The sequence below is a fragment of the Deinococcus aestuarii genome (assembly GCF_018863415.1).
Classification (GTDB): Bacteria; Deinococcota; Deinococci; order Deinococcales; family Deinococcaceae; genus Deinococcus; species Deinococcus aestuarii.
This window is the reverse complement of record NZ_JAHKSN010000031.1, coordinates 1-47989: the sequence shown is the minus strand read 5'-3', so window position 1 is coordinate 47989 and position 47989 is coordinate 1. Positions and strand designations below refer to the sequence as shown.

The window sequence follows — 47989 nt, the reverse complement described above, 5'->3', positions numbered from 1 at the left end:
CATCGAGGTCTTCTACAACCGCCAGCGCCGCCATTCCACCCTGGGGTACTTGACGCCCCTGGAGTTCGAACGCCAAGCTACAGCCGCTTAACTTCAACTACGCAATATCGGGGCAGGCCCAGTTCGCGCCCTGCGGCGAAGGGAGCGGCAAAGTTTGCGGAACTGGCGCCTCAGGCTCGCCTGAGGCGCCAGTTCCGTCATGACCTCTCCCTGGACGAGGGAGGGTGAGGAGCAGCCTGTGTTTGACGAGAGGCGCGGATCTCGTCCACGTGCTGGTTGATGGCCTCGATGAGGCTGGCAAAACGCTGTTTGGTATTGTCGCTGAGGCCAAGCTTCCCCACCAGGCTGGGGTCGTTGACAAGCTGTTGGGACACTTCGGCGTGAAAGTTCTCGTTGGCCAGAGGGTCCCCGACCTGCTCCAGCATTGCGGTGATGGCTTTCGGCAAGCTGTTCTGTCCGCACCGGATGTGCCTGCCCAGGGGAGGTGGCCCTCCCTGATAGATCTCGACCGGGTGCAGGTGCGGATATCGTCGCAAGAAGAGCTCCAGGTACTCCTGGGGTTCGAATAGGTCCTCTATCTCGCCCAGCCGTTTCCCCGAGGGCCCAAAAGGCCGGGCATGGTCCCCGCACCTCACGACGCGCGCGACCATGCGTTCCACCTGGTCGGCGTCGGTGTTTTTCATGTCTGAATCGAGCAAGACGATCAGCTCGCTGGGGCGTGCTCGCGCCTGATCGAAGGAGGCCAGGGCCGCGACCGTGGGAACCATCCGGCGTGTCCCGCTGCCCTGCACCACGCCAGTGCCCGGGCGCAGCGCCGCCCCGCAGAAGCCAGACATCACGCTGAGATAGTGCTGGTCGCTGTTGCCTTCAACCAGCAGCGTCGGGTGTTCAAGCAAAACTTGACGGGTCAGGTCCAGGCCAAGCGCCTCCCGCCAGGGAAGTAGAGCGCGGTGATCCCTGGCCTGGTTGAGCGGCCGGGCCTGCACTTGCCCGCCCTCCAGTTCGATGGCGAGGATGCCCGAGTGCCGGTCGGATTCCAGATCGATGAGCAACGGAGAGTGCGTGGCCATGACGACCTGCTGCAACTGGGCGTGCCCCCGGAGGTAGGCGAGCAGCTTTTCCTGAGCACCGGGATGCAGGCTCACCGCAGGTTCGTCAAGCAGCAGGAGGCCCGGTTGGGTCGTGATTCGGTGAACGCCCCCGCTGTGGCCGATGGTGTTCTGCTTGGTTCTCCCGTAGGGGTTCCACTTGCTCCGCGTTGCCCCGCCGATGCCGCCGATGGCGAGTCGTCTGGACTCCCTGGTGGCGAGCTTCAACCGCCGGTCCTCCTGCCGGGTTCGCTCCTCGGCAAGGGCGCGGCGTGACCCAATGAGGATGGCCAGGATGGCGATCTCAATGGTCCCCTTGCTGTTACGGTAGAGCGGTTGCCGCAAGCCGTTCCTGAGAACGTGAACGGTGAGCGGCCCCCCGGGTTCGACAGCCGGTTGAACCTCGAGTACCTGCCCGGTGTCGTCGCCGAGGATGGCGGCGAAGATACCCGCGATACTTTGTGCCAGTGCCCGATCCTGTTGCAGGAGGGCCTGAACTTCCCTGCTCTCCTTCTCATCGAATACAACCAGTTGCGCTTCGACGAGGTGGGACTCCCCGGGGGGCGGTGCGGGGGGACCGAGGATCGCATCGGAAATCAGCCGATCCACAGTCTTCGGGGGGTCAGTAACCATGGAAAGCCCGACCACGTGATGCTCGAAGCTGCATTGTCTGGCCGCGATCGCTTCCAGGATGCTGCTCTTGCCGCTGCCGTTCAGCCCAATCAGGGTCGTCATCCTGGGGTAAAGGCTGAGTTCCAGACCCTGGATCTGACGGAAGGCCTGGAACTTGATGCTCTTGACCCGATTGGTCCACAGACTCAAGCTTTGCCCCCCCGCTGCTTGCTGGCGCTGCAGCAAGACACGAGCGGCACCCGGTTCCCAGCAGTAGGCCGTTGCCGAGACAGCGTGAAGAAGCCGCCCCCAATTTGGGAAGGGCGGCTCAGCCAAAGGCGCAGCCCGGCGACAACGGGTGGCATGGCTGTTAAAAGGGAAAACACGGAGCGCACCCAGTCAGCGTAGCGGAGCAGGCCTTGTGGCGTTGGCGCACATGGGGATGGGGGCGCAGGAACGGGTAGTGACCCTCGGTCGCCCTGGTCTCCCCCACCGGCGAGGTCCCGTTCGAGAGCCTGGTGCGCCCGCTTGGGCCGGTGAGCGAGGAGGCGCGGGCGGTGCACGGCGTCACCGACGAGGAGTTGGCGGCGGCGCCGACCTGGCCTGAGGTGGATGCTCGGCTCGTGCCGCTCCTGCGAGGCCGCGAACTGGTGGCGTGGAGTGCTTCGTTCGACCGGCGCGTGCTCCGGCGGTCGAGCAGCCTGCACGACTTGTCCTGGCCGGAAGTGGAGTGGCGCTGCGCGATGCATGTGGGCGCGCAAATCTGGGGCGAGTATTCGGAATACCACAGCGATTTCCATTGGGTCAGCCTGGACGCGGCGTTCCGGATGGAAGGCGTGCGTCTGGACGCTCGGCACCACCGGGCCGCCGGCGACGGCCGCCGCCTGAGCGTCCTGATGAACGCCGTGGCACAGAGCGCAGAGAGGACGGGCTCTCACGAAGACTGAAAAGGGAAGGCACGAAAGTGGCCTTCCCTCGCTGCGCGTTCTTGTCTGAATTTGCGGTTCTCGAGAACGCTTATGGATTGTCCTTGCCAGTCAAACTTTTGCTGTCATGACTTCATTTTGAATGTCGTAATCTTCATCTGCCCAGAATTCAACGGTGAGTACCTGAACCTAAATTCGCCCGTGATCTTGTGATCTGCTGCCTTGAGATTGCTCGCGGCGTCAGGTGTTAGCGACCTTGAAAAAAGCGTCAGGCGAGATTGAGCAGGAATTTTCCTGACGCGAATGACTCCTGGGCAGGGACTGGCAAACTCGAATGGTTGTTTGGTCGGCCAGGTGTAAACCTTGCCTCCAATATTTATAACGTAACTGAAATCGCACTCGCTGTAAGACAGCTCTACAGGAGTTGGACGATTATTACGAAGAATTACATCGATAACTTGGTCCTCGCCTTTACTATGCACGCTGATTCTTAGCTCCGGGAGTTGATTAGTGGCACCTAAAGCAGTTGTAGTGCAAAAACCAACTAAGGCTCCCAGACAGACAAGTACAAACATTAAACGGCTTGATGTCACGAATGCTTGTCTCATATCAGAAGTCTATCGGGTGAAGATGAACGTCGTATTTGGGTATGCAACTCTAATTTGAGCCACGGGTGAGAAGTAGGCCCGGTAGCCACAGGATACGGTAATACCATCAGGACGTGTTTTGTTGGGTGCGTCCGTACTTGCCCCCGAGGTGATACCAAGGAACTTGGCAGTATTGGTGCCAGTAATTTGGAACCACGGTCCACCACTGTCTCCACCACATGCAGCCGACGAGATGGCCTTGTAGACCTCGACAACATTCTTAATAATCCTGGGCGGAGTAAAACCTTCGTAAGCGAGGTCGGTATCATATGAAACAACATTTGCCTCACGATACCCAGACGAAGCACCGATGCTTGATACAGTTTGGTTGTTGCCCGGGCGTTCAGAGATCGTGGTAACGTCGTAGTAGGTGTCGCTGGTTCCTGTGTCGATGCTGTGTGTGCCACCAACAGTCTTGATGATTCTTCCCCGGTAGAAGTCGCCGATGGCTGTGTACATCGTCGTGTCGGCGTTCTGACACCGGGCCTGAGGATACTGCGTGGAGGAGCAACTGTACAGGGGATTATCCAGCGCCTTCGTTCCCACCCGTACCGCGTTTTGAGTCATGACACTGCCGTCGTTGCTGGTGCCCCAGTTGAGCGAGCAGTGCGACGCCGTGAGGAAGGTCGCGACATTGTTGGCAAGGACGGGGAGGCCTATACTGCAACGGTCTGTGGGACTACCGAATTGAAAGTTGACTCCTCCAACTGGTGGTGTAAAGGTGTCATACAGCGTCTTTGCCGGTGTGTTTGTTCCGATTGTTATGTTCACGGCGTCGGAGGGGATACCTGATTTGGCTGCCATCGACAGAAACTTTCCCTTTTTATCCTGGTCAGACATCTGCACATTTAAAACATTGGCCATGAAGTCAATTGACAACTTGTTGACCACGCCGTCGTACATAAAGTCCCTCGATGAGCCTCGCCACTTGTTGAGCTTCGAGAGAGGATACTTTACGCGTTGGTAGGTAAAAGGCAAAGTACGCGCAGTGACAGCACTGCCGTTCTGATCCGTCACTTCCGGGAAACCGGAGCTGCTGTCAATCAGATTCATCAGCTCATCACGCATCTTCCGTGACAGGTCGCTCCGGTTGTCGGAAGTGTAGATGATAAACTGTTTCCGGTCTAGGCTGAAGTCGTATCCGGCAAAAGTCGGAAAACGTTCGGAAAAAGCTGCCAGGGACACGAGCCAATCAGGTTTGGTGCTGGCCTGTGGTAAGACAGCACTTTGGTCTACCTGTGATGAATTCAATGAAGGAGAGGTACTTTCGTCTGGTGGTGATGTGCCTTCGACTTGGGAGGTCGTTGCCTGACGTCCACAGCCAGCGAGGAGAAGCGTAAGTGTTGCTAGACCAAGCCACGCGACTCTGCTCATGAAGTTTTCCTTTCCGAAAGGTTTAAAGGCTGCCGTTGATTGTTTTTAGACACGCCTCGGTAATTGGCGTGATCTTGGCCGGATCGGTTGGCGTGGTGAAGCGCACTTGGCCCCCCTGCTTATCGAAGACGACCGTGTATTGCAGGTAGCTTGCCAGGGCCTTCGCCGGGAGGTAGTAACTGCCCTGGCGAAGTTGAACGGCGACCGGCAGAGGTTGGAGCGCACTGACCGTCTTGACGCCGATCACGCCGGGGCCACCGATGAGGTAGGCTTCCCGGCCCGTGGTCTTCACCCGCACGCAGCCCGCCAGGTCCACCACCCTGTTGTAGGGGTCAAGGACAGGCCTCCACCCCAGGGAGGCAAAGGCGGTGAGCGGCAACGTCAGTTGACCACCTAAGATGGAGTACGAGAACCTGCCCAGGTCGCGCCCGTCCAGTAGCAACTTCACCTGAGTTGAGGAACTGGTCTGAGCGTGGCTCAAACCCAGGAACAAGGCGGCGCACATGAGGCTGAGGCGTGCAGAGTGGGTCATGGTTCCCTTAGGGGTACGCGAGGTCGATGCTCTCGGTACTCTGATCGGTGTATCTGACCGTGACGTTCCCGGACTTGCACGACCAGTTCGCGTCGTTCTGGACGTCGCTGCTCGTCCAGGTGTGCGCGGTCGAGGACGAGGTGCCCAGGGTGGAGCCGGACCAGCCGATGTTCTTGATATTGTCGCCGCTCACCCCATTGGTCAGGCTGGTCGTGCGTTTGACGCGCTGCGCCGTGCCGCCCGGGGTCCAGTTGCTGTTCGCGGCGGACACGACGATGGTGTAGTTCGGGCTGCCCGCGCTACTGTTCGTGGTGCGCAGCGCGACTTGGTTGGGCGCAGGCACGTAGAACTCCATCGTCACGCTGCCCGGCTTGACCCGGTTGACCGTGCTTGGAGGGTTGGCACAGGTGTTCTCAAAGCAGAAGGTCGTGGCGCCCGCCAGGCGGATGAAGTTGGTCCACCAGTTGTTGGTCGGGCTGTAGACCAGCCCGGCATCGATCTCATAGTTGGAGGACGAGCGTCCCCCGAGCATGGCGTACACGCTCGTGTTGGCGTTGAGGGTCGCCAGGCCGGGTCCGGGCAGGCTGAGGGTGGACTTGGCGTAGGAGTAGCCGTCCTTGGAGGCCACCCGGCGATAAGCCGCCCGGGTTTCGGCGGCGCAGGAATAATTCAGGGAGAGCGGACCCAGTTCCCCTTCCGGAATGACGTCGCAGGCGGCGAACTGTAATTTCTGGCCGTTGGGGGCCATAAAGGTCGAGTCGCTCACCCGCTTCATAGGCACCAGGACATTCAGGAGTTCCGGCTTATTGGCATGAATCTTCAGGTTGTCGTCAATGAAAATCACGTTATCCTGGTCGGTGGCGGGAAGGTTTGCCATGATGTTTCGCATAAGCTGACGTTCCTGTCCTTGAATGGCAGGATCGATATGGGTTGCACTTACTCCTCCAGGTGTGCCGACGGAGCCGCAGGCAGCGAGGGTGGCAGAAAGCACAACGGCAGCGGGCAGGACGAAAGTACATCGCATGAACAACACTCCTGGCAGCGAGAGACTGGTGCTGTGGGTGGACGAGTGAAGTTTACAAAATAGCTGAGACGGATGAGCCAGCGTTTTTCACTCCGCAGTGACAAATGTCATTTCCAAGAGCAGTTTGAAACTTCATTTGAAACGCCGTTTAGGGCTGGGCGAGGTTGTGGGCGAGCACGGCCAGAACGGTGCGTAACCGCAGTGAGGCAAGCGTTTTGGTTTGAACCGACCGAATTTGAGCTTCGACGAGTTGGGAGAAGACCGTTTCAATACGTTTGCGGAGTTGTGGGTGGCGGGAGTCCCGCCACCCACTGTCGTAACGGGTGTTTTTCTTGGGCGGAAACACAAATCCCAGGCAGGCATACCCTTTGTCGCCGATGACCTTCGGACCACCGAACTCAGCCCACTTGCGGTTGAGCTCGTACCCCACGGTGAGGTCGTGCAGGTTGGCGGGGCGAAGCAGGTATTGCACGATTTCGCCCTGGGGTGAGACCCAAGCATGGAGCTTGTAGCCGTACACCTCACCTTGCGTCCCGAAGCCCCACCGGGCGCCCGGAAACTTGCAGCGTTTGCCGCGCTTCGGGCGGCAAACCGGTAGGGGCATGGAGTCGATGATCACCTCGGCGTAACGCTTGGACGGCCCGACCAGGGCTTCGAGCTGGCTCAGCAGACGTAACCCACGGGTATACGCCTGCGTGTACGAGGGAAGACCGAAGCGGTCTTCCCTCAGCAGATTCCACCAAATCGACGGGTATGGATACTTGAACACCAGGCGGGCGAGCAGCAGGGCGACCAAAAGCGCATCCGTAAGCTTCTGGTGCTTGCACCGCTTCTGATCGCTGAAATGCCGCTTTGCCCAGCGGTGGAGCAAACGGATGACGGCTCGACGACCTAGACTGTGATGGGGACGGTATCTGCACATACCGTCCCCATTGTTCCTCGTCTCCGTGCTGGTCGGCCCTTTCTCACTCCAGCCCTAAACGGGGTTTGAAGTCGGCTCCCGCATTGGACCGAGTTCAAGCAAGTGCCAGAGGCCCCAGTAGTAGAGGGTGGCCTGGGTCCGGTTCTCGAAGCCCAGCTTCTCGAAGACGCGGCACAGGCCGTTGCGCACGGTGCCTTCACTCAGTTGGAGTTCCTGGGCGATCCGTCTGTTCTCCCAGCCCTGGGCACTGAGGCGCAGCAGTCGGCGCTCCGGACAGGTCAGGGGGCTGTCATGCTGTGGCGTGCGGCGGAAGGACTCCCCTGAGGCGGCGCGGTCAAGTGCCTCGGCCAAATGCTCGACGCTATGCCCTCCGGCCAGCAGACCGCGCGGCCAGCCGGTCCACAGGTCCTCCCAGTATTCGGGGCAGGGGTTATCGGTGACCACGATCCACTCTCCGTGGCTCATCTGCGCCAGCCCTTGCAAGGCGACACCCCAGGGACCGTCAATCAACAGGCCAAGGGTAGCCTCTTCGCAGGCCTCCCAGCCGAATTGCTGTAAGCGCCGCGCGATTTCAGCGGCGAGAGCGGGGATGCCACAGTGCAGGCGGTAGCGGCGTGGGACCACCGGGGATGTTGATGGGGCAGATGTGGTCATACCTCCTTGTGCTTAGCATGGGGAGCGTGAACCTGTGGTTGCACATGCGGATTGCGCTTTGGGATGAGGCCAGGTGACAGCCACCCGCCTGCCCCAGGCCTGGGTCGAGGTCCTCGACGGTCTGCGGACCGACGAGCTGCCCGAGGGTGAGGTCTTCCCTCTCGACCTCTCCTCTATCGAGGCTGCTGCGGTGGCTCAGGTGAGCGACCCGCGAGGGTGGGAAGCCTTGACGGCGTTCCATGCCCGTCGTGAGCCGCTGGAGGTCACGGCGGGGCGGTGGAACATCCCCCGCGAGCGGGTGCGGCACCTCGGGCGGCGCGCCCTCCAACAGTTGACAAGCCACTTTCACTCCCGGGGCTGGGCGGCTCGGCTGTACGAGCTGGCGCAGGTGCCGCGCACCGTGGTGATCCCCAGCGAGGTCGAGGAGGCCTGGCCGATCCTCGCGCTCGCCGCCCTCAGCCGCCACACGCCGAATCTCCGCACCGTGCGGCTGCGAGGCGACCTGTGGGCGCTCTTCGTGTGTTCGGACTGGCACCTGGCGCCCAGGGGGAGGCTGGGCGCCCCACGCTTCTTCACGGAGGTTGAGGCCGCGCAGGTCCTGGGCCTGCCCGCCGAGGTGTTGCGGGTGACCTGGCCGTCTCCGCGCCTGGGGGTGCGCCGGACCCGTGATGGCCGCTCCGCCCCGCCGGAGGATCGCTGGAAGGCTGCGGCCTGGCTGGGTGCTGTGGCGGGGCGCTCGCCGAGGCCGAGCAGACCACCTGGGATGAGCGATTGCTGTGCGCGGCCGTGCGGTCGCGGCCAGGGGTGTCCGATATGCAGGACAACAGGAAGACCCCTGCCCGCGACCTGCTGTGATCACCACGGCAACAGGGGGTTGCTGACCTCGGGCACAGGCACTGGTGGCAGTGAGACGGGTGCTGGGCGGCCCACCAGGGTGAAGTACCCCGGTCCACCGGAAGCGAGCGTGTCCTCCAGCACGTCGAGCAGGGTCTGGAAAGGCACGTCCGCCCTCGGCTCCAGCGCGGTGCCCTGCTCGTCGGTGACGCGCAGGCTGACGGCCTGCCCCCGGGGTGTACGCCGGACTGTGACGCTGACGTGTGCGGCCTGGGGGCCGTACCACGCGCCGACGCGAGCGGCGTAAGCACGCTGCCACTCCCGCTCTTCCTTCGATCTGGGCATACAGGATGTCCACGCCCGGCTCGGGCGTGAGGGTCCGGGCAGCGACCGCACCGGACGAGTCGGAGGCGGGGCCTCGTCAACACACCCGGCTGCTGAGGGCTGCGCCGCGCAACTCGAAGTACCGGGCGTGGTGCGTAAGTTCCCGGTGCCGGAAGAGTTGCCACAACAGGTCCAGCGCGTGCGTCGCCACCATCCGCCCCACGAACAGGTCCTGACGGCTCAAGGCCTCAATGGCGCTGCAACTCGGCGTGTCCTCCTCGGGTGTAGTCGTATCCATCAATTCGGGGTGGAGTTCGGTCGCACAGGGGAGGTGGTGCTTGAGGCGCTTGCCGGCTTCCCGGGGCGTCCCCAGGACGACTTGCCCGGTCGTGAGGTCGTTCCCGCAGTCCAGCCAGTATCGACAGGTGTACCTGCCCTTTCCGTGCGCGGCGAGATGCAAACTCCTGCGGGCCGCCCGGGAGTCGACGCAACTGATCACCAGGTCCCAGGGCGCCCGGGCACGATGACCGCTGAACTTGAGGGGGACGGCGACCCAATCGAGGGTGCACGCCAGATTCACGCGGGTGACGAGCACCTCGGCCTTGTTGCGCCCGAGGTCGCTGTGGTGGTACCGCTGGCGGACCAGGTTGGCGTGGCTCACCTCGTCCGGGTCGAAGGCGGTGACATGCAGGCCGGCGTGGTCGAGTGCCCGGAGTGCCAGGTGCAGGTGGGTGAGCCCGGTCAACACCTCGCTGCCGGTCCCACCCACACCGACGACGGCGACCTTCAGGCGTTCCCGGCCCAGGAAGCCGGAGGGGAGCTTGTGGGGCATCATTGCCCTCCCAGGGCCTGTGCGAGGGCGAGACCCGCCGGGACGAGCCACTCATCCTTGAACTCGCCGGCTTCCCGCACGGCGTCCCACAACTCGCGGTAGGTGCCGCCCGTCGCCCAGCGCTTCTGGCTGTCGGCGGGCTTGACGAAGTTCGAGTAGAAGAAAGCCTGCGTCCAGGCGTCGGCGTTCTCGGGGGTGATGGCCCCGGGGCGTTGCATGCTGCCGTTGCAGACCGCGTGGTTGCTGAAGATGTTGAAGTACGGCGCGCGGTACAGGGGCGTGTCCCCGGTTGGACGCTCCGTGCCCCGCAGGGCGTAGGCGAACATCTGCGCGCCCCGGGTGACGAACAGGAGACGCGGTTGAGGGAACACCTGCCCGTCCAGGGCGGCCACGGCCTTGTCCGTCGCCCCCTGAAACAACAATCGCCGTTCCTGACGCTCGACGACCCAGGCGAGGGAGCCGACACCCAGGGCGACGACGTGCTCAGGCACCAGGGTCAGGGTCTGCAGGGCGTTGAGTTTGAGCAAGGTCTCAATGGTGTCGCGGGTGACGTTGACACCCTCGGCGATGTACAGCGCCCCATCCCGTTCGCCCAGGGCGTGCTGCATGACGATGCCCTGTTCCTGCCGATGGTCGGTGTAGACGATCAGGGCGACCCGGGCGTGTACCTCGGGCAGCGCGTTCAATTCCAGTTGCATACGGCCTAACGCCCCCGCCCCTGCGGGGAGGGTCCCAGGCGAGAACGGGACGGAGGGCCTCCCCCCGTCCCGTCAGTCGTCGGTGTCGATGAGCAAGTCCGTGACCGTCTCCAGGTGCCGTTCCGCGTTCCGGTACAGCCGCACGAGCTGCACCGCGCGCTCGGCGTCCTCGGGCGTGTGGATGCGGATCAGGAGGTTGTCCATGAAGCCCTCGGTCTGGGAGGCGACCTGCCAGGTTTCCTCCAGGCGTTCCTGCACGGCGTTCAGGTACCCGCTGGCCGTCCGCCCGCCCTGCCCGGAGAGGATCACGGTGGGGTTGCGCCGGAATTCCCCGCGCGCACAGGTCGCCGCGAGGTCCTCATCACAGAGGAGTTCGTACACTGTCCGGTCGATGTCCCGCAGGCCGATCAGGGCCATAGCGATGGTTACGACCCGCTCCGCCCAGGCTCCCATATGTTTCCGTTTCCCTGCGACCTCCAGCATCTCTTCGGGCGAGAGACGGTACTTCGTGCTCACGGCGGGCAGGGCTTCGGTCATCCCGATCAGCCGCAGCAGGTCGCCCGGGGGCGTGCAGCGGCCTCTGGCCTCCCGCACGACCTCCGCCCGAGTGGGAGGTCGGCCTAATTCCTTGAGCAGTTCAGTGTGGACGTCCTGCCAGAAGCCCTTGACGCTGCCCTCGTGCTCGAACGTCTCCGCGTCCTCCAGGGCGTCGATGGCGGTGTACACGCTCCAGGTGCTACGGGTGAACAGGCTCAGGTTGGCAAGGATGCTGCCGAGCAAATATGGGTGCAGGCGGTGCAGGGTTCGTCGCGCCACGGTACACGAGAACGCGGCGCACTCCGGGGCGTGCACGAGCGTGAGGACCAGTTCGTGCACGCCGCGCGCTTCCTCCGCCTGCCCGCCTTCCCCGGTCTCCTCGTACCAGGTGAGGTGCAGGTTCCGCCAGCCGCACTCCAGGGCACCGGGCGTGCTGTTCACCCGCCGGAGGTAGGCGTGGATGGTCTCCCGCCTCTTAGGCGGCACGGCGGGAAGCAGTCCGACCTCGATCAGGGTCGCCAGCAGGGGCAGAGCGCCTTCCAGCCGGGACAGGGCCGCCGCGTTCACCCGGGTGGCGGGGACATCTGATAAGGGCAAGCCGCTCAACGTCAACTGCGACAGGCTGAGGGGGCTCAGGGCAGCAGCGGAACCTCCTGGGGCGAGAGGGGGAGCGGGGTCAGGTCGTGCCGGAGCCTCAGGAAGGTCTGGCACAACCGCTGGTGACTGAAGGCGTCCTGCCCGGGGTCGAAGCGGCCGACGTGGGCGGGCAGGAGGGGTTGCCCCCTCACCCAGCCCGCCACCTGCTCGGGGGACCATGTCGGCTTAGCCTTTCGTGCCGAGGCGCTTCTTGACGGTGTAGACACGCCGCCCCTCCTGAAGTTCGGGGCCTTCGACGACCGCCGTGGCGAGTTCGGGGGTGGTGAGGGCGTGGATCTTCACGACGTCCTCAACGCTGGCGATGGGGTTCACATCCGCGAGGTCGCGGCCCTCGTAGACGATTTTGCGCTGGAGTGCGGTCACGGTCACTTCTTGGCTTTGGGTCATGGGGAACCTTCCTTTCGAGGAGCACACCCCGGCGGGAGCCGGGGAGGGTCAGGGGCGTGGTTGGAAGAACGCGAGGAGGTCGAGGGCCAGCGCGGCACGGTCCCGGATACCGGCGTGGTCGCAGGCGTGGGCCAGGCGAGTGACGCTGCCCAGGACCTCGTGGGCGAGGGGAATTGCGCTTTGCCGAGGGGCACCGTGCTGAATCAGCAGCACCGCGAGGGCCTCGTGGGTGTCGGCGGCCGTCGCTGCGGGATCGCTCGTCGGTGCGTCGTTGGTGTGAAGCGTTTGCCTGGTGAACAGGAAGCGGCCGTGGAGGGTGGTGACGAGCAGGCCCCGGTGGGTCTCGTCCATCCTGACGACATTAGAGGGTGGAAGGTCTGGTCGGCGGGCAGGGTACTGACGATTCGCCCGTCCTCGTTCAGGCGATGGCGGAAGGCGGGACGGAGTTGCAGGAGGGAGGTGGTGAGGCGGTCAGCGGCAGGTGCATTCATCCAGGGCTCCTGGCAGGGCAAGCCCCCAGTCCGTGGACTGGGGGTGGAGGAGCGGTTCAGAACAGGCTGGGGGCGCTCGCCTTTTTCAGGACGAAGGCTGTCTTGGTTTCCTTACCGGGCTTGACGCTCAGCTTCTGGGTCTGGGCCTCGTAGCCCGGGGCGTCGAGGCTGAGGGTGTACTCGCCAGCGGGCAGGGCCGTCTTCTTCCCAGCCTGGAAGGGGTGAGTCTTCCCGCCCCCGTCGGTGAGGACGAGCGTGGCGTCCCTGGGTGAGACCTCGACGGTGAGGTGCCCTTCCTGGCGGGCTGGCGTGGCGGGCTGACTTGGGGCGGCCTTGGGCTTGGCCGCGTTCTGGGTGGCCTGGCGATGCGCGTCGGCAGCGGCTCGGACGGTTGCAACGTAGTGCGCGGTGTCCCGGGCGACGCTGCGACCCTCCCGGTACTCCTCGAGCTTCACGCCGAGCTGGGTGTCGAGCGCGCTCGGGAGCCCCTTCACCTGCAGGGGCACCGCCGTACTGTTCGGTTCGTCCTTGATTGGGGCGGGCTGCACGGTCACGAGGAGCGTGTTCCCGACGCGGGCGAGGATCAGGCTGAGGGTCTCCCCTGCCCCGAGGGTGCTCGCGAGCTGGCTGATCATCCCGGCGCCCAGCGTCCCTGCCGGCCAGGTGACCGGCGGCGCAGGCGTCTCTGACAGGGCGGGCACGTCGTCCAGGGTCGCCTCGGGCGCATCGCTGCTCGTCTGGCCGTCGGTTTCAGCCTCATCGAGTTCCTCGTCGCCGTCCTGTTCGTTCACCTCGTGGTCCAGGGCTTCGCCCGGAGCTTCACCCTCGACGTCGTCCTGCTGAGCGCCGTCCCTCTCGTCCTGAGCCAGGCGTGAGCTGGTCTCCTCGCCCTGGGAGGTGTCAGGAGCAAGGGTGTCGCCCGCAGTAGGGTTGGGGGGCAGGACGTCGGTGGGGCGAGCGAACGGAAGGGTGACGGGCGGAGTGAGGGCGCGGACCTTGTTCAGGAGGGTTTCGGCCGCAGTGACGTCGGTCCTGGCCTCCTGATTCTCCTTGAAGAGCTTGGCCGCCTCGTCGTAACGAGTGGGGTAGTCCCGGCGGAGTCGGGCCATCTCCTGACTGAGATCGTCGTGGACGGCTGGCAGGGTGCGCTGGGGTTCGTCGAAGGGAAGCAGCGGTGCGGTGTTGCCCTGGGTCATGGCCTTGAACCTCCACCGCGCCCAGCACCGCGTCAGCGGTGAGGGTCGAACGCCCGTTCGCGAACACCCCTACGAGGAAGAGGAAGGTGCCTTCCGGCGCCTGCCCCATTCTCCTGACGGCTGTTTGCTCAAGTGGTCCCGCACCACATCCGCCCGGAGAATGGCTCTCGTCTCCCTGGTCGAGCTGGCTGGCGGCGCCTCAGCTCAGGGCATGACTGACCCCCCTCGTGTTCCACGAACGTCTCCCGGAAGACGCACCTCCGCTGTGCCGGGTGTTGTTCCTGGTGTTGCCGAAGGTGAACCTGCTCGACCTCGGCGTCCCCGCCCAGGTCCTCGAGACCACGGCGCGCTTCGGCGCCCCCTCCGTCCTGAACTTCCACGCGTTCACGACCAGCGTCATGAGCGCACAGGGTCTGCCGCTCGGTCCCTTCGCGCTTCCCCCACCGCCCCAGGCAGGCGACCTTATCCTCGTGCCGGGCCCCAGGCTGCACCCGCTGGGGTGACGTGGTGCGGCGGGCCGCCTGAACGTCAGGCTGCCCACTCTGACCATCGGCCTGCTCGTCGTTTAGTTGCCAGAACCCCTCTTCCTGGGCGCGAACGTGTGGCTTGGCCCGCCAACGGTCGGTGCGTTCCAGACGGCCCCCGAGTCGGTTCGCAGTCAGGATCACAGGGGCACCAGCAGGCCACTTGGCCGATGCCTCACGGTTTTGACCCGGGTCATATTCGGACATGACCACGCTCCCCACCTACACCGTCTTCCAGGGTCAGCGTCGGCTCTTGACCGCTCCCCTCCACGACGTGCTGACGTTCCTCAAAGGCGACTTCCAGCGCGACCCCACCCTGCCCCTGCTGATCTTCGACGATCAGACGGGTCGCACCACGGACTTCGACCTGCGCGGCACGCTGGAGGAAGTGCTGGACCGCCACGCGCCAGCACCTCCCCGAACCGGCCCAGGCCGCCCGAAGCTGGGCGTCGTCTCGCGCGAGGTCTCGCTGCTGCCGTGCCACTGGGACTGGCTGGAAAGTCACCCGAACGGCGCCTCTGCGACCCTACGCCGATTGGTCGACGAGGCGCGCCGGGCCGATCCGGCCGCCGAGCGGCGACGGCTGGCGGCCCAGAGCGCCGACCGCTTCCTAACCGTGCTGGGCGGCGACCTGCCCGGTGCCGAGGAGGCCAGCCGCGCCCTGTACGCGGGTGATGGTGCGGGGTTCCGGGCTGTGGTGGAGGCATGGCCCGAGGATCTGCGCCTGCACGCCCTGCACCTCGCAGCGCCGGCCCTTCAGGAAGTAGCGGATGACACCTGAGTCCCTGTCCCCGCTACCCGGCCCGCGGGTCGGCGCCTCCCAACTGGAGGACCTGGCCCGGCACCCGGACGCGGCGGTGCGCGCGGCAGTGGCGGCCCACCCCAACACGCCGCCGGAGGTGGTGGGGCAGCTCGCCGCCGAATTCCCCGGTGAGGTGCTGGGCAATCCGGCCCTGCCGCTACTGCGCTTGGCCCAGCCGGGCCTCGTGCAGGGCTGGCCGCGCGAGACGGTGCTGACGCTGGTGCGCCACCCGGCGGCGCCGGCGTGGTTGCGAGCTTACGCTCAGCGGCATCCCCGGGCCGAGTTTCAGGAAGCGCTGGCGGTGCGCCCGGACCTTTCGCACGCCGACCTTCATGCCCTGCTTGGACACGCGGCGTGGCAGGTGCGGGCCCGGCTCGCGGGGCGCCCGGATCTCCCACCAGACGTGCTGGAGGCGCTGACCGTCGACCCCGACTATGGCGTGCGGGTGACCGTCGCGGCCCGCCCGGACCTGCCTGCTGCGGCCACGGGGGCATTACGGCAAGACCCCTCGCTGGATGTGCGGCAGGTGCTGGCGCGCGTGGGGCGTGTGGCGCCGAGCCAGGGACAGGAGTGAACCCCTTCTGCACGTCGGTGGGGGCCGGATGACTGCATCGGTGAGCGCTGTGCAGAAGTGAGAAGTGCTGTCCACATGTCATGAGCCGCCGGGGGTCATGACGCAGCGGTCGTTTCTTTCCCGCGAGCGAGGGCGGCCACGAAAGCTCTGTGTGACCGTTGGTGACCCGGTTGTACGGGTGACCGCAGACGCCGCGCGTCGTCGGGTTCCTGAAGCTGGAGGGGATGAAATGAGGCCTTGCCGGGGGGAGCCGTACTGTCACTGGACCAGCGACCAGTCGTGGCTCGAAGCCGGTTCCACATCGCAAACTGGGGTTCGCAGAAGGTCCCGTCTCCAGGTCGTGTGGACTTGCCCTTGCCGCTCTCGGGTCGGTGACGCTGGCCCGGTTCGTTTGCCGTTGTGGAGGAAGCCGCCACGTCTGTCCCTCAGATCAGCGTTTCTCTCACGGCGTCGCTCGGTCAGTGGCATGCCACCGTGTAGGAAAAGCGTGACGAGCTGCCCGTCCCGCTCCTACTCCTCCGGCTGTTCCTCGCGGTGCCGCTCGCCTGGCTGATCGTTAGGGTGCTGGGCTGGGCCTCCCCTGTGGTTGCGCGGGGCCAGCGCCCCCGGCGGTGGGGTGGACCTCGCCGTGATCCTGACGGTCACGAGCGGCGTCGAGGTGAGCTCCGACTTCCGTACACGTTGGACGCTTTCTAGACGCCCTGCCAGGCACCATGCGCCCAGCACGAGGGAAAGCGGCAGGGTCGCTCGTGACTCCATCCCCCCGCCACTTCCGCACCGCACAGGAGGTCCCTCCCGGAATTCTGCCGCACGACCAGGCCCGTTCACCGACCTCTCTCTCGCCCTCCGAACCGGGGCGACCTCCAGGAGAAGCAGACATGAAGACAAAAGCAGCGTCCGCCGCCGTGACGGCCCTCTTCATCGCGTCGTTGTCGCAGGGCGGCGCGACTCAGACTCCTCAAGACCTGAACGGCAGGGGAGGCAGGCCCGGGAGCGTCATCTCCAACGGAGTCGGGCTGAATGGCGTCGCCCTGAACGGCACCAGTTTCAACGGTGTTGCCCTGAACGGCGCCAGTCTGAACGGCCTGGCCTTCAACAGCCTGCCGGCTCGGGGTGTGGTGGGACCCGCCCCCCAGGGGCTGAACTTCTTCCAACTGGGACGGCACGCGCTGGCTAAAAAAAATCTTCCTCCCGGCCACACCTCGTTCTCGCCTCGCTGCCCCCGGCTTCCGCTGGACCCGCCGTTCGCCGCCCACTGGCCGATCCCCACCTCGCCGATCACCCCGACCGGCGGGCTCAACTGTCCTACCTGATCGGCTGTGCGCTGCCGGAGGGGGTCGAGCTGTTCACCACCGTCCTGGGGGTCGAGTACACCTTCGCGGGTCAGGCGGGCTTGGCCCCGGAGTGGCTGGACCGCGGGATGACGCCTTCCGAGGAACGCTGGGTCTCTGCCTGCCTGTTGGCGCGGACCAACTTCTTCGGGAGGTCGGTGCCCATCTCCATGCGGGCGAGCCAACCGGCTCCGGCTTTTTTCCGGACAACGCCCGAGGAGCGCGCGGCGTTCTCCCTGTTCGAGGGCGGGTTCTTCGGCAACCTGTTCCTGCCGGTCCCGGTGGCCTGCGTGTGCTCGGGCCGCAAGACCGCGCGGGAGGCGGCAGACCGGGTCTTGCGTGACCGGGTGTGCGCGCTACCGTCGGGCGCCCAGCTGCCCACGGGCGAACAGCTCTCGTTCTGCCGCTTCGTCCTCATGGGCGAGTGCGGGGAGGAAGCGAGCTCCCGTTGGGGCGGCAGCGCGTATCGGGAGGTCGTTTTCGTGTACCTCCGGCCAGCAGGTCGGTGAACCGCCGGGAACGGGGCCACGGCCAGAAGAACAGGCGCGATTCGCGCGGCCAGCGGGTTCTCTGCCCCGACATTCACACCCCCTGGGTCCGGAGGGGGCCCCGCGTGTGTGACGCTGGTCCCCTGCCGAAGCCCCCGTTCCTGGCCAGTGAGCCGCCCGCTCACCCACGGACGTACCGTGGGACACCCGCCGGTCTGCCACCTGGCTCTGCCAGCGTGAGCGCAGCGAAGAGTCGATTGCCCTCTGCCCCACAAGCCACGGAGGTACTGCTGCCTGGTGCCTCGCCGATGCGCCCGTCCCCCCAGTCTCTCACAAGTTATCCCGCACTCTCTTTGCAGAACGGATGCCGAGTTTGATGACGCCGTCGTTGCCAGTCGGGAGCGGCTCCTCGTCTTCGGCGGGGGCCGCTGGCCCGTCGAGGGGTTCTCCCTGGCGGCGAATCTCGCTGACCTGGAGTGGTACGAGCGGGTGCACCAAGCGTGGGTTGCCTGTGCCTGCACTGTGATGAACTCGGAGGAGACCCGCTGCCTCGGCTGTGTCGACCTCAACCTGGGAGGAGCGGCCTGCGGACCTGCTCATGGATGCATCAGTGAGCGGGAGGGGAAGCTGACCTTTTTGAGAGCGGGAGCTACACTGCCCCATGAGCACCGTCGAACTCGGGGCGAGCGAGTTGCCGCGCTGGCGCACCGACGACCTGTACGCGGGGTTAGACGACCCTCACCTCACTGCCGACCTCGCTGAGCTGCGCGAACGGATGAGGGAGCTGGAAACGGCCTTTGACGTGCTCGGCGTGCGTCAGGGCGGGCAGATGGCGACGCAGGAGAGCTTGGCGCAGGCCCTTGGCGGGCTGAACGAGGTGCTGATCCTTCTTATCCGGCTGCGCGGGTTCACCTCGGCCTTCGTGAGGACGGACAGCCGAAACGCCCTGGCCCAGCAGCGGATGGGGGAGGTCATCACGCTGAGCCTGCCGCTGGGTCCCCTGCGCTCGCGCCTGACCGCCTGGCTGGGCGAGCAGGACGTGGAGGCGCTCCTCGCCGCCTCCGACGCGGCCCGCGCGCACGAGCACCTGATCCGCCGGAGTGTGGAGTACGCCCGGCACCAGATGACCCCCCAGGAGGAAGACCTCGCCGCCCGGCTGCAGCCCAGCGGGGCGGGGGGATGGGCCAAGCTCCACGGCAACGTGACGAGCCAGCTCACGGGCGAGTACCGGGGCGAGCTGTTGCCCATCACCGCCCTGCGCGCCCTCGCCACCGACCCCGAGGAGGAGGTGCGCAAAGGCGCCTTCGACGCGGAACTCAAAGTCTGGAAGGACGCCGAGGTCGTCCTGGCCGCCGCGCTGAACGGGGTGAAGGGGGAGGAGGGGACCCTGAGCACCCGCCGGGGGTTCCCGGACAGCGTGGCCCCCAGCCTGCTCGCGCACGGCATCGACCGCGAGACGCTGGAGGCGATGCAGGGGGTGGTGGTACGGTCCTTTCCCGACTTCCGGCGCTACTTCGTCGCCAAGGCCCGCGCGCTGGGCAAGACGCGGCTGGATTGGTGGGATCTCTCCGCGCCACTCGGGCGCACGGAGACCGAATGGACGTATGAGGCGGGCATCCAGTTCGTGGAACGTCAATTCCGCGCGTACTCCGACCGGCTGGGGGACTTCGCGGCCCGCGCCCTCCGCGAGGGTTGGGTTGACGCTGGACCTCGCCCAGGCAAGGTTGGCGGGGCCTCCTGCATGATCTGGTCGGGCGACGCCAGCCGCATCCTGCTCAATTACTCCCCCAGCCTTCGAAGCGCCTCCGTCCTCGCGCACGAACTCGGGCACGGTTACCACAACCTGCTCAAATCCACGCGTACCCCCCTGCAACGCGAGACGCCCATGACCCTGGCGGAGACGGCGAGCATCTTCTGCGAGACGACCATCCAGAACGCCGCGCTGGAGCGGGTGACCGGGGAGGAGCGGCTGTACGTCCTCGAAACCCAGTTACATGGTCACGCGCTGGTCGTCGTGGACATTCACGCTCGCTTCTTGTTCGAGCGGGCCGTGTTCGAGGGGCGCGCCGAGCGTGAACTCACGCCGGGGGAGCTGTGCGACCTGATGACCTGGGCGCAGCGGGAGACCTACGGGGACGCGCTGGCGACCCTCCACCCCTACGTGTGGGCGGCTCAGCCGCACTACTACAAGCGGATGTTCTCCAACTATCCTTACACCTTCGGGTTGCTGTTCGGCCTGGGCCTGTATGCCCAGTACGTGCGGGCGAAGGAACAGGGGCGGGAGGCCGACTTCCAGGCCCGCTACGACGATCTGCTGTCGAGCACCGGCCTCGCGGACGCCCGGACGCTTGCCGCCCGCTTTGGGATCGACCTGCACGCGCCCGACTTCTGGGAGGGGAGCCTGGACGTGATCCGGGGGCAGATCAGGGCGTATGAGGAGGCGACGAGGTGAGGGTGGGTAGCTCATGAGGTGCGCAGGTGCGGGAGGCGCTGTCAGTTCTCCTGGGGTGGAGGGACATCCGTCGGATGCTGAGGGCCTCGGGCGAGGGCGATGGCCTGCCAGGGGGTGCCCTGGTACAGCACGGCGAGGGGGAGTGTGGACAGCAGGGCTGAGTGAGCCCTGGGTGGTCCTGGGGTTGAGAGAGTGGGCTGAATTCTGGTGCGGGCGGGGGGGATGCGAGCTGAGCTAATTAATAAAAGGGGGCGGGGAAGCCAATGCCTCCCCCGCCCCCCGGCCCAGCCCAGCAGGCAGAAGGGCAACAACCCGAGACCGCCACTCATGTGCTCAGACTGCCCCAGCCTGAGCACGTGCGTCATCACGCTGGTCGAACCCGCGAGAGAACGCCCCGCCACCCAGGACGGGGCGGCCCGCCGACTTCACCCGGTCGGTTGGATTGAGGGGTGTCGGTACCGTACAGCATGGGATGCGGTGGCTTAGGCTGTCGGCTTGGACAGCCGTCAGACAAGCGGGCTTGCGTCGGAGGGAGTGGATGTGCCGCATGCAGGAGGTCGGCTTCTGGAGAGAAGCAATGGAACAAGTCCATTTGAAAGCACAGGCGTGAGGAGCTTGGGTTGGGACGGGGGGAGAAGGGGGGGAAGGAAGCAGAGGTGGAGGACCAAGCCGTAAGCCTGTCCAATCCTCTGGGTGTATTAATTAAAGTCTCCTCTTCCCTCGCCCCAACCCCCCCACCCGCTACAGTACGGACCAACCCACCACACCCCTCCGCCAGGCTCAAGCAGGTACGTCATGACCACCCTCCCCTCCCCCACCGCGCTTGACTTCCACAACCAGCAGACTTTCGAGACCTGCATCGCCCTCACCCTCCAGATCGTCGCCACCCTGGAGTTCGCTCCCGTCCTCGGTCGGGACCGCCCGACCCGGGAGACGGTCCTCGCCTTCGCTGAGCAGGCCGAGCGGCACGCCCAGGCGCTGGCCGTGCTGGCCGGGTTCCCGAACACCGACGTTCCAGCCGCTGGACAGCACTGGTACGCTCACCTCTCCACGCAGCGTGACGACCCCGTGCAGGTCGCCTATCACGCCTTACACGCCGCTGCTTACCTCGGCTTGGACGGTGGAGCGACCACCGGCACCCTCCTCGCTGCCGTCGCCCACGCTCTGCGCGTCCTCGCCCAGCGGGAAGGCACCCTGACCAACTGAAGGTGAACACCTCAGGGGAGGACGCGTCCTCCCCCCTCTACCTATGCCCGAGCCCGCGCGGCTGGCTGTGGCTGGGGGTCGTTTCATCAGCGCAGGGAAAGCAGGCCTCGTGACGTTAGGTCCTCCCCTCCCCCGCTCCTGCTCAAGAACATGCCCACCCCAACAGAAGTCACCACGCGCCTCGACCGCAAGCCCGATCCTGTTCCGAATGGCCAACCCCGCTGACCGCCCGAAGATCCCGAAGTACGTCAACGCGATCCCAGAGGGAATGGCGACCATCGAACAACTCCGAGCAGCGGGCCTGAAGCCGGGGACGCTTCGGCCCGTCGCCCTGTACGCGTACGAGGAGGGGGACCGCAGGGGCCTGTGTGGGCTGTTCGAGCGCTCTGCGGCCGTGCCCCTGCCGAACCCATCCGAGACCGCCTGAACGCAAGGGCTGCACCCTCCCTAGCGTACGGTGCTCTCCACCCGGCCAGTGAGTTCAGCCAGACGCGACGGCGAAGGCTTGCGCGGGCTGGCCCACCACCCCGCTCAACTCCGAGGAGCGAGCCGTCCCGCGACGGTGCGCCAACCCGTCTTGGACGAATCCAGACCCCTGCACTGGGCAGCGAGCAGCCCCTATTTCCCCGACGCAGCCCAGTCCTGGGGGGGTTCTGGTCCGCGAAGGTCCATCGCCTCCGTGGCCGGCCACCGGAGGAGGGCCAGACGAGTGAGCACCCGGTCAAGCGCATCTTCTGGCCAGGCAAACTGGGGAGCCGCAGTGCGCAGCCCAGCCAGCCCATGTAATCCTGCCCACAGAACCGCCGCATCCCCGGCAGGGTCCACGCTCGCTGACCGTCCGGCCTCGACACACTCACGCAGCACGTCGACGAGCAGGGTGAAGACGTCTTGACCCACCACTTCCTCCCCGGCCGCCAGCGGTACCGGCTGAAGGTCTTCAGCGTGCCAGAACCCACCGAACAGGATGCGGTACCGCTGTGGCCGGGTCACGGCGAACTCCAGATAGGTGGCGCACAGCGCTCGCAGCCGCGCGCCCGGGTCGGCGCCCGCCTGCTCGAGCGCCTCGCGGATCTGATTTCTGAGTTCGGCGAACGCCTCCTGTACGACGGCGTGGAGGATGGCCTCCCGGCTGGCAAAATGCGGATAGATCGAAGGGGTCGAGATGCCGATGCGGTTCGCCACGCTACGCAGCGACACGGACTCGGCACTTCCGCCGGCGTCAAGAAGTTCCGTGGCGGCCTGGACGATGTCCTGGCGCAGTCGGGCGCCCTCTCCTCTGGGATTGCGGGCGCGTCTGGTGGGGCGGCTCATGTAGCCACTATACACAGGTTAACTTACCCGCTAAGTTAATTCTAATAAACTTACATCCGTAAGTTTGGAGATCGGGGCACCCTGACCCCGCGAGGAGCCCCAAGAACGAGACCACCGCGTCCACCCGCCCGACCGAGATCGTCACCCGCTCCCCCGCACACCAGCCCCGCCGGGCACCGCGCTCGGTCATCGTCTCGACCTAGGCCATTCCCATCATGGTGGTGGGGCAGTTCGCTTTCCTGGCCTTTATCCTCACCGCCATCATGCTGATCAACACCTTCCGGGACCCTCGCCGCCGCGACCTGCGCGGGTAGGTCAGCGCCCTGGGCATCGTGTACGCCGTGCCCTTCCTGATATGGGTGCTCAACCCCGGGCGAGCAGAGAGCCTCAGCAAGGACATCCACCCCGCCTTCGTGGGTCTGATCGTCGCGGTCTCGGCCGCAGTGCTGCTCAGGATTTACACCCGGCCCAAGCGTTGACAGCACGGGCGCGTCATAGCAGCTGATTGATTCGCGGCCTACACCCGTCAGTTGAAGGACCGGGGCACCCTGACCCCACGACGAGGAGCCCCATGAACACCACCACCGTTCCCACCCGCCTGCTCAAGACCACCCTCGCCCTTGCCCTGCTGACCCTCATGAGCGTGACGGCCGCTCAAGGCGTGGCGACCGCCACACCTCCACTCCCGACCCAGCGCCCAGTGCCCCCCATCGTGCAGCAGTGGGCCGATGCCTGGAACAAGGCCGACGCAGGGGGCATGGCGAAGCTGTTCACCGACGACGGCGTGTACCAGGACTTCGCGTTCGAGGCCAGGTTTCAGGGCAAGGCGAACGTCGCGGGCTGGGTGACCCTGACAGTGGACGCCATTCCCGATGCGCGCGCCGTCATCCTCGACGCTTTCCAGGCGGGCGATCGGGTGGCGGTGCAGTGGGTCTTCACCGGCACAACCCGTCGGCTGGGGACTATGGCATCCACCGGCAAGTCGTTCTTGGTCCCCGTGACCTCGGTCTTCTTCCTCAAGGGGGGCCGGATTCAGATGGTGGCCGACTATTACAACCGCGCCGAGGTATTCCAGCAACTCGGCCTGCCCTCCGACGCATGGGCCCTTCCTCGGCCGTGAGCAGGCACGCTTCCACCTGACGGACCCAGGACGCCTTTCAACCCGGCAGCGGTACGCCCGCCGCAGGGAGCACACCATGACGGACTCCACCCCCCGCATTGCCCTCGTTTTCGGCGCCACCGGCGGCATCGGCAGCGAGACCGCCGCCGCGCTGGAGCGCCACGGCTGGACCATCCGCGCCCTCTCCCGCAGCGGCCAGCCTGCCGGGGACACGACCGGCTGGGAATGGGTGACCGGCGACTCGATGGACCAGGGCTCCATTGTTCGGGCCGCCCAGGGCGTGCAGGCCATCGTGCACGCCGTCAACCCACCTCGGTACGCGAACTGGAGCCGACTCGTGCTGCCGATGATCGACCACACCATCGCGGCGGCCAGAGCCAGCGGCGCCTGCATCCTGTTGCCGGGCACGATCTACAACTACGGCCCGGACGCCTTCCCAGTGCTGCGCGAGGACTCCCCACAGCGAGCCACCACCCACAAGGGCACCATCCGCATCGCCCTGGAGAAGAAGTTGGAGGACGCGTCCCAGAAGGGCGTGCGGACCTTGATCGTGCGTTTCGGAGACTTCTTCGGGCCGAAAACGGGGGGCAGTTGGTTCTCGCAGGGGCTGGTCAAGCCTGGGCAGCCCGTGAAGCGCGTCAGTTCCCCTGGGAAGCAGGGGGTCGGCCATGCCTGGACGTACCTGCCCGACGCGGGCGAGACCTTTGCCCGATTGATGGACCGGGAGGACGACCTGGAGACGTTCGCGCGCTTTCACTTTCGGGGACACTGGGACGCCGACGGGACGCAGATGGTCGCGGCGATTGGGCGGGTGGTCGGGAACCCGGCGATGAGGTCGGTGCCGTTTCCGTGGCCGGTGCTTCAGGTGGGCGGGTTGTTCAACGAGTCGATGCGGGAACTCGTGGCGGTGCGGCCGTTGTGGCGTTCACCCATCGAGCTGGACAATGCGCGGCTGGTGGCGTTCCTGGGAGAGGAACCGCACACCCCTTTGGACCAGGCTGTGAGGACCAGCCTGGTCGGCCTGGGGTGCCTGCCGAGCGCGAGCACCACCGGTATGGCTCCGCGAACCGCTGACGGTACCCCGTGAAGGGCAGAGCGCGTTTTGAGCAAGTTGCTCGCTCAATGGACGAGTTGCGGCACAACTCGCCGACTGGTGTCCCCACCGCCGCTTGCCGGGAATACACCGAACGCTCTCCAGCTCCTTTGTCCCGGACCGCGAACCTCTGGCGAACGACACAAATCAGCCCTGAGCGAGGGTCAAAGGGCAGATGGCAGGGGAAGGCAGAGGCCTGCGCCTGAGCGCCCACGGCGGCGCATCGCCTTGACGTGGGGTTGTCTCCCACGCGAAGTGAGTGGAATCAAGGCGGCTTCCGGGTCGCCTTTTGCTTTGGCTTTCGTCGGCCCTGGGCTCCAGGTCATCGAGCTGGCGCAGGGAAGTTCCACCTTCAGGAGATCAACACGGGAGAGGTGTGCGTTCCCTTCCCCCTCCTTCCTCCCTTCCGGCGCGCTGGGTAGCTGCTACCTTCCCACGCTGCCCCACTCGCCTAGGCTTCGGCTCTGGGCTCACGCGCCGGTGGTCTGCGCAACCTCTGAATTCTTCCGCGTGGAGGCGTCCTCGTCTGGGGCGCAGGGCAGCCCGGGACCGGGCCGACCCAGGCCGTAGCCCTGACCCAGGTGCACCCCCAGACGACGGGCCCACTCGGCCACCCCTTCGTTTTCCACCCACTCGGCGACCACCCGCTTGCCCATCGCGCGGGCGAGGCGGGTGATCGCGCCGACGATCTCGCGGCTCACCTCATCGTGCTCCAGATCCCGCACGAAGGACCCGTCGATCTTGACAGCGTCCACCGGCAGGGCCCGCAGGTACGCAAAGGACGTGAAGCCCACCCCGAAGTCGTCGAGAGCGAGCGGACAGCCCAGGGCGCCCACCCGCTCGGCCCACCCCCGGGCCCGCTCCAAGTCGCGGATGGCCTCGGTCTCGGTGATCTCGAAGCCCAGCCGGGTGGGCTCGACTCCGGCCCGGGTAAGTTCGGCCTCGATGAAGGTCGGCAGCTCCTCGTCCCCCAGCGACGTGCCCGAGAGGTTGAGGTGCAGGCGCAGACCCGGGTGCTCCGCCAGCGTCTGGATGCCCCGGGCGATCACCCAGCGGTCGAGGTCGGGCAGCAGGCCGTAGCGTTCGGCGGCCGGGAGGAACTGCCCGGGCAGGACCAGGCCGCCGTCCTCGTCACGCAACCGCAGCAACGCCTCGTGATGCTCGACCTGGCGGTCAGCCAGGTTCACGACTGGTTGGTAGTGCAATTCCAAACCGTCCGCGCGCAGGGCCTCTTGCAACCGCACCGACCAGTTGCGGGTCTCCTCGACCTGGAGCACATCGTGCTGCTCGGGTTCGAAAATGACGACTCGGCGCCCGCCCCGGGCCTTGGCGTGGTACATCGCCACGTCCGCCTGCGCGAGGAGGTCCTGGGCGCCCCGCTGGCCGTCCACCACCGTCAGCCCCAGGCTGAACCCCACCCGGAAGGAGCGCCCCTGGCGGGTGAACTCGTAGCGGGAGATCGCCCCGAGGAGTTGCTGAGCCACCACCTGGCCCCCGTCGAGGTCACGGCCCTCTAGCAGCACCGCGAACTCGTCGCCCCCCAGCCGGGCGATCAGGTGGTCCCCGCGCAGCTCTCCCCGCAGCAGCCCGGCGATCTCGACGAGCAGTTCGTCGCCCGCCGCGTGCCCGAGGGTGTCGTTGACGAGCTTGAACTGGTCGAGGTCGATAAACATCAGCACGCCCGGCTGGCCCTGACGCGCCCGCAGGACCGTGCGCTCCAGGGCCTCGCCCAGCGAGCGGCGGTTGGGCAGCCCGGTCAGGGCGTCGTGCCCGGCCAGGTGGGAGAGTTCGGCGTTGCGCTGTTCGAGTTCCGTCACGTCGCGGCCCAGAAAGAGGGTGCCCCGCGTCCGGCCACGCCCGCCCTGCACCGGCGTCAGGCCGACGTGCAGGCGCCGCTGCCGCAGCAAGATCATCTGCCGGGACCGGCCCGTTCCCTCGACCAGCCCGGCCACGTCTTGTGGAGGAAGACCCGCCGCCAAGAGGTTCGCGGCGAAGGAACGTTCGGTGAGCAAGCCCAGGTGCTGGGCGGAGGGGTTGGCGTACACAACCTTCCCCTGCCGGTCGAGCACGGCTACGGCCTCGCTCATAGCGTGCAGGGCGAGGTCCAGGGCGACCCGGGTGGGCTCGAACAGCCGGGTGCGGACGGCCAGGTACGCCAGGATCAGGTGCTGCGGCAGGCTTGGCAGCAGCGCGATCAGGGGGTGGGCGAACTGCCCGCTCACGCTCAGCGCCAGCCAGACCGCGAACCCGGCGACGGCCGCCAGGATCAGCGCGCCGATGATGACCCGGTCCTCGCGCTGGCGCCAGAACGCCGTCCCCAGCACCCCCAGCTCCACGAACCACCGGAGCGCAAAGGCCAGCACCAGCACCTGCCCCAGCCGCGTGACGGGTTCGGCGTCGTACATGCCGTTCGCGTCGGGCACCAGGGCCACGGCCCATCCCCGCCCGACCAGCAGGTCCAGGGCCAGCAGCGCGCTGCACACCAGGTACGGCGCGGCGATCAGGCGGATGGGGCGCCTGCCCACCCACCACTGCGGGACGAACAGGCTGCTGTAGAGCAGGAAGGAGGTGGTCGCCATCCCGCACAGCCACAGCATTGAGCTGATTTCAAGGGCGTAGGAGTCTTCCGGTCTCATCCCCAGTCTCAGCAGGATCAGCGCGTCGTTGAACAGCATCAGGGCTGCCAGCACCACATACAGCCGCGCGGGGCGGTCCTGCCAGGCGCGGAGCGCGACACAGACGGCGATACCCGTTCGCAGGCAGGCGACGGCGAGAATGCTCAAGATGTCGAATGGCAGCATGGTGTCCTCGTCAGGTGGGCCGGAAATGCCCGATCCCCTGACTGTAGGCGCACCGTCTTGCGCGGCCCTTACATAAGGAAAGTTAGGCCCTCAGGCCGTGAAGTACGACTCCCGGTCCAGGTCCTCCAGAAGTGTTGGCTGTACGGGACGCCAGCCGAGCCGTTGCTGAGTCAAGGTGTTCGACGTCGGATTGTTGACCGAAGGACGCCAGCCACCCGAAGTGAACGCCCGCCGCTTCCGGGGCCTGGCCCGCCAGCGCCGCTCGCCCCGTCGTCCACGGGGAAGTGTTCGGTCACCGGGTCGAGAACGGCCAGACCGTGATCTGCCAGCCGCAAGCCGGGTTCCAGCGGCTGCCGGGAATTCTTGGGGCCGCTGCCAGGCTGAAGGTCGGCCACCTTTTGGTCAACTACCGCCAACCCTCGACGGAGGCACCACCGAACACGGCGCGTTTCAGCACCGCTGCCATGCCGTGGTTCGGGCCGGGGGCACTGCGCTCCTCCAGCACCGCGAGCTGCGGTGGCGTCAGGGTCAGTTCCAGCGCCGCCAGGTTGTCGTGCAACTGCTCGGTCCGGCTCGCTCCCAGAATGGGCGCGGTCACGCCGGGCTGAGCCCTCACCCAGGCCAGGGCCACCTCGGCGGGCGTGTGACCCACCTCCCGGGCGACCTCGCGCAGGGCGTCCAGGACCCCCCAGTTATGTTCCGTGAACTTGGTGTCCCCGAAGGGATTCGTGCCGCTCAGGCGGTCCTGGCTGCGGGCAGAGGCCGTCTCGCGGCTGTACTTCCCCGACAGGAAGCCGCCCGCCAGCGGACTCCAGGGAGTCAGGCCCAGACCCAGGGCACGGGCGGCGGGCACGTGTTCGACCTCGACGGAGCGTTCGATCAGCGAATACTGGAGTTGGAGGGCGACGGGACCCGGCAGACCGTGAGCCTCTGCCAGCGTGACGACCCTCGCCGTGTACCACGCGGGCACGTTCGAGAACCCGTAGTAGCGGATGCGTCCCGCCCGCACGAGGTCGCTCAAAGACCCCACCACCTCCTCGGGCGGGGTTACCCCGTCCCAGGCGTGCATCCAGTACAGGTCCACGTAGTCCGTCTTCAATCGGCGCAGGGACCCCTCCAGCGCCCGGTACATGTTCTTGCGCCCGTTCCCGCTGGCATTGGGATTGCCGCGCCCACCGCTGAAGGTGAACTTGGTGGCGAGCACCACACGGTCACGCAACCTGTGGTCCTCGACGAACTTGCCGACCAGTTCCTCGCTGTGCCCGCCAGAGTACACGTCGGCAGTGTCGATGAAATTGCCGCCCGCCCCAACGTAGGCGTTGAAGACGGTTTCCGAAACCTCGTCGGACGAACCCCAACGCGCCGTGCCGAAGGTCATGGTGCCGAGCGCCAGCGGACTGACGATCAGACCCGAGCAACCCAGCGTGCGGTAGTCGGTCAGGGTCATGGCGTCCTTCCGGAACGAGAGCGGGATGATTCGGAGAAGCTGGAACCGTTCATCGGCCGTCAACTGCCGTCAACTGCTGGCGGCGCCCCTGACTCCACAGCTCCAGCATCCAGCCGGGGTACTCGGCGGGCAATTGACTGATCTCTCCCAGACGACGCAACTCGTCTTCCGACAGCCGCACATCTACGGCGCCCAAGTTGTCCTCCAGTTGCTCCATCCTGCGGGTGCCGAGCAGCACGCTGGTGACGTGGGGTTGGTGCAGCAGCCAGGCGAGGGCGAGCTGCGCGACCGTGGCGCCTTTCTGTTCGGCCAAGTTCCGGAGCACGTCGATGACGTTGTAGGCCCGCTCCATCTCCACAGGTGGAAAGGCCATGGCGGCGCGCCGAGTGCCTTCGGTGCTGGTCTCACGGCTGAACTTGCCGCTCAGCAGGCCGCCTGCCAGCGGACTCCAGACCAGGACGCCCACCCCCTCGCTCCGGGCCATCGGCACGATCTCGCGTTCCAGGTCGCGGCCCGCCAGGGTGTAGTACGCCTGCAAGGAGGAAAAGCGTGTCAGCCCGTGCTGCTTGGAGAGACCCAACGCCCCAGCGATTTGCCACGCTGCCCAGTTCGACACGCCGATGTAGCGCACCAAGCCCTGCCGCACAAGGTCGTTCAGGGCAATTAGGGTCTCCTCGACGGGTGTGGCGGGGTCGAAGCCGTGGAGCTGATACAGGTCGATGTGGTCCAGTTGCAGCCGTTCCAGACTTGCCGAGGCGGCGTCGAGGATGTGGGCGCGCGAGGACCCGCGCGCGTTCGGCCCCGTGCCAATGTCGCCGAAGACCTTGGTGGCAACAATCACGTCCTCACGCCGCACGCCCAAGTTCTTCAGCGCCTGCCCGGTCATGCGCTCGGAGTTGCCGCCCGAGTAGGTGTCGGCCGTGTCAATCAGGTTGACTCCGGCCTCGAAGGCGCGGGCTAAGAGGGCGTCAGCCTCCGCTTGTTGGACAGAACCCATCACCTCGAAGGGTCCGCTGGCCCCGAAGGTCATGGTGCCGAAGGCCAGTTCTGAAACGAAAAGTCCGGTGCTGCCGAGTCTGTTGTACCGCATCTTGGAGCCCTCCAGGGTTGTGGGTCACGACGTCAGCCAGGACCGTACCCAGGCCGTTGACTACTCTTGTTTCACAACCAGTTGCACCTTAGTCGCACTGATGCAAAAATGCAAGCAGAGAGGTAGGCATGACGAAAGGTGAGAAGCTCAGGTCGGGGTGTCCGGTGAGTCTGGGGCTCGACATCTTCGGTGACCGCTGGACGCTGCTGATCATCCGTGACCTGATGTTCACCGGGAAGCAGCACTTCCGCGAGATGCTCCAGTCCGAGGAAGGGATTTCCTCGAACATCCTCGCGGACCGCCTACAGCTGCTGCTGGCGGAGGGGATCATCACCAAGGCAGAGGACCCCGGCCACCGGCAGAAGGTGGTGTACAGCCTGACGGAGAAGGGCATCGACCTGCTGCCCATCCTGATGCAGATCAGCCACTGGAGTTACAAGTACCGCCCGGTGGGAGAGGCGTACCTCGGCGTCCCGGAGGCGGGAAACCAGGAGGATCAGTCGGACTGGGGAGAGCGGAAGGCCGTCCTGCAAAGACAGCACCTCCCTTCGCCTGGTCAGGAGCAGACCTGAGCGTGCTTGAGGCTTGCCTCTCCTCCGGCTTGCCTGGATTCACTTGCCGGAGCTGGGGAGAGCTTTCCTGGCCTCCCCTTCCTTGGTCGGAGGGGCGGGGACGTTCTGGGGAGAACGCGGGCCGTTCGGGGGGTGTGAAGGTCCATCCTCACGGCTGGGCCGCCACTCGTGTCTCGTCGCCCACCATCACGGTCCTGAGTCCGCCCAGCGACTCGCGGACGAGCCGCGACCAGTCCTGCGGGTGGGTCGCGTTGATCCAGCGGTCGAACGCGACCCGGAAGACCACCATCCCAGCCTCGGCCGTCAAACTCGCGGTCGGGTCCTTGACTCCACGCCGGCGCAGAGCGCCCTTCATTCCTGAGGTGAGAGCGGCAAGCTTGCTCAGCTCGCGCGCCTGAAGTTCTGCGTTCGCGAGGATCACGGTCTGTCGCCGCCTTGACCTTTCGACGTTCTCCTGAAAGACGGTCCCGACTGCCTCCAACCCCACAGCAACCGCCTCGATGGGCGCGCAGGCCTCAGGGGCGCTCACGATGGCGTCCACAATCAGGTCCTGCAAGGCAGCCGCGCCCCCGAACAACACCTCGCGCTTGTCGGCGAAGTACCGGAAGAACGTCCGCTCCGTGAGCCCCGCGCGCCCGGCGATCTGCGCCACGGTGGTCCGCTCGTAGCCACGTTCGATGTACAACTCCAGGGCCGCCTGCTCAAGTCGGCTCCGTGCGTCAGGACCCCACCGACCCATGCCAGCACTCTACATGATGACAGTGACTGACATTTGGTGTACGCTCTTGATGTCAGCAACTGACATCGGCCTCGGCTTCCTGCAAGCGTTGCAGAGAGGACGGCCCCTTCCTTAGAGGTTGAACTATGCGTATCTTTGTCACCGGCGCATCCGGTTTCATCGGCTCTGCCGTCATTCCCGAGCTGATCGGCGCGGGGCACCAGGTCGTCGGGCTGGCTCGCTCCGATGCCTCGGCTGGAGTCCTCGCTGCGGCTGGAGCAGAGGTGCATCGCGGCTCGCTCGACGACCTTGACCGTCTGCGGGCGGGCGCGGAGGCGTCCGACGGGGTGATCCACCTCGCCTTCATCCACGACTTCTCGCAGTACGAGAACGCGGCGCGGGTCGATCTGCGCGCCATCGAGACCTTCGGCGCGGCACTGAGGAGCTCGGATCGGCCTCTGGTGATTGCCTCCGGGTTGGTCGGGTCCGTGGCGGGGCAACTCTCCACCGAACAGGACGTGCCCGACCTGGCGCGGAACCCTCGAATCGCCTCTGCTCAGGCAGCCCTGGCCCTCGCTTCCCAGGGCGTGCGCTCGTCCGTCGTGCGGCTCGCGCCGACCGTGCACGGCGAGGGCGATCACGGCTTCATCGCCACTCTGATCGGCATTGCCCGCGAGCAGGGCGTCTCCGGGTACATCGGCGACGGGAACAACCGCTGGCCGGCGGTGCACCGGCTCGACGCCGCACGCCTCTTCCGCCTCGCACTTGAGGGAGCGCTGGCCGGTTCGGTCCTGCACGGGGTTGCGGACGAGGGCGTGCCCGTCCGCACCATCGCCGAGGTGATCGGGCGTCACCTCGACCTGCCCGTGGTGTCGATTCCTGCCGAACAGGCGGGCGAGCACTTCGGGTGGCTGGGGCGCTTCCTCGACGCTGACCTCGCGGCCTCCAGCGCGCTGACCCGTGAGCTGCTGAGCTGGCAGCCGATCCATCCGGGGCTCATCGAGGATCTCGACCAGGGTCATTACTTCCGGGACCCCTCCTGAGAAACAGAAATTCACGCTGTCTCCCCGGCCTCCTCACGTCAGGTCCACCTGCCGGAGCGTTCCGCCCTCGGAGGGCCGCGCCCGGCCAAGTGACTCCCACCACTGCGCAGGCATGGCCCATCACCCGGCGCCCTACCCCACTTCAGCCTCCTGCGTCTCCCCAGGCACGGTCCCGTCGCTTCAACGACGCCTCGAACTCAGGGGCGTCATGCCCTGCAAGATCAGGACCCACCGGAGTACCGCGCAGCATCCAGCAGGGCCCGCACCCCCGGGGAGGTGTCCGCCGTTCGCCAGGCCAGGCCCAGCCGGATCACGTCGAAGTCGGCGAGAACACGCGCCACCAGGCCCTCCAGGAAGCGGCCCTGGATCACGTAGGTCGTGACCACCCAGAGGCCCACGCCCAGCGCCACCATGTTCTGCCCGGCCTCCACCTGCGACGTCTCGTACACCACGTTCGGCTCGACGCCCGAGCGTCGGAAGCGGCCCAGCACGAAGTCGTACAGGGCCGGATTCATTGTCTTGGCGAACATCAGCAGCGGCTCGTCAGCCAGGTCGGTGAGGTGAATGGAACCTCGCGCGGCCAGCGGGTGCGCCGCAGGCAGGATCAGTTGCCAGCGGCCCTCAGCGAGGTCCCGCACGCTGATCCCCGGAGCCTCCATCGGCAACATGCCGATCCCCACGTCGATCAGCCTGTCCTCCAGCGCCCGGGGAACGTCGTCATGGGGCACCTCGCGGCGCCTCGATCCGCAGCGTGGACTGCTGCCCCAGCAGGGTGTGGATCAGGGGATTGACGATGGCTTGAAAGGCGTACTCGATGTACCCCAGCGCCAGCCGGGGGGTCGCGTCGGCGTGGCGGGCCTCACGGACGCTGCGCTCGGCCTCGCACAGGGTGCGCCGGGCGCCCCCCAGGAAGACCTGCCCCGCCTCGGTGAGCCGGACCGTCCGCCCGGTCCGGTCGAGCAGCGTCACGCCGACGATGTCCTCCAGCGCCTTGATCTGCTGGCTGAGGGCGGGCTGCGTGAGGAACACCCGCTCGGCGGCGCGGGTGAAATTCAGCTCCTCGGCGACCGCCATGAAGTAGCGGAGGTGGCGCAACTCCAATGGACGAGCCATAAATAGAACTGATCAGATGTGACCGTACAAAGTGAGGTGCACAGTGGGTCACAGGAAGACACCATGACCCGAACGCTCACCGCCCAGACCACCCCGAACCGCGCCCAGGCGAAGTTGACCTTTCTGCGGTGGCTCGCCATCTACCCGACCATCACCCTGGTGCTGTGGCTGCTCGGCCCGCTGCTGTTCGGGCGCCTGCCCCTGGCCGTGGTGACGCTGGTGGCCACCTTGATCGTCGTGCCCAGCGTGCATTACGTCCTGCTGCCCCGGCTCGGGCGCCTGTTGGGAGACTGGGTGACGGTGCCGACGCTGAGGGGCACGGCACGGCACCGGATGGGGCTGGTGTTGTGGCTGGGCAGCTACCCGGTGATCACGCTGGCGCTGCTGATGCTGTCGCCCGCCCTGCTGGGCCGGGTGCCGCTGCCAATCATGACCCTGTGCGTCACGCTGATCGCCGTGCCCCTAGTCAGCCTCGTCGTGCTCCCCCGCCTGGTGCAGGTCTTGCGGCCCTGGATGTTCGCCCGGGCCTGAGGGCTGGAGACCGGGAGAAGCCGAAGGTCAGAACAGCGCTGGGGGGCAAAACTCCGGGTCAGAGTCCGATCGATCAAAAGGGTCGGACTCGCGTTCAACACGGTGGACAGCCGTCAGCCCACCCATTCACTGGGCGACGACGGACGGGTCTTGGTCCGTGGCGGAGGGGGTGCCAGCCTCGGCTCTGGTCCTGCACACGTCCCGCCAGGGTTGAACGGTACCCGGCCTCCGCCCGTCGAGAGAACGCCCCACCGACGTTCCGCACGGGTCAGCGACCTCTACGGTCGGCGCAGTCCGGCGATGAGCCGTTCGACCAGACGACGGGCGTTGTAGCGGGGGTCGCCAGCGCCGACGCAGAGATTGCCCACGCCGCGCATCAGTTCGTAGGCCGTCAGGTCCGGGCGAACCTCCCCTACTTCTGCGGCAGCGTCCAGCAGCCCGGCACACACCGGCACGAGGCGGTCGAGGAAGTAGGCGTGCAACGTGTCGAAGCCGGCCTTGTCGGACTGCATGACGGCCGCCAGGCCGTGCTTGGTGGTCAGGAAATCCACGAAGAGGTCGATCCATTGCCCCAACGCCTCATAAGGACTCACGCTGCTGGCGAGCAGCGCCGGACCGGCCTCGGCGCAGGCCTCGACCTGATGCCGGTAGACGGCGACGATCAGATCCGCCCGCGTCGGGAAGTGCCGGTAGATCGTCCCCACCCCGACCCCGGCTTTAAGCGCGATCTCGCGCACCGGCACGTCGACGCCAGACGTCACGAAGAGGGCGGCGGCGGCGTCGAGCAGCGTCTGCTCGTTCCGCCGGGCGTCGGCCCGTTTGGGCTGGGCGGCTTGCTGTGCTCGCTCGCCACTGTCGGTCAAGGTCTCCATCTCTCTACTCCTTCGCTTGACAAACGGAACATCGTTCCGTATATTATTGGAACGATGTTCCGCTTCCTCCAGGCTAACACAGCCGGACGGCATCGGGCACACAGCAGTTCAAGAAGGCAAGTTTCGTGAGCCCGGAGCGACGTCCAGGAGCACACGTCATGTGTGTTCACCTCCATTGCCGGTGGTTGACCCAAACCAGCGGCGGACCTCAAGAAGGAAAGGTCAGACCATGAGCCAGCCCGCCCATCAAGCCGAAACCATACCCGTCAGCGCCCCCACTCCGGTCGTCTCGGTCGCCCCGGTGGTGCTGCCCGCCCCGCGGCGCACCGTGGACTTGCAACTGCGGGTGTCCGCGCCCATGACCGGCCGCAACCTGCCCGTCATTCTCCTCTCGCACGGCCACGGCAACTCGAACAATTTATCCTCCCTGAACGGCTACGGCCCGCTCGCCCACTTCTGGGCGTCTCACGGCTTCGTCGTGATCCAGCCCACCCACCTGAGTTCGAAGACGCTGCGCGGCGTCGTCAATTCGAATGACCCCGAGGCCCCCCTGTTCTGGCGGTCGAGGGCCGAGGACATGAGGCGCATCCTCGACGGGCTTGACGTCATCGAGGCGTCTGTGCCGGGGCTTCAGGGGCGTCTGGACCGCAGCCGGATCGCTGTCGCCGGGCATTCGATGGGCGGACACACCGCAGGGATGCTGCTGGGCGCGCGGCTGACCGATCCCCACGACGGAACGGAAGTGGACCTGGCCGACGCCCGGATCAAGGCGGGGGTGCTGCTGACCCCACCCGGTGGAGGCGGGGCTGACCTCAGCGCGTTCGCAGCCGAACGGTACCCCTTTTTCCTGAACCCCAGCTTCTCGGAGATGACGACGCCAGCCCTCGTCGTGGTGGGCGACCGGGACGCCTCCCCCCACCTGACGGTTCGGGGGCCGGATTGGCATGCGGACCCCTACGTCCTGAGTCCCAGCCCCAAGTGCCTGTTGACCCTGTTTGGCGCAGAACACGGCCTGGGTGGAGTGGCCGGGTACGACGCGGCGGAGACGACGGACGAGAGCCCCGAGCGTGTGGAGGCGGTGGGGCGGCTGACCTGGGCCTACCTGCGCAGCGCGCTCTACCCGGGAGACCCCGCCTGGGAAGATGCAACTGAAGCGTTGAAGAACAGCCCCCATCCGCTGGGCCGGGTCGAATGCAAGTGAAGCGCCGAGGGGCGGAGGAACTCAGGGGCGACCACACCGCTGGGCTCCAGTGGTCCGACAACGTTGCGGAAATAAAAGACCGCGAAGACGAACTGCTTGTGGGGGTCAGGTGTGCTGGGCAGCTCCATCTCTCACAAGCCCAAAGTCAAGGAGAATTGTATGGCTGAGAAAATCTGGTTCATCACCGGCGCCTCCCGTGGTCTCGGACGCATCTGGGCCGAAGCCGCTCTGCAACGTGGCGACCGGGTGGCCGCCACCGCCCGCAAGGTCGCCGATCTTGCTGCCCTGACCGAGCGTTACGGCGACGCCGTCCTGCCCCTGGCGCTCGACGTGACCGACGCCGGGCAGGCCGAGCAGGCGGTCGGGCAGGCCCACGCCCACTTTGGCCGACTGGATGTCGTCTTGAACAACGCGGGCTACACCCTGGTCGGCATGGTCGAAGAAGCGAGCGACGCCGACGTGCACGCGCTGTTCGACACGAACGTCTACGGCATGCACCGGGTCATCCGGGCCGCGCTGCCGCTGCTGCGCCGTCAGGGCAGCGGACACCTCATCGGCGTCTCCAGCAACCTCGGCATCGTCCCCAGGCCGCTGATCGGCCTGTACTGCGCGACCAAGGCCGCCACCGAATCCCTGCACGAAAGCCTGGCGGCGGAAGTGAAGCCGTTCGGCCTCAAGGTGACGCTGATCGAGCCGGGCGCCTACGCCACCGAATTCGGCGCTTCGAGAAAGGAGGCGACGGCCCTGGACGCCTACGCCGGTCTTCGCCAGCAGTTGTTCGGAGGCCTCGTGAACGAAAAACGCGGTGATCCCCAGGCGACCGCGCAGGCCGTCCTCCAGCTCGTGGACGCCGAGACCCCGCCCCTGCGCTTGATCCTGGGCAGCGAATCGTTGCCTGAGGTGCGGGCGACCTACGCGGGGCGTCTGGCTGTCTGGGAGGAGTGGGTGGCGGTATCGAATGCCGCGCAGGGCGAGCAGAAGAATCCTGCCGCGCTGTCCTGAAGGACCAGCCATGCCGCCACGACGATCACGCAAGGGTGTCTGCTCAGCTTTTGTCACCGGTCGGGGTGAACCGGTGCAGCGCGCGGTTCTTCCATGACCACCCGCCTGGAAGCCTTCATCGACGCCGTGTTCGCCATCATCATCACCATCATGGTGCTGGAGCTGCCCCATCCGCAGGGGCAGGCGTGGTCGAGCCTGCTGCGGGTGTGGCCCACCTTCCTCGCCTACGTGCTGAGCTTCGTGTTCGTCGGCCTCGCCTGGACCAACCACCACCACCTGCTCCGCTCGGTGCGTCAGACGTCGAACCGCTTGTTCTGGGCCAACCTGAATCTGCTGTTCTGGCTCTCGCTGTTGCCCTTCGTGACCGGCTGGGCGGGGGAGACGCACTTCGCCCCCGTCCCCATGACCGTCTATGCCGCCGACGCGCTGCTCAATGCCGTGGCGTTCAGCGTGCTAATTCACGTCATCCGGCACGACCCCGCCAACCCCCCGCAGGGCCTGGGCCGTCGGGGCAGGATCGCCGCCTCGCTGGTCGCCCACGTCGTGTCCGTGGTGGCTCCCGTGGCCGGACCGGTGGGCGTGTGGGTGTCCGGGCTGTGCCTCGTCTTCGTGGCGCTGATGTGGCTGGTGCCGGACCGGCGCAGCGGGCAGGCGGCGGAGGAGAAATCTGGCCAGGGCCACACGGTGCTGGCAAGTGGACCGCGGTAGGCCGTTGAACTGGGGGTGACGGGAAGCCGAACCACCTTCGTTTCCCCCTCCATGTCGTCCGGGAGCCGCTCTGGCTGTTCCTGCCTGAGACCGTCCACCTCTTGGAGCCACTGGTCGCCCAGTGGCTTCACCCCCATCCGACCCGCCAGCACGGGGATGGATGACGAACGGAGGACCTCCATGCCCCTTCAAGGATCAGACCTGTTGAAGAACTCGCGTCGTTCTGGGATGTGGAACGGCCATACCAGGGCCCAGGCTGCCGACACCCTGCGGACCACCACGCTCGACTCAGAACCCCTGATCCAGCTCACGCTGCTGCTGCTCTCGGCGCTGACCGTGATGGCGGCGGCGGCTATCGCGCCCGCCCTGCCTGCCCTGGAGGCACACTTCGCCGGGGTGCCGAACGCCCACCTCCTGGTCAAACTCCTCGTCACCCTCGTCGGGTTGGTCATCGCGCTGACGGCCCCCATCGCCGGGATACTGGCCGACCGGTTCGGGCGCCGCCCGGTACTGATCGTCGCGCTGCTGCTCTTCACCCTGGGCGGGGCCAGCGGCTTGATTTTCAATTCGCTGGGGGCGCTGCTGGCGGGGCGGATCGTGCTGGGGCTCGCGGTGGCAGGCACCATGACGGCCACCGGGGCGCTGATCAACGACCTGTTCAGCGGCCCCGCGCGGGGCCAGTTCCTGAGTCGTCAGGCGGCGGCCACCAACTTCGGCGGCGCCGTGCTGCTGCCACTTGGCGGCGTGCTGGCCGGCTTCGGCTGGCGGGTGCCCTTCGGCCTGTACCTGCTGGCCCTGCTGCTGCTGCCGCTGGTCTGGCGCCTGCCCCCGGGCGTGCCGGGGGTCGCCGCTAACGAGACCCGAAAGGTCAGGCCGCGCTGGGGCCGGGTCGGGCCGGTGTACGCCCTGGCCCTCCTGTACATGCTCACCTTCTACCTGATGCCCACCCAGGGCCCCTTTCTGCTGGCGTTCCTGCACGTCTCGCCCGGCACCACCGGCCTGATCCTGGGTGGGTTCACCCTGGTCGCGGCCCTGACCTCGCTGCTGTATGCGCGCCTGGCGGGCCGCTTCGACGCGCGCCGGGTAGCGGCGCTGGGCTTCCTGTCACTGGGGGGCGGTTGGCTGATCGTCTCACGGTCGGACAGCCTGGGCGGCGTGTTGCCGGGCCTGCTGGTCGGCGGCCTGGGCGCGGGGCTGGTGTTCCCCAACCTCTATGCCTGGCTGGCCGACGTGACTCCCGCCGCCTGGCGCGGGCGGATCACGGCGGGCATGAGCAGCGCGGTCTTCCTGGGCCAGTTTCTCAGCCCGCTGGTGCTGACCTCGCCTCCCGCTCGACCCGCTGTCGGCTTCGTTTGGGGCGCGGCCTTGGCGGGCGTGGTCGGCCTGGGGCTGCTCGCCTCCAGCGTCTTCGGTCGCCGAGCACCAGCCGACCGGACCAACGCCCGGGAGCGCGTCACCTGACGCCGTGACAGCTCAGCCCACCGCGACCTCCACGAAAGCACGGGAGCAAAGGACCTGGTCTCCTGATCCGGCCTGATGGGTTCAGTCCAGGTCTGGCAAGTTCCGTCCGGGGTGCCGATAAGAGCACGCCATCCTCCTCCGTTCACGGTGGTGCTCAGCCCTCTTCAGTCCCTCAACTGCACCTCTGGGCTAGACCTGGAGCGCACTCCAGGGTCTAGCCTCAGGTCATGCCGGAGGCCCACACCATCCAAAGCGTCAGTCAGCAGACGGGCCTCAGCACGGTATCCGGTCTTCTGGACCCCCAACTTCGCCGGGATGAGGACGCCTGCCCTCGTCGTCGCGGGTGACCAGGACGTTGGCCGCCATCTCACGACCCGGGGGGCGGACTGGTATGCCGACCCGTACTTCCTGAGTCCAGGTCCCAAGTGCCTCCTGACCTCGTTTTGGGGGAAACACGGGCTCGGTGGAATTGCCGGGTATGACGCGGTTGAGACAACCGATGAGAGCCCCGAGCGGGTGGAGGCGGTGGGACGGCTGACCTGGGCCTACCTGCGTAGCGTGCTCTACCCAGACGACCCCAGTTGGTCCACGGCGCGCACCGCTTTAGAGGCGATGGACCATCCACCAGGTCGGGCTGAATGCAAGTGAAGCGTTGAGAGTGGATCACTCAGGATGACGCTGGCCCCAACACTTTGCGGCGGGAGGCGGCCAGCGTTCACTTCAAGGGGAGACGGACTGAGGCAGGCGCGCGATGACCTTGATTTCGAAATCAAAGCCTGCCAGCCAGTTGACGCCCACCGCTGTCCAGTTCGGGTAGGGCGGCTCACCGATGGCCTGCAAGCGGACGGCGGCAACCGTCTCAAATTGCGTGGCTGGATCGGTATGGAACGTGGTCACATCCACAACATCGTCGAAGGTGCAACCGGCAGCCTCGAGCACTGCCGCAAGATTGTCGAACGCCAATTGAACCTGCTGTTCGAAGACCGGCTCGGGCGAGCCGTCCTCACGGCTGCCGACCTGACCCGAGACGAACAGCAAGTCCCCTGAGCGGATGGCCGCCGAATAGCGGTTGAGTTGGTAGAGGGCCTGCCGACCAGCAGGGAACACCGCGTCACGCTGAGTCATCTTTTTCCTCCTTCTCGGAGCTCCGTCAGGAAAGCCGCAACTCGAAACAGAAAGCCGTTCTCTGGAAACCGCAGATGCACCGAGAACGGCAAGCGACGTGGGCAGCTTCCAGAGCTTCAGCTTGACGACAATGGCGCCCCATCGAGGACAGCCACCAACATACGCGCCGTATGTGTTGGTAGACTAACGCATACGCACCGTATGTCAATGCTCGGACACGGCGAACGGGCCCCTGGGAGGTGGTGGCTATCGCAAGACGACGTACCGAGAGGGTGGAAGAAACCCGGGCGAAGCTGATGGACGCCGCGCGCAAGGCCTTTGCGGCCAAGGGCTACGCGGCGGCGTCGATGGATGAGCTGACCGCCGAAGCTGGTCTGACGCGGGGCGCGCTCTATCACAACTTCGGTGATAAGAAGGGCCTGCTGCAAGCCGTGATTGACCAGATCGATGCTGAAATGCTGGTCCGGATGCGCGCGGCGCATGAGCAGGCGGTCGACGCCTGGAGTGGCTTCCTGGCGGAGCATATCGCCTATATCGAGATGGCGCTCGAGCCAGAGATTCAGCGCATCATGCTGCTGGACGGGCCAGCGGTGCTCGGTGACCCCTCACGGTGGCCCAATCAGACGGCGTGCCTCCGCCGAACCACGCAGATGGTTCAAGCTCTCCTGGATGAAGGGACGGTCGGGCCCGTGGACGCGGAAGCGGCGGCCCGGCTCCTCAATGGCGCGGCGCTCAACGCCGCCCTCTGGATTGCCGCCACCGATGATCCGCACGTGGTCTTCGAAAAGGCCGTCGCAGCATTCCGACAGCTCGCCGTCGGGTTATTGCGGCAGGAGGGATGATCAGCCTGACGCTCCAATACCCTTGCGCAGTCGACCCACAGCGGTGGGCGGGGAGACGTGCCTGGCCGAGGCTCAGGAAGGGGCGCGAGAGTAGTGTCCCTGTTCGAGATCCGCCATCAGCCCCGGCTGCGTCGGCTGCCACCCCACCGCCTCACGGGTCCACGCGCTCGACACCGGGAGGTCGGCGGCGAGAAAGCGGACCAGCCATCCGAAGTGTTTGTCTGCTGCCTCGGCGGGAACCGAAACCACCGGCAAGCCCAGGTGCCGCCCGATAGCCTCGGCGAGCGTGCGAACCGGCACGCTCTCGTCCGCCACCCCGTGTAAGACCGCACCGGCGGGTGCCCGTTCGAGTGCCAGGCAGAAGAGGCGTGCGGCGTCGAGGCGATGCCCGGCGGGCCAGCGGTTGCTTCCGTCCCCGATGTAACTGGAGACGCCGCTTGCGCGGGCCAGCGCTCACCGAATTACAAGGTGATGGGCGTGATGTTCGTCTCATGCCGCTCGATCTCACCGACGCCGTGAGTCTGGAGCACCCTTGAGCAGGACGGTGGGCGGCTCGACCTGCTGATCAACAACGCGGGCATCGTCGGCGGGCGCGCGGTCCCCTCCCAGACCCGGATTGAGGACGTGCGGGCCGCCTACGAGACCAACTTCTTCGGCCCCTTCCTGCTGACCCAGGCCCTGCTGCCCCTGCTCTGGAGGTCGGCCAGACCCACCATCGTGAACGTCTCGTCCGGCCTTGGATCACTCGCGTTGATCGGCTACCCGCTGGATGAGTTCGCCGGGAAGCAGGTGTTTCCCTACCAGTCCTCGAAGGCCGCGCTGAACAACCTCACGGTGTTGTTCGCCAAGGAGCTTCGCGCCCGGGGCTTCCGGGTGAACTCGGTCAGCCCGGGATACACCGCGACGGACCTGAATGGGTTCCGGGGAACCAAAAGCGTCGAGGACGCCGCTGCGATGATCCTGAAGACGGCCTTGGCAGGTGAGGGGGGCCCGACCGGCGACTTCTTCGCTGGGGACGGTCAGGCGCCCTGGTAACGAGGCCCAACGTGGCGGGCCGGGGTCGCGCACCCTCAACACCTGGGGTGAGAAGGGTTCAGCAACACCGGAACGTTGTGGAGGTTGCGAAGAAGGCGGAAGTTCAGTGCGTTGACTCCACCGGCCAAGAGCTGAAGGACCGCGACACCCTAGTGGTCGGCCGCTTCCAGGTGGGGAACATCTTGAGAGAAGGGGGCTCTGCCACACAGGAGACCAGGGGCGGCCTGCGGGAACGAGGGGCTCGGGTCATCCCGGCTGACCCGGCGACGGTGGGGCTGGCTCGGTGAAGGCTGAGCGCCTGGCTCACATCGCCGAGCCTGCGACGTCGATCACGTAGCGGTAACGCACCTTGCCCGCCAGCACCTTCGGGTAGGCGCCGTTGACCTCCCGGATCTTGATGACCTCGACCTCCGAGCCGATCCCGTGCTCGGCGCAAAAGGCCAGCATCTCGCGTGATTCGGCCAAAGCGCCGAGGATCGAGCCGCTGATCGCCCGGCGCTGCTTGGTCAACTCCGTGGTGTCCGTCGGCGTGGCGAGCGGCTGAATCGCGCCGACGACGCAGGCGGTGCCGTCCCTCTTCAGCAGCTTCACGAAGGGATTGATGTCGAACGGCTCGGGAATCGTGATCAGCACGAAGTCGAACTTGCCCGCGAGCGGCGTCATCGCCTCCTGGTCCGTGTGCAGCACGAAGGCCTTGGCGCCAAACGTCTTGGCGTCCGCCTCCTTTTCCGGGCTGCGGCTGAGGACCGTGACCTCGGCCCCCATCGCTGCGGCGAGCTTCACCGCGATGTGCCCGAGCCCACCCAGCCCAGCGATCCCGACCTTCTTTCCGGGGCCGGTCCCGTAGAACTTCAAGGGCGAGTAGGTCGTGACGCCCGCGCACATCAGGGGCGGCACGGTCTCGGGAGCGAGGCCCTGGGGCATCTTGAACACGTAGTCCGAACCGACGACGAGGCGCGCCGAGTAGCCGCCGTAAGTGTTGGTGCCGTCCGGCTTGGTCGGGCCGTTGTAGACCTCGGTGCGTCCCTGGGGGCCGTCGCAGTACTGCTCCAGCCCCTCGCGGCACGACTCGCACTGGCCGCAGTTGTTCACGATGGGGCCGACCGCCACGGTTTCGCCGACCTGGAACTCCGTCACGTCGTCGCCGACCGCGGACACGCGCCCGACGATCTCATGGCCGGGAACGCAGGGGTAGACGGTGTTGCCCCAGTCGTTGTCCACGAAGTGGATGTCCGAGTGACAGATGCCGGTGTAGAGCACGTCGACCTGCACGTCGTTCGGACCGAGGGGACGGCGGGTGACGCGCAGGGGGCGCAACTCGCCCTTGGCGACAGGGGTGCCGAAGGCGGCGACCTCCTCACCGGGACCGGGGGTGCCGGGCACGCGGCCGTCAACGTAGGGCAGGGCCTGGGTCATCGTGTCGGTCATGGAACTCCTCCGTGGTGAATGCGCCGCAAGGCGTGGTGGATCAGGGGGGCGGACCGCCGCCGGGGGAATGGGGTATCCGTTGAGGCGGTCAGTCCCCACGCCCGGCGGTGGTCCCTCGTCAGGGATTGCCGCTGCCGCCGGAGGCGCCGTAGACCTGGCCGGTCGCGTCGCTCGACTCCTGCGAGGCCAGCAGCACGTAGATGCCTGCCAGCTCGACGGGCTGCCCCGCGCGCCCGAGCGGGGTCATGGCCCCGAACTGCGGGATCATCTCCGGTGGTTGCCCGCCCGTCACCTGGAGGGGCGTCCAGTACGGCCCCGGCGCCACCCCGTTCACCCGGATGCCCTGCTTCGCCAGTTGCTTGGCGAGCGACTTGACAAAGGCCACCTGCGCCGACTTGGTCTGCGCGTAGTCGAGCAGGTTCTCCGACGGGCTGTACGCCTCGACCGACGACGTGACGATGATGCTGGCCCCCGGCCCCATCGAGGGCAGCGCGGCCTTGACGATCCAGAACATCGCGTAGAGGTTGGTCTTGAAGGTCCAGTCGAGCAGCTCGGTCGTCAGGTCCCGGATGGAGGGCAGCGCGTGCTGCCGGGCGGCGTTGCTCACCAGAATGTCGAGGCCACCCAGTTCACGGACCGCCCGCGCGACGAGTTGCTGACAGAACGCCTCGCTGCGGATGTCGCCGGGGAGGGCGACCGCCTTACGCCCGGCGGCACGGATCAGGGCGACCACCTCGCGGGCGTCACTCTCCTCGGCGGGGAGATAGTTGATCGCCACATCGGCCCCTTCGCGGGCGTAAGCGATGGCTGCCGCCCGGCCGATGCCCGAGTCGCCGCCGGTGATCAGCGCCTTGCGGCCCTGAAGCCGTCCGGTGCCCTGGTAGCTCGTCTCGCCGTGATCGGGCCTGGGCCTCATCCGGCTCGCCAGGCCGGGCCAGGGCTGGGTTTGCCCCGGAAAGGGCGGCCTCGGGAACTGGGTGACCGGGTTCTGCTTGACCGACTGGCGGGGCGGCGTCTGTCCCTGGAAGGCCAGGGCGCCTGCCCCGCCTCCCTTGGCGAGGACCGGGGAGGCGAACACGGCGGCCAGACCTGTGCCGATCTTGCCGAGCACGCGGCGACGGGAGGGCGCGGGGGCGTTCTGGTCGTCTCGGTCCATAGGCTGCCTCCTGATCAGGTTGACGGCGCCGTGAAGTCGGTGTTGCCAGGTTGAAGTGGGCTCAGGGCGTGGGGGTGCCTCCCGTAGCCGCCAGCGTCTCGCCATTGACATAGCTCGACTCGGGGCTCGCCAGGAACACGTACAGCGGCGCCATCTCCGCGGGCTGCGCGGGCCGCCCCATCGGCGACTGGCTGCCGAACTCCTTGAGCTTTTCCGGCGGCTGCCCGCCCGCGACCTGAAGCGGCGTCCACACCGGCCCCGGCGCCACCACGTTCACCCGGATGCCCTTCTGCGCCACCTGCTGGGCCAGCGCCTTACTAAAACCGTTGATCGCCCACTTCGTCGAGGCGTAGTCCACCAGAATCGGCGAGGGCTTGTACGCCTCCTGCGACGACGTGTTGATGATCGTTGAACCGGGCGGCATGTGGGCCAGCGCGGCCTTGCACAGCCAGAACATCGCGTACACGTTCGTCTTGTAGGTCTCGTCAAACTGTTCGGTCGTCAGCTCGCCGAGGTCGGTGACGAACTGCTGCTTGCCCGCGATGTTGGCGAGGATGTCCAGCCCGCCGAGTTCCCGCACCGCCGTCTCCACGAGCTGCTGGCAATAGGCCTCGCTCTTGACGTCGCCGGGAAAGGGAATGGCCTTGCGCCCGGCCTGCTCGATGAGCCCGATGACCTCGCGGGCGTCGGGTTCCTCTTCGGGCATGTAGGACATGACGATGTCGGCGCCCTCACGGGCAAAGGCGATGGCGACGGCGCGGCCGATGCCGGAGTCGGCCCCGGTGACGATGGCCTTGCGGCCCGTGAGGCGGCCACTGCCACGGTAGGTCTGCTCGCCGGCGTCGGGCTTGATGGGCATCTGCTGCTCCAGCCCGGGGCCTGATTGCGTCTGGGCCATCTCCGGCGTGGGGCCGGGGTATTGCTTGGTGGGGTCCTGCATCGTGTACTGGTCTTTCGTCACAACACTCTCCTCCACGCTCGACCACCCACCGTGGACTGGACGGCGGCATGGACTTCAGACGGTCCTTGCCAAAGGACAGAGGGCTCGCAAAAACGGTGGTCAGTCACCTCCTGAGGTCGGAGACGAGGCGTGTTTCGGCGAAGTGTCGTTCGCTGCCGTCTCGTCCCGATGAGAGGACCTGATCGACGTTCAATTCCTCCAGACCTCCTGCCCCGGGCGGAGGAGACGACGCGGACTCCCGCAAGGTGCATCCCTCCGCCTGACATACGACAATTTCGCTTGAGAGGGTCGACAATGGATGTGCTTCCAAAGCGTTGAATCGTCCCACGCAGTCTTGTGGTGCTGTCCGTTCTTGTTCCGTCCCTTCGCCGGAAGCAGGTGCCTATCCGAGATAGTAAAACCTTGGGAGAACGACGTCGCTCAAGAACGTGCTGTTTTTGAGCAAAATCGTGCTTTCCGTCGGGATGTCAGGAAGGGCGACGTATGAGGACGCCTACTGCCGCAGGGCCGAGGGGGCAACGCCGAAGTGACGCCGGACGTGGTGGGTGAGGTGACTCTGGTGGGTGAACCCGACCGTGTTCGCGATGGTGACCAGGGAGAGTCTGGTCGTCGAGAGGAGGGTTCTGGCCCGCTCGACGCGCCGGAGCACGACGTACTGGTGAGGAGTTGTCCCTGTGGCGCGCTTGAACTGGCGCGAGAAATGGTAGGGGCTGAGACCCGCCACCCCCGCCAGGGTGGCGAGGCTCAGGTCCTCGTGCAGGTGGTCGAGCACGTAATGGGCGACCCGTTCGAGCTTTCCCCTGGACAGGCCGTGCCTCGGCTCCTGGAGCGCCTTGTTCTCGGCGGAGTAGGTTCTCAGCAGGTGAACGGCGAGCACATTCACGAGGGACTCGACGTAGAGGCGCTCGGGCGGGTGCTCCCGCCGCAGTTCCGAACGCAGGGTCCCGGCGAGCTGCCGGATCAGGGGGTCGTCCGCGCTGCGATTTTCGACGATCTCCACGGACCCCTGGCGCAGGAGGTCACGGGCGGCCCCCTCCACGAAGGCCGGCGTCAGGTAGAAGATGAGATGCTCGGCGTCCTGAAGCCACTCGCTGCCGTGGGGCTGGCCGCTCGCAATGATGGAGACGTTTCCATTCCCCAGCAGGCGGGTGAGCTGCCGACCTCCTGCCGTCTGCCAGGTCGAGAGGCAGGCGGTGTTCTCGTAACACACGTCGACGGAGATCTCAGGGTGGGTGTGTTCCGGAAAGTGGGTGGGCGCGATGGACGCGCAAAAGAGGCCGATCCCTTCGACGAAGGTGGTGAGGTGGTAGGGAATGTCCGCACCTGATGCTCCGGAGTTCAGCACGTCGGCCTCCGTGGACGAGCCGTTGACCCCTTCTGCTGGGGCTTGCCTGAGACGGGGTGGGCGGAAGGTGGACCGAGGAACCGCGGGGCGAACTTCGCTTCACCCGGCGACGTGAGCGCGTGCCGTTTGGGGAAGTGGACTCATGGTCAGGCGCCAACCTCCAATGGGCTGGGGGACATCAAGACAAGTCCCCCTGAACTCCCTTCAGTGGAGCCTTTCTACTCCTAACTGAATCGGGCTTGGTTGCCGTGAGGTGGTTCGGCACTCCGGGCATGATGACCGGACGCCTCGTGAGCGGGAAGCAGGTGAACCCGTTCAAGCAGACTGGACCTGCCTGGACAGGAAGTCCCGGTACCACGCCACGGTCTGCGCGATCCCCTGCGCCAGCGGCGTCGGGTGGACGCCGAACTGACGCTCGAACGCCTCGGAGACCATGTTCTGCGGGAGGCGGTGCTGGTAGAGCATCTCCGCGTAGCTGTCCATAAAGGTCTGGTCGAAGGGCCCGTAGGCCTCGGCCCGCCGCAGGTTGTGAATCCGCAGCGGACGCCCCACCGTGTGGGCGACCAGCTCAAGCACCTCGTCCGTGGAGCGGGCGGGCGCGGTCGGCAGGTGCCAGATGCGCCCGTCTCCTTCCGGGCGCTCGCCCAGGGTCGCCAGCCCCCGCGCCACGTCGCCGATAGAGGTGTAGCTGTGCGGCAAGCTGGTGTCGAGCATCGTCATGACCTCGCCCCCCGTCAGGGCCGCCGGGAATACCGCCCCGCCCAGGGTCGAGTTCAGGACGCCGGGACCGTAGAAGTCCGCCGAGCGCCCGGCAACCACCCGCACCCGGCCCTGGGCATGTGCCTGAAGGTAACGCCGGTCGAGGTCGGCGCGCAGCCTGCCCTTGACGGTGGTGGCGGCCC

53 protein-coding genes and 1 pseudogene are annotated in these 47989 nt (G+C 66.5%); 23 read left to right on the top strand and 31 right to left on the bottom strand.

Annotation, left to right across the window (positions count from 1 at the left end):
- The coding region (locus tag IC605_RS25480; protein ID WP_343216646.1) for an IS3 family transposase at nt 1-91 on the top strand (91 nt) is incomplete at its 5' end.
- Nucleotides 92-197: 106 nt separating this feature from the next.
- Here the strand turns inward: IC605_RS25480 and IC605_RS23075 are convergent.
- Complete coding sequence (locus IC605_RS23075) at nt 198-1910, bottom strand: ATP-dependent nuclease (protein ID WP_216329400.1); 1713 nt, start codon at nt 1908-1910, stop codon at nt 198-200.
- A 269-nt stretch (nt 1911-2179) separates the two neighbouring features.
- Between IC605_RS23075 and IC605_RS23070 the strand changes: the two genes are divergently transcribed.
- Complete coding sequence (locus IC605_RS23070; RefSeq protein WP_281416518.1) at nt 2180-2647, top strand: 3'-5' exonuclease; 468 nt, start codon at nt 2180-2182, stop codon at nt 2645-2647.
- Between the two features lie 104 nt (nt 2648-2751).
- Here the strand turns inward: IC605_RS23070 and IC605_RS23065 are convergent, their stop codons facing one another.
- The 15 genes from IC605_RS23065 to IC605_RS23000 form a co-directional block, all read right to left on the bottom strand.
- Nucleotides 2752-3234 carry a hypothetical protein gene (locus tag IC605_RS23065; RefSeq protein ID WP_216329399.1) on the bottom strand — a complete coding sequence of 161 codons (483 nt, stop codon included), beginning with the start codon at nt 3232-3234 and terminating at the stop codon, nt 2752-2754.
- Nucleotides 3235-3243: 9 nt separating this feature from the next.
- Nucleotides 3244-4647, bottom strand: coding sequence for a S1 family peptidase (locus tag IC605_RS23060; RefSeq protein ID WP_216329398.1), 1404 nt, complete (start codon nt 4645-4647; stop codon nt 3244-3246).
- A 22-nt stretch (nt 4648-4669) separates the two neighbouring features.
- Nucleotides 4670-5179, bottom strand: a complete 510-nt coding sequence (locus tag IC605_RS23055; RefSeq protein ID WP_216329396.1) for a hypothetical protein — start codon at nt 5177-5179, stop codon at nt 4670-4672.
- A 7-nt stretch (nt 5180-5186) separates the two neighbouring features.
- Nucleotides 5187-6056 carry a hypothetical protein gene (locus tag IC605_RS23050; RefSeq protein WP_216329394.1) on the bottom strand — a complete coding sequence of 290 codons (870 nt, stop codon included), beginning with the start codon at nt 6054-6056 and terminating at the stop codon, nt 5187-5189.
- A gap of 295 nt (nt 6057-6351) precedes the next feature.
- Nucleotides 6352-7125, bottom strand: a complete 774-nt coding sequence (locus IC605_RS23045; RefSeq protein ID WP_216329392.1) for an IS982 family transposase — start codon at nt 7123-7125, stop codon at nt 6352-6354.
- Between the two features lie 54 nt (nt 7126-7179).
- Nucleotides 7180-7779 carry a helix-turn-helix transcriptional regulator gene (locus IC605_RS23040; protein WP_216329390.1) on the bottom strand — a complete coding sequence of 200 codons (600 nt, stop codon included), beginning with the start codon at nt 7777-7779 and terminating at the stop codon, nt 7180-7182.
- Between the two features lie 345 nt (nt 7780-8124).
- A complete protein-coding gene (locus IC605_RS25310; protein WP_281416516.1) occupies nt 8125-8247 on the bottom strand; it encodes a hypothetical protein in 123 nt (40 codons plus the stop codon).
- A 387-nt stretch (nt 8248-8634) separates the two neighbouring features.
- Entirely contained in the window at nt 8635-8958 is a 324-nt protein-coding gene (locus tag IC605_RS23035) for a hypothetical protein (protein ID WP_216329388.1), read from the bottom strand.
- A 76-nt stretch (nt 8959-9034) separates the two neighbouring features.
- Nucleotides 9035-9769 carry a PRTRC system ThiF family protein gene (locus IC605_RS23030; protein ID WP_216329386.1) on the bottom strand — a complete coding sequence of 245 codons (735 nt, stop codon included), beginning with the start codon at nt 9767-9769 and terminating at the stop codon, nt 9035-9037.
- Nucleotides 9769-10467: a PRTRC system protein B gene (locus tag IC605_RS23025; protein ID WP_216329384.1), complete on the bottom strand. Its 699-nt coding sequence runs from the start codon at nt 10465-10467 to the stop codon at nt 9769-9771. The genes IC605_RS23030 and IC605_RS23025 overlap by 1 nt, the downstream gene beginning before the upstream one ends.
- A 72-nt stretch (nt 10468-10539) precedes the next feature.
- Entirely contained in the window at nt 10540-11601 is a 1062-nt protein-coding gene (locus IC605_RS23020) for a hypothetical protein (RefSeq protein ID WP_216329382.1), read from the bottom strand.
- 35 nt (nt 11602-11636) lie between these two features.
- Nucleotides 11637-11792, bottom strand: a complete 156-nt coding sequence (locus IC605_RS23015) for a hypothetical protein (protein ID WP_216329380.1) — start codon at nt 11790-11792, stop codon at nt 11637-11639.
- Between the two features lie 34 nt (nt 11793-11826).
- Nucleotides 11827-12048: a PRTRC system protein C gene (locus tag IC605_RS23010; RefSeq protein WP_216329378.1), complete on the bottom strand. Its 222-nt coding sequence runs from the start codon at nt 12046-12048 to the stop codon at nt 11827-11829.
- Nucleotides 12049-12096: 48 nt separating this feature from the next.
- Complete coding sequence (locus tag IC605_RS23005; RefSeq protein ID WP_216329376.1) at nt 12097-12399, bottom strand: hypothetical protein; 303 nt, start codon at nt 12397-12399, stop codon at nt 12097-12099.
- Between the two features lie 196 nt (nt 12400-12595).
- Nucleotides 12596-13735: a PEGA domain-containing protein gene (locus IC605_RS23000; RefSeq protein ID WP_216329374.1), complete on the bottom strand. Its 1140-nt coding sequence runs from the start codon at nt 13733-13735 to the stop codon at nt 12596-12598.
- A 272-nt stretch (nt 13736-14007) separates the two neighbouring features.
- Between IC605_RS23000 and IC605_RS22995 the strand changes: the two genes are divergently transcribed.
- The 8 genes from IC605_RS22995 to IC605_RS22960 all read left to right on the top strand — a co-directional run bounded on the left by IC605_RS22995 (nt 14008) and on the right by IC605_RS22960 (nt 21539).
- Nucleotides 14008-14238 (top strand): type 1 glutamine amidotransferase family protein, encoded by a 231-nt coding sequence (locus IC605_RS22995; RefSeq protein ID WP_216329372.1) that lies wholly within the window; start codon nt 14008-14010, stop codon nt 14236-14238.
- 226 nt (nt 14239-14464) lie between these two features.
- Nucleotides 14465-15040: a DUF2239 family protein gene (locus IC605_RS22990; RefSeq protein ID WP_216329370.1), complete on the top strand. Its 576-nt coding sequence runs from the start codon at nt 14465-14467 to the stop codon at nt 15038-15040.
- Nucleotides 15030-15635 (top strand): DUF2336 domain-containing protein, encoded by a 606-nt coding sequence (locus IC605_RS22985; RefSeq protein WP_246581213.1) that lies wholly within the window; start codon nt 15030-15032, stop codon nt 15633-15635. The genes IC605_RS22990 and IC605_RS22985 overlap by 11 nt, the downstream gene beginning before the upstream one ends.
- 905 nt (nt 15636-16540) lie before the next feature.
- A complete protein-coding gene (locus IC605_RS22980; RefSeq protein ID WP_216329368.1) occupies nt 16541-16948 on the top strand; it encodes a hypothetical protein in 408 nt (135 codons plus the stop codon).
- A 107-nt stretch (nt 16949-17055) separates the two neighbouring features.
- Nucleotides 17056-17475, top strand: coding sequence for a hypothetical protein (locus IC605_RS22975; RefSeq protein ID WP_216329366.1), 420 nt, complete (start codon nt 17056-17058; stop codon nt 17473-17475).
- Between the two features lie 640 nt (nt 17476-18115).
- On the top strand, nt 18116-19906 hold the full coding sequence (locus IC605_RS22970) for a M3 family oligoendopeptidase (protein ID WP_216329364.1): 1791 nt from the start codon (nt 18116-18118) through the stop codon (nt 19904-19906).
- A gap of 795 nt (nt 19907-20701) precedes the next feature.
- Nucleotides 20702-21112 carry a hypothetical protein gene (locus IC605_RS22965; protein ID WP_216329363.1) on the top strand — a complete coding sequence of 137 codons (411 nt, stop codon included), beginning with the start codon at nt 20702-20704 and terminating at the stop codon, nt 21110-21112.
- A 208-nt stretch (nt 21113-21320) separates the two neighbouring features.
- Nucleotides 21321-21539, top strand: a complete 219-nt coding sequence (locus tag IC605_RS22960) for a hypothetical protein (protein ID WP_216329361.1) — start codon at nt 21321-21323, stop codon at nt 21537-21539.
- A 191-nt stretch (nt 21540-21730) separates the two neighbouring features.
- Here IC605_RS22960 and IC605_RS22955 read toward each other — a convergent pair whose 3' ends face one another.
- On the bottom strand, nt 21731-22423 hold the full coding sequence (locus IC605_RS22955; RefSeq protein WP_216329358.1) for a TetR/AcrR family transcriptional regulator: 693 nt from the start codon (nt 22421-22423) through the stop codon (nt 21731-21733).
- 341 nt (nt 22424-22764) lie between these two features.
- On the opposite strand from IC605_RS22955, the gene IC605_RS22950 reads away from it, so the two are divergent.
- The 3 genes from IC605_RS22950 (at nt 22765) to IC605_RS22940 (ending at nt 24630) form a co-directional block, all read left to right on the top strand.
- Nucleotides 22765-22902 (top strand): hypothetical protein, encoded by a 138-nt coding sequence (locus IC605_RS22950; RefSeq protein WP_216329356.1) that lies wholly within the window; start codon nt 22765-22767, stop codon nt 22900-22902.
- A gap of 92 nt (nt 22903-22994) precedes the next feature.
- Nucleotides 22995-23543 carry an ester cyclase gene (locus tag IC605_RS22945; protein ID WP_216329354.1) on the top strand — a complete coding sequence of 183 codons (549 nt, stop codon included), beginning with the start codon at nt 22995-22997 and terminating at the stop codon, nt 23541-23543.
- Between the two features lie 76 nt (nt 23544-23619).
- A complete protein-coding gene (locus IC605_RS22940) occupies nt 23620-24630 on the top strand; it encodes an NAD-dependent epimerase/dehydratase family protein (RefSeq protein ID WP_216329352.1) in 1011 nt (336 codons plus the stop codon).
- 476 nt (nt 24631-25106) lie between these two features.
- Here IC605_RS22940 and IC605_RS22935 read toward each other — a convergent pair whose 3' ends face one another.
- From IC605_RS22935 to IC605_RS22925, 3 genes are all read right to left on the bottom strand, one after another.
- Nucleotides 25107-27437: a putative bifunctional diguanylate cyclase/phosphodiesterase gene (locus IC605_RS22935; protein WP_216329350.1), complete on the bottom strand. Its 2331-nt coding sequence runs from the start codon at nt 27435-27437 to the stop codon at nt 25107-25109.
- Between the two features lie 406 nt (nt 27438-27843).
- Nucleotides 27844-28884, bottom strand: coding sequence for an aldo/keto reductase (locus IC605_RS22930; protein WP_216329347.1), 1041 nt, complete (start codon nt 28882-28884; stop codon nt 27844-27846).
- Nucleotides 28885-28933: 49 nt separating this feature from the next.
- Nucleotides 28934-29974, bottom strand: a complete 1041-nt coding sequence (locus tag IC605_RS22925; RefSeq protein WP_216329345.1) for an aldo/keto reductase — start codon at nt 29972-29974, stop codon at nt 28934-28936.
- Between the two features lie 128 nt (nt 29975-30102).
- On the opposite strand from IC605_RS22925, the gene IC605_RS22920 reads away from it, so the two are divergent.
- Nucleotides 30103-30546, top strand: a complete 444-nt coding sequence (locus tag IC605_RS22920; protein WP_216329343.1) for a winged helix-turn-helix transcriptional regulator — start codon at nt 30103-30105, stop codon at nt 30544-30546.
- A gap of 148 nt (nt 30547-30694) precedes the next feature.
- On the opposite strand, the gene IC605_RS22915 is transcribed toward IC605_RS22920, so the two are convergent.
- Nucleotides 30695-31231, bottom strand: coding sequence for a TetR family transcriptional regulator (locus IC605_RS22915; protein WP_246581212.1), 537 nt, complete (start codon nt 31229-31231; stop codon nt 30695-30697).
- Between the two features lie 179 nt (nt 31232-31410).
- On the opposite strand from IC605_RS22915, the gene IC605_RS22910 reads away from it, so the two are divergent.
- Complete coding sequence (locus tag IC605_RS22910) at nt 31411-32307, top strand: SDR family oxidoreductase (RefSeq protein WP_216329339.1); 897 nt, start codon at nt 31411-31413, stop codon at nt 32305-32307.
- 221 nt (nt 32308-32528) lie between these two features.
- On the opposite strand, the gene IC605_RS22905 is transcribed toward IC605_RS22910, so the two are convergent.
- Both IC605_RS22905 and IC605_RS25305 read right to left on the bottom strand, forming a co-directional pair.
- Nucleotides 32529-33035: a LysR family substrate-binding domain-containing protein gene (locus IC605_RS22905; protein WP_216329337.1), complete on the bottom strand. Its 507-nt coding sequence runs from the start codon at nt 33033-33035 to the stop codon at nt 32529-32531.
- Complete coding sequence (locus IC605_RS25305) at nt 33025-33420, bottom strand: LysR family transcriptional regulator (protein ID WP_281416510.1); 396 nt, start codon at nt 33418-33420, stop codon at nt 33025-33027. The genes IC605_RS22905 and IC605_RS25305 overlap by 11 nt, the downstream gene beginning before the upstream one ends.
- 63 nt (nt 33421-33483) lie before the next feature.
- Here IC605_RS25305 and IC605_RS22895 point away from each other — a divergent pair, with 63 nt between their 5' ends.
- On the top strand, nt 33484-33951 hold the full coding sequence (locus IC605_RS22895; RefSeq protein WP_216329335.1) for a putative antibiotic biosynthesis monooxygenase: 468 nt from the start codon (nt 33484-33486) through the stop codon (nt 33949-33951).
- 278 nt (nt 33952-34229) lie between these two features.
- Here the strand turns inward: IC605_RS22895 and IC605_RS22890 are convergent, their stop codons facing one another.
- Nucleotides 34230-34823, bottom strand: a complete 594-nt coding sequence (locus tag IC605_RS22890; RefSeq protein WP_216329334.1) for a TetR/AcrR family transcriptional regulator — start codon at nt 34821-34823, stop codon at nt 34230-34232.
- 229 nt (nt 34824-35052) lie between these two features.
- Here IC605_RS22890 and IC605_RS22885 point away from each other — a divergent pair, with 229 nt between their 5' ends.
- The 5 genes from IC605_RS22885 (at nt 35053) to IC605_RS22865 (ending at nt 39843) form a co-directional block, all read left to right on the top strand.
- A complete protein-coding gene (locus IC605_RS22885; protein ID WP_216329332.1) occupies nt 35053-36024 on the top strand; it encodes an alpha/beta hydrolase family protein in 972 nt (323 codons plus the stop codon).
- A 159-nt stretch (nt 36025-36183) separates the two neighbouring features.
- A complete protein-coding gene (locus IC605_RS22880; protein WP_216329330.1) occupies nt 36184-37026 on the top strand; it encodes an SDR family NAD(P)-dependent oxidoreductase in 843 nt (280 codons plus the stop codon).
- Nucleotides 37027-37119: 93 nt separating this feature from the next.
- On the top strand, nt 37120-37734 hold the full coding sequence (locus IC605_RS22875; RefSeq protein WP_216329327.1) for a TMEM175 family protein: 615 nt from the start codon (nt 37120-37122) through the stop codon (nt 37732-37734).
- 204 nt (nt 37735-37938) lie between these two features.
- Nucleotides 37939-39195 (top strand): MFS transporter, encoded by a 1257-nt coding sequence (locus tag IC605_RS22870; RefSeq protein WP_246581211.1) that lies wholly within the window; start codon nt 37939-37941, stop codon nt 39193-39195.
- A gap of 315 nt (nt 39196-39510) precedes the next feature.
- Nucleotides 39511-39843 (top strand): hypothetical protein, encoded by a 333-nt coding sequence (locus tag IC605_RS22865; protein WP_216329325.1) that lies wholly within the window; start codon nt 39511-39513, stop codon nt 39841-39843.
- Between the two features lie 72 nt (nt 39844-39915).
- On the opposite strand, the gene IC605_RS22860 is transcribed toward IC605_RS22865, so the two are convergent.
- Nucleotides 39916-40320, bottom strand: a complete 405-nt coding sequence (locus tag IC605_RS22860) for a RidA family protein (RefSeq protein ID WP_216329323.1) — start codon at nt 40318-40320, stop codon at nt 39916-39918.
- 272 nt (nt 40321-40592) lie between these two features.
- Here IC605_RS22860 and IC605_RS22855 point away from each other — a divergent pair, with 272 nt between their 5' ends.
- Nucleotides 40593-41162, top strand: coding sequence for a TetR/AcrR family transcriptional regulator (locus IC605_RS22855; protein WP_216329321.1), 570 nt, complete (start codon nt 40593-40595; stop codon nt 41160-41162).
- A 72-nt stretch (nt 41163-41234) separates the two neighbouring features.
- Here the strand turns inward: IC605_RS22855 and IC605_RS22850 are convergent, their stop codons facing one another.
- On the bottom strand, nt 41235-41462 hold the full coding sequence (locus IC605_RS22850; RefSeq protein ID WP_216329319.1) for a Rossmann-fold NAD(P)-binding domain-containing protein: 228 nt from the start codon (nt 41460-41462) through the stop codon (nt 41235-41237).
- A gap of 240 nt (nt 41463-41702) precedes the next feature.
- Between IC605_RS22850 and IC605_RS22845 the strand changes: the two are divergent.
- Nucleotides 41703-42197: pseudogene (locus tag IC605_RS22845) on the top strand (SDR family NAD(P)-dependent oxidoreductase); the annotation flags it as partial.
- 303 nt (nt 42198-42500) lie between these two features.
- Here the strand turns inward: IC605_RS22845 and IC605_RS22840 are convergent.
- The 5 genes from IC605_RS22840 to IC605_RS22820 all read right to left on the bottom strand — a co-directional run.
- Complete coding sequence (locus IC605_RS22840) at nt 42501-43625, bottom strand: NAD(P)-dependent alcohol dehydrogenase (RefSeq protein WP_246581210.1); 1125 nt, start codon at nt 43623-43625, stop codon at nt 42501-42503.
- Between the two features lie 118 nt (nt 43626-43743).
- Nucleotides 43744-44781, bottom strand: coding sequence for an SDR family oxidoreductase (locus IC605_RS22835; protein WP_216329317.1), 1038 nt, complete (start codon nt 44779-44781; stop codon nt 43744-43746).
- A gap of 61 nt (nt 44782-44842) precedes the next feature.
- The gene (locus IC605_RS22830) at nt 44843-45742 is read right to left on the bottom strand and encodes an SDR family oxidoreductase (protein WP_343216701.1); all 900 of its coding nucleotides are present in this window, start codon (nt 45740-45742) and stop codon (nt 44843-44845) included.
- Nucleotides 45743-46235: 493 nt separating this feature from the next.
- Complete coding sequence (locus IC605_RS22825; protein WP_216329315.1) at nt 46236-47087, bottom strand: helix-turn-helix domain-containing protein; 852 nt, start codon at nt 47085-47087, stop codon at nt 46236-46238.
- A gap of 315 nt (nt 47088-47402) precedes the next feature.
- Nucleotides 47403-47989: Rossmann-fold NAD(P)-binding domain-containing protein (locus IC605_RS22820; protein WP_216329313.1), on the bottom strand; the 587-nt coding region annotated here is incomplete at its 5' end.

What these genes read in the sequence shown, in the direction of transcription:
- IC605_RS22940 (WP_216329352.1), top strand. Translation starts at nt 23,620, where the DNA reads ATGACGGACTCCACCCCCCGCATTGCCCTCGTTTTCGGCGCCACCGGC.
- IC605_RS22885 (WP_216329332.1), top strand. Translation starts at nt 35,053, where the DNA reads ATGAGCCAGCCCGCCCATCAAGCCGAAACCATACCCGTCAGCGCCCCC.
- IC605_RS22835 (WP_216329317.1), bottom strand. Translation starts at nt 44,781, where the DNA reads ATGGACCGAGACGACCAGAACGCCCCCGCGCCCTCCCGTCGCCGCGTG.
- IC605_RS22910 (WP_216329339.1), top strand. Translation starts at nt 31,411, where the DNA reads ATGCGTATCTTTGTCACCGGCGCATCCGGTTTCATCGGCTCTGCCGTC.
- IC605_RS22890 (WP_216329334.1), bottom strand. Translation starts at nt 34,823, where the DNA reads ATGGAGACCTTGACCGACAGTGGCGAGCGAGCACAGCAAGCCGCCCAG.
- IC605_RS22975 (WP_216329366.1), top strand. Translation starts at nt 17,056, where the DNA reads ATGACGCCTTCCGAGGAACGCTGGGTCTCTGCCTGCCTGTTGGCGCGG.
- IC605_RS23045 (WP_216329392.1), bottom strand. Translation starts at nt 7,125, where the DNA reads ATGTGCAGATACCGTCCCCATCACAGTCTAGGTCGTCGAGCCGTCATC.
- IC605_RS23030 (WP_216329386.1), bottom strand. Translation starts at nt 9,769, where the DNA reads ATGCCCCACAAGCTCCCCTCCGGCTTCCTGGGCCGGGAACGCCTGAAG.
- IC605_RS23025 (WP_216329384.1), bottom strand. Translation starts at nt 10,467, where the DNA reads ATGCAACTGGAATTGAACGCGCTGCCCGAGGTACACGCCCGGGTCGCC.
- IC605_RS22925 (WP_216329345.1), bottom strand. Translation starts at nt 29,974, where the DNA reads ATGCGGTACAACAGACTCGGCAGCACCGGACTTTTCGTTTCAGAACTG.
- IC605_RS22875 (WP_216329327.1), top strand. Translation starts at nt 37,120, where the DNA reads ATGACCACCCGCCTGGAAGCCTTCATCGACGCCGTGTTCGCCATCATC.
- IC605_RS22945 (WP_216329354.1), top strand. Translation starts at nt 22,995, where the DNA reads ATGAACACCACCACCGTTCCCACCCGCCTGCTCAAGACCACCCTCGCC.
- IC605_RS22935 (WP_216329350.1), bottom strand. Translation starts at nt 27,437, where the DNA reads ATGCTGCCATTCGACATCTTGAGCATTCTCGCCGTCGCCTGCCTGCGA.
- IC605_RS22920 (WP_216329343.1), top strand. Translation starts at nt 30,103, where the DNA reads ATGACGAAAGGTGAGAAGCTCAGGTCGGGGTGTCCGGTGAGTCTGGGG.
- IC605_RS23035 (WP_216329388.1), bottom strand. Translation starts at nt 8,958, where the DNA reads ATGCCCAGATCGAAGGAAGAGCGGGAGTGGCAGCGTGCTTACGCCGCT.
- IC605_RS23000 (WP_216329374.1), bottom strand. Translation starts at nt 13,735, where the DNA reads ATGACCCAGGGCAACACCGCACCGCTGCTTCCCTTCGACGAACCCCAG.
- IC605_RS22965 (WP_216329363.1), top strand. Translation starts at nt 20,702, where the DNA reads ATGACCACCCTCCCCTCCCCCACCGCGCTTGACTTCCACAACCAGCAG.
- IC605_RS25305 (WP_281416510.1), bottom strand. Translation starts at nt 33,420, where the DNA reads ATGGCTCGTCCATTGGAGTTGCGCCACCTCCGCTACTTCATGGCGGTC.
- IC605_RS22895 (WP_216329335.1), top strand. Translation starts at nt 33,484, where the DNA reads ATGACCCGAACGCTCACCGCCCAGACCACCCCGAACCGCGCCCAGGCG.
- IC605_RS22865 (WP_216329325.1), top strand. Translation starts at nt 39,511, where the DNA reads ATGAGGACGCCTGCCCTCGTCGTCGCGGGTGACCAGGACGTTGGCCGC.
- IC605_RS22985 (WP_246581213.1), top strand. Translation starts at nt 15,030, where the DNA reads ATGACACCTGAGTCCCTGTCCCCGCTACCCGGCCCGCGGGTCGGCGCC.
- IC605_RS23040 (WP_216329390.1), bottom strand. Translation starts at nt 7,779, where the DNA reads ATGACCACATCTGCCCCATCAACATCCCCGGTGGTCCCACGCCGCTAC.
- IC605_RS22990 (WP_216329370.1), top strand. Translation starts at nt 14,465, where the DNA reads ATGACCACGCTCCCCACCTACACCGTCTTCCAGGGTCAGCGTCGGCTC.
- IC605_RS22880 (WP_216329330.1), top strand. Translation starts at nt 36,184, where the DNA reads ATGGCTGAGAAAATCTGGTTCATCACCGGCGCCTCCCGTGGTCTCGGA.
- IC605_RS22970 (WP_216329364.1), top strand. Translation starts at nt 18,116, where the DNA reads ATGAGCACCGTCGAACTCGGGGCGAGCGAGTTGCCGCGCTGGCGCACC.
- IC605_RS22930 (WP_216329347.1), bottom strand. Translation starts at nt 28,884, where the DNA reads ATGACCCTGACCGACTACCGCACGCTGGGTTGCTCGGGTCTGATCGTC.
- IC605_RS22955 (WP_216329358.1), bottom strand. Translation starts at nt 22,423, where the DNA reads ATGAGCCGCCCCACCAGACGCGCCCGCAATCCCAGAGGAGAGGGCGCC.
- IC605_RS23005 (WP_216329376.1), bottom strand. Translation starts at nt 12,399, where the DNA reads ATGGACGAGACCCACCGGGGCCTGCTCGTCACCACCCTCCACGGCCGC.
- IC605_RS22860 (WP_216329323.1), bottom strand. Translation starts at nt 40,320, where the DNA reads ATGACTCAGCGTGACGCGGTGTTCCCTGCTGGTCGGCAGGCCCTCTAC.
- IC605_RS23060 (WP_216329398.1), bottom strand. Translation starts at nt 4,647, where the DNA reads ATGAGCAGAGTCGCGTGGCTTGGTCTAGCAACACTTACGCTTCTCCTC.
- IC605_RS23055 (WP_216329396.1), bottom strand. Translation starts at nt 5,179, where the DNA reads ATGACCCACTCTGCACGCCTCAGCCTCATGTGCGCCGCCTTGTTCCTG.
- IC605_RS23010 (WP_216329378.1), bottom strand. Translation starts at nt 12,048, where the DNA reads ATGACCCAAAGCCAAGAAGTGACCGTGACCGCACTCCAGCGCAAAATC.
- IC605_RS22840 (WP_246581210.1), bottom strand. Translation starts at nt 43,625, where the DNA reads ATGACCGACACGATGACCCAGGCCCTGCCCTACGTTGACGGCCGCGTG.
- IC605_RS23050 (WP_216329394.1), bottom strand. Translation starts at nt 6,056, where the DNA reads ATGGCAAACCTTCCCGCCACCGACCAGGATAACGTGATTTTCATTGAC.
- IC605_RS22960 (WP_216329361.1), top strand. Translation starts at nt 21,321, where the DNA reads ATGGCCAACCCCGCTGACCGCCCGAAGATCCCGAAGTACGTCAACGCG.
- IC605_RS23065 (WP_216329399.1), bottom strand. Translation starts at nt 3,234, where the DNA reads ATGAGACAAGCATTCGTGACATCAAGCCGTTTAATGTTTGTACTTGTC.